The 57671-nt window shown below is 40.9% G+C and carries 43 protein-coding genes and 1 tRNA gene (2 of these 44 only partly in view); 38 read left to right on the top strand and 6 right to left on the bottom strand.

From position 1 onward, the window contains the following. From DWZ47_RS14535 to DWZ47_RS14525, 3 genes are all read left to right on the top strand, one after another. A protein-coding gene (locus tag DWZ47_RS14535) for a glycosyltransferase family 4 protein (RefSeq protein WP_117513613.1) crosses the window boundary here: on the top strand, positions 1-329 show its final stretch. It extends 757 nt beyond the left edge of the window; the window shows 329 of its 1086 coding nt (coding positions 758-1086); the start codon falls outside the window, past its left edge; the stop codon is at positions 327-329. A 765-nt stretch (positions 330-1094) separates the two neighbouring features. Beyond that, positions 1095-1541 (top strand): PepSY-like domain-containing protein, encoded by a 447-nt coding sequence (locus DWZ47_RS14530; protein ID WP_117513611.1) that lies wholly within the window; start codon positions 1095-1097, stop codon positions 1539-1541. A gap of 41 nt (positions 1542-1582) precedes the next feature. Beyond that, on the top strand, positions 1583-2083 hold the full coding sequence (locus DWZ47_RS14525) for a PepSY-like domain-containing protein (protein WP_117513609.1): 501 nt from the start codon (positions 1583-1585) through the stop codon (positions 2081-2083). Positions 2084-2148: 65 nt separating this feature from the next. Here DWZ47_RS14525 and DWZ47_RS14520 read toward each other — a convergent pair whose 3' ends face one another. The 3 genes from DWZ47_RS14520 to DWZ47_RS14510 all read right to left on the bottom strand — a co-directional run bounded on the left by DWZ47_RS14520 (position 2149) and on the right by DWZ47_RS14510 (position 7017). Next, positions 2149-3357: an L-serine ammonia-lyase gene (locus tag DWZ47_RS14520; protein ID WP_009000789.1), complete on the bottom strand. Its 1209-nt coding sequence runs from the start codon at positions 3355-3357 to the stop codon at positions 2149-2151. Positions 3358-3376: 19 nt separating this feature from the next. Beyond that, positions 3377-4429 carry a magnesium/cobalt transporter CorA gene (gene corA, locus DWZ47_RS14515; RefSeq protein ID WP_004302250.1) on the bottom strand — a complete coding sequence of 351 codons (1053 nt, stop codon included), beginning with the start codon at positions 4427-4429 and terminating at the stop codon, positions 3377-3379. Positions 4430-4515: 86 nt separating this feature from the next. Beyond that, entirely contained in the window at positions 4516-7017 is a 2502-nt protein-coding gene (locus DWZ47_RS14510) for an endonuclease MutS2 (RefSeq protein WP_117513607.1), read from the bottom strand. Positions 7018-7150: 133 nt separating this feature from the next. On the opposite strand from DWZ47_RS14510, the gene DWZ47_RS14505 reads away from it, so the two are divergent. The 15 genes from DWZ47_RS14505 to DWZ47_RS14435 all read left to right on the top strand — a co-directional run bounded on the left by DWZ47_RS14505 (position 7151) and on the right by DWZ47_RS14435 (position 25747). Further along, positions 7151-7235: transfer RNA gene (locus tag DWZ47_RS14505), tRNA-Ser, on the top strand. A 306-nt stretch (positions 7236-7541) separates the two neighbouring features. After that, positions 7542-8726 carry a PLP-dependent transferase gene (locus DWZ47_RS14500; RefSeq protein ID WP_004309996.1) on the top strand — a complete coding sequence of 395 codons (1185 nt, stop codon included), beginning with the start codon at positions 7542-7544 and terminating at the stop codon, positions 8724-8726. A gap of 134 nt (positions 8727-8860) precedes the next feature. Beyond that, positions 8861-12100, top strand: a complete 3240-nt coding sequence (locus tag DWZ47_RS14495) for a SusC/RagA family TonB-linked outer membrane protein (RefSeq protein ID WP_004309997.1) — start codon at positions 8861-8863, stop codon at positions 12098-12100. A 27-nt stretch (positions 12101-12127) separates the two neighbouring features. Beyond that, positions 12128-13576, top strand: a complete 1449-nt coding sequence (locus tag DWZ47_RS14490; protein WP_004302255.1) for a SusD/RagB family nutrient-binding outer membrane lipoprotein — start codon at positions 12128-12130, stop codon at positions 13574-13576. Positions 13577-13645: 69 nt separating this feature from the next. Further along, the gene (locus tag DWZ47_RS14485; RefSeq protein WP_117513591.1) at positions 13646-14296 is read left to right on the top strand and encodes a LuxR C-terminal-related transcriptional regulator; all 651 of its coding nucleotides are present in this window, start codon (positions 13646-13648) and stop codon (positions 14294-14296) included. A gap of 72 nt (positions 14297-14368) precedes the next feature. Continuing rightward, on the top strand, positions 14369-15298 hold the full coding sequence (gene rlmF, locus DWZ47_RS14480) for a 23S rRNA (adenine(1618)-N(6))-methyltransferase RlmF (RefSeq protein WP_117513589.1): 930 nt from the start codon (positions 14369-14371) through the stop codon (positions 15296-15298). A 55-nt stretch (positions 15299-15353) separates the two neighbouring features. Next, the gene (locus DWZ47_RS14475; protein ID WP_117513649.1) at positions 15354-16133 is read left to right on the top strand and encodes an N-acetyltransferase; all 780 of its coding nucleotides are present in this window, start codon (positions 15354-15356) and stop codon (positions 16131-16133) included. Positions 16134-16274: 141 nt separating this feature from the next. After that, the gene (locus tag DWZ47_RS14470; RefSeq protein ID WP_004305784.1) at positions 16275-18032 is read left to right on the top strand and encodes a helix-turn-helix domain-containing protein; all 1758 of its coding nucleotides are present in this window, start codon (positions 16275-16277) and stop codon (positions 18030-18032) included. Positions 18033-18096: 64 nt separating this feature from the next. Next, positions 18097-18459, top strand: a complete 363-nt coding sequence (locus DWZ47_RS14465; protein WP_004305785.1) for a DUF488 domain-containing protein — start codon at positions 18097-18099, stop codon at positions 18457-18459. A gap of 83 nt (positions 18460-18542) precedes the next feature. Continuing rightward, on the top strand, positions 18543-19775 hold the full coding sequence (locus DWZ47_RS14460) for a Cof-type HAD-IIB family hydrolase (protein WP_004315182.1): 1233 nt from the start codon (positions 18543-18545) through the stop codon (positions 19773-19775). Continuing rightward, positions 19772-20887: an isochorismate synthase gene (locus tag DWZ47_RS14455; protein WP_117513587.1), complete on the top strand. Its 1116-nt coding sequence runs from the start codon at positions 19772-19774 to the stop codon at positions 20885-20887. Before DWZ47_RS14460 ends, DWZ47_RS14455 begins: the two co-directional genes overlap by 4 nt. A 19-nt stretch (positions 20888-20906) precedes the next feature. Beyond that, complete coding sequence (gene menD / locus DWZ47_RS14450; RefSeq protein WP_117513585.1) at positions 20907-22574, top strand: 2-succinyl-5-enolpyruvyl-6-hydroxy-3-cyclohexene-1-carboxylic-acid synthase; 1668 nt, start codon at positions 20907-20909, stop codon at positions 22572-22574. 3 nt (positions 22575-22577) lie between these two features. Next, a complete protein-coding gene (menB, locus tag DWZ47_RS14445; RefSeq protein ID WP_004310001.1) occupies positions 22578-23402 on the top strand; it encodes a 1,4-dihydroxy-2-naphthoyl-CoA synthase in 825 nt (274 codons plus the stop codon). A gap of 172 nt (positions 23403-23574) precedes the next feature. Beyond that, positions 23575-24600 carry an o-succinylbenzoate synthase gene (locus DWZ47_RS14440; RefSeq protein ID WP_117513583.1) on the top strand — a complete coding sequence of 342 codons (1026 nt, stop codon included), beginning with the start codon at positions 23575-23577 and terminating at the stop codon, positions 24598-24600. A gap of 31 nt (positions 24601-24631) precedes the next feature. Continuing rightward, positions 24632-25747, top strand: coding sequence for an AMP-binding protein (locus DWZ47_RS14435; protein ID WP_115485207.1), 1116 nt, complete (start codon positions 24632-24634; stop codon positions 25745-25747). Positions 25748-26119: 372 nt separating this feature from the next. Here DWZ47_RS14435 and DWZ47_RS14430 read toward each other — a convergent pair whose 3' ends face one another. Next, on the bottom strand, positions 26120-26683 hold the full coding sequence (locus tag DWZ47_RS14430; protein ID WP_004302268.1) for an RNA polymerase sigma-70 factor: 564 nt from the start codon (positions 26681-26683) through the stop codon (positions 26120-26122). Between the two features lie 173 nt (positions 26684-26856). Between DWZ47_RS14430 and DWZ47_RS14425 the strand changes: the two genes are divergently transcribed. The 9 genes from DWZ47_RS14425 (at position 26857) to DWZ47_RS14385 (ending at position 42261) form a co-directional block, all read left to right on the top strand. Beyond that, complete coding sequence (locus DWZ47_RS14425) at positions 26857-28848, top strand: SUMF1/EgtB/PvdO family nonheme iron enzyme (RefSeq protein WP_117513581.1); 1992 nt, start codon at positions 26857-26859, stop codon at positions 28846-28848. Positions 28849-28942: 94 nt separating this feature from the next. Then, positions 28943-29863 carry a FecR family protein gene (locus DWZ47_RS14420; RefSeq protein ID WP_008648521.1) on the top strand — a complete coding sequence of 307 codons (921 nt, stop codon included), beginning with the start codon at positions 28943-28945 and terminating at the stop codon, positions 29861-29863. A 251-nt stretch (positions 29864-30114) separates the two neighbouring features. Continuing rightward, positions 30115-33408: a SusC/RagA family TonB-linked outer membrane protein gene (locus DWZ47_RS14415; protein ID WP_004319711.1), complete on the top strand. Its 3294-nt coding sequence runs from the start codon at positions 30115-30117 to the stop codon at positions 33406-33408. 23 nt (positions 33409-33431) lie between these two features. After that, entirely contained in the window at positions 33432-35045 is a 1614-nt protein-coding gene (locus DWZ47_RS14410; protein WP_022199280.1) for a SusD/RagB family nutrient-binding outer membrane lipoprotein, read from the top strand. Positions 35046-35069: 24 nt separating this feature from the next. Further along, the gene (locus DWZ47_RS14405) at positions 35070-36155 is read left to right on the top strand and encodes an endo-beta-N-acetylglucosaminidase family protein (RefSeq protein ID WP_004319710.1); all 1086 of its coding nucleotides are present in this window, start codon (positions 35070-35072) and stop codon (positions 36153-36155) included. Positions 36156-36177: 22 nt separating this feature from the next. Next, complete coding sequence (locus tag DWZ47_RS14400) at positions 36178-37392, top strand: DUF1735 and LamG domain-containing protein (RefSeq protein WP_004319707.1); 1215 nt, start codon at positions 36178-36180, stop codon at positions 37390-37392. Positions 37393-37422: 30 nt separating this feature from the next. Next, positions 37423-38697 (top strand): BT_3987 domain-containing protein, encoded by a 1275-nt coding sequence (locus tag DWZ47_RS14395; RefSeq protein ID WP_233525053.1) that lies wholly within the window; start codon positions 37423-37425, stop codon positions 38695-38697. A gap of 65 nt (positions 38698-38762) precedes the next feature. Continuing rightward, positions 38763-39839, top strand: a complete 1077-nt coding sequence (locus DWZ47_RS14390) for a DUF1573 domain-containing protein (RefSeq protein WP_004310010.1) — start codon at positions 38763-38765, stop codon at positions 39837-39839. Positions 39840-39912: 73 nt separating this feature from the next. Continuing rightward, the gene (locus tag DWZ47_RS14385) at positions 39913-42261 is read left to right on the top strand and encodes a glycoside hydrolase family 3 N-terminal domain-containing protein (protein WP_117513577.1); all 2349 of its coding nucleotides are present in this window, start codon (positions 39913-39915) and stop codon (positions 42259-42261) included. Between the two features lie 122 nt (positions 42262-42383). Here the strand turns inward: DWZ47_RS14385 and DWZ47_RS14380 are convergent, their stop codons facing one another. Further along, positions 42384-42860 carry a Dps family protein gene (locus tag DWZ47_RS14380; RefSeq protein WP_004302278.1) on the bottom strand — a complete coding sequence of 159 codons (477 nt, stop codon included), beginning with the start codon at positions 42858-42860 and terminating at the stop codon, positions 42384-42386. A 136-nt stretch (positions 42861-42996) separates the two neighbouring features. On the opposite strand from DWZ47_RS14380, the gene DWZ47_RS14375 reads away from it, so the two are divergent. Then, complete coding sequence (locus DWZ47_RS14375; RefSeq protein WP_004305816.1) at positions 42997-43923, top strand: hydrogen peroxide-inducible genes activator; 927 nt, start codon at positions 42997-42999, stop codon at positions 43921-43923. Between the two features lie 146 nt (positions 43924-44069). After that, positions 44070-44750: an MIP family channel protein gene (locus DWZ47_RS14370; RefSeq protein ID WP_004302280.1), complete on the top strand. Its 681-nt coding sequence runs from the start codon at positions 44070-44072 to the stop codon at positions 44748-44750. 131 nt (positions 44751-44881) lie between these two features. Here the strand turns inward: DWZ47_RS14370 and DWZ47_RS14365 are convergent, their stop codons facing one another. Beyond that, positions 44882-45604: a NigD-like protein gene (locus DWZ47_RS14365; RefSeq protein WP_004305817.1), complete on the bottom strand. Its 723-nt coding sequence runs from the start codon at positions 45602-45604 to the stop codon at positions 44882-44884. A 175-nt stretch (positions 45605-45779) separates the two neighbouring features. On the opposite strand from DWZ47_RS14365, the gene DWZ47_RS14360 reads away from it, so the two are divergent. The 9 genes from DWZ47_RS14360 to DWZ47_RS14320 all read left to right on the top strand — a co-directional run. Next, on the top strand, positions 45780-46328 hold the full coding sequence (locus tag DWZ47_RS14360; RefSeq protein WP_004305819.1) for an RNA polymerase sigma factor: 549 nt from the start codon (positions 45780-45782) through the stop codon (positions 46326-46328). 6 nt (positions 46329-46334) lie between these two features. Further along, the gene (locus tag DWZ47_RS14355; RefSeq protein WP_117513575.1) at positions 46335-47639 is read left to right on the top strand and encodes an outer membrane beta-barrel protein; all 1305 of its coding nucleotides are present in this window, start codon (positions 46335-46337) and stop codon (positions 47637-47639) included. A gap of 212 nt (positions 47640-47851) precedes the next feature. Then, complete coding sequence (locus DWZ47_RS14350) at positions 47852-48448, top strand: RNA polymerase sigma-70 factor (RefSeq protein ID WP_004302285.1); 597 nt, start codon at positions 47852-47854, stop codon at positions 48446-48448. 63 nt (positions 48449-48511) lie between these two features. Next, the gene (locus tag DWZ47_RS14345; protein WP_004305821.1) at positions 48512-49474 is read left to right on the top strand and encodes a FecR family protein; all 963 of its coding nucleotides are present in this window, start codon (positions 48512-48514) and stop codon (positions 49472-49474) included. A 159-nt stretch (positions 49475-49633) separates the two neighbouring features. Next, the gene (locus DWZ47_RS14340; protein ID WP_117513573.1) at positions 49634-53176 is read left to right on the top strand and encodes a TonB-dependent receptor; all 3543 of its coding nucleotides are present in this window, start codon (positions 49634-49636) and stop codon (positions 53174-53176) included. A 19-nt stretch (positions 53177-53195) separates the two neighbouring features. Beyond that, entirely contained in the window at positions 53196-54641 is a 1446-nt protein-coding gene (locus DWZ47_RS14335; protein ID WP_061448494.1) for a RagB/SusD family nutrient uptake outer membrane protein, read from the top strand. A 12-nt stretch (positions 54642-54653) separates the two neighbouring features. Further along, positions 54654-55808, top strand: a complete 1155-nt coding sequence (locus tag DWZ47_RS14330; protein ID WP_004302290.1) for a glycerophosphodiester phosphodiesterase family protein — start codon at positions 54654-54656, stop codon at positions 55806-55808. A gap of 28 nt (positions 55809-55836) precedes the next feature. Further along, positions 55837-57591 (top strand): PQQ-binding-like beta-propeller repeat protein, encoded by a 1755-nt coding sequence (locus DWZ47_RS14325; protein WP_310592526.1) that lies wholly within the window; start codon positions 55837-55839, stop codon positions 57589-57591. Positions 57592-57597: 6 nt separating this feature from the next. After that, a protein-coding gene (locus DWZ47_RS14320) for a glycerophosphodiester phosphodiesterase family protein (protein WP_004302292.1) crosses the window boundary here: on the top strand, positions 57598-57671 show its start. It continues 832 nt past the right edge of the window; 74 of the gene's 906 nt are visible here — the first part of the coding sequence; it begins with the start codon at positions 57598-57600; the stop codon falls past the right edge of the window.

Here is a 57671-nt window from a genome sequence, read left to right as displayed (position 1 = left end):
CCGGTTTCATAAAAGGACGAAAATTACATTCTTTACTTACTAATGCATGTTGTTTTGTTCTTCCGTCTTCACATGAAGGGTTGCCTATCGCATTATTGGAAGCGATGAGCTATAAATTGCCAGTTATTGTAAGCAATATTCCAGCAAATATGGAAGTAGGACTGCCTTATCCATGTTATTTCAAAATAGGGGATGTAGGGCAACTACAAAAAAAACTGGAAAAGCAGATGGGACAAGGTCTGTGTCGGATAGAGTACGATATGAGTTTATATAATTGGGATGTGATAGCAAAACAAGTAGTAGATGTATATAGATTGGCATTAAAATAATATCTTCCAATAGAATATTAGTTAGCTAGTGCTAATATAATATGTATGATAAAACGATTTGTTCAGGCTACAAGAGCTTTCTTTAATGGGTAAAATGTCTCTTTATAATTTTATCGAGGCTTGTATGATAAAATGGGTAGGAGTGATGAAATATCATACTGAAGATAGTAAGTGGATAGAATAAATAATATAATGAACAAAAATAAATTGGGTATATAATAAATGTTGAATATGTTGAGATGTAATAAACACGTGAGTGTTTTGTATGTGAGATGAAAAAAATGTAGGTCCCTAGCTTCATGTTGTAAAAAGCATGATTCTCCTACATTGTGGATTGGAAATCGTACGACGGTACATTTCTAATCTACGCCCGACATCGGAGGTTAAAGCCGATGTGAATTTCCCACTATATCAACTGTCTGTGAAGATCGTTGATATTTAAAATGAATCACAAACTATAATTATAAAAGAATATGTAGGTCCCTAGATTCATGATAAACTCATGAAATCCCTACATTTTGCAGGTTAGAAATCGTACAGCGGTATATTTCTAACTTAGCCCTCATATTGGTTTAAAAACTGATATGTATCTATATGTGAAATATACCAACTGTCTGTGAGGATCGTTGGTATATTATTTTTTTAGATGGTTAAAGAATACAAAAAAAGAGCAAACTTGCATGATTCCTAAATCTTTCCAGAATCTGTATCGTTATTTGCTGTATGAAACGAAAGTATAGTATTAACGCTAAAAGAATAACGATTATGAAGAAAATTCTATCTTTACTTGTGTTGGCTATTGTAGCCGTACAGTTTTCATTTGCAAAAGATGTGATAACCAAAGACATGAATCAGTTACCGCTTCCGGCACGTAATTTTATTAATGGTAATTTTGCAAAACCACAGATTGCTCATATCAAGATTGATAAAGATATGATGGAGTCTACCAAGTATGAAGTGGTATTGATGGATGGCACGGAAATTGATTTTGACAGTAAGGGCAACTGGGAAGAGGTAAGTGCAAAGAAAGGACAGATTGTTCCTGTTAGTATTATTCCGGGATTTGCTGTCAATTATTTGAAGTCTCATAATTTTGTGAACGAAGGAGTGATCAAAGTCGAACGTGACCGCAAAGGATATGAAATAGAATTGTCTACCGGACTTTCTTTCAAATTTGATAAGAAGGGAAAGTTTATCAAGGCTGATGATTAACTAAAGATTTGTGATAAATAGACCTAAACAAGAAGATAGCTATGTGGAGATTTAAGTTTAGCGCTTGGGCAGTGGTATTGATGATGACTGCTCTTTCGTTTGGCGCATGTGATAATGACGATGATGATACTTTTATTCCGCCCAGTAATATTACAGAAGCTTTAAAGCAGGTATATCCGGCTGCCCAGAATGTAGAATGGGAGATGAAAGGTGCCTATTATGTAGCTGACTGTTGGGTGACCGGTGATGAACTGGATGTCTGGTTTGATGCTAATGCCAACTGGGTGATGACGGAAAATGAATTGAATAGCATTGATCAGCTAGTACCGGCTGTTTATACGGCTTTTATAGATTCTAAATATAACGCGTGGGTAGTGACAGATGTATATGTATTGACATTTCCACAAAACCCGATGGAATCAGTGATTCAGGTGAAACAAGGTAGCCAACGTTACTCGCTTTATTTCACACAGGAAGGTGGATTGATACATGAGAAGGATATCAGTAATGGAGATGATACGAATTGGCCGCCAACTGAATAGCTTTTAATCATAAAAATCAAAACGGACTATTTCTATAGAAAGAATAGTCCGTTTTGATTTTATAACTACATTTGTTTGTAATCCTTGGCTAATCCTCCTTCACTTGTTTCTTTGTAAAGTGATGGAAGGTCGTGTCCGGTTTGTTTCATTACTTGTACTACTTTGTCGAAAGAGACACGGTGCATACCATCGGTGAAAGCTGAATAAAGATTAGCATCCAGCGCACGTGCAGCAGCGTATGCATTTCGTTCGATGCAGGGAATTTGTACCAATCCGCATACGGGGTCGCAAGTCATTCCCAGATGGTGTTCCAAACCCATTTCTGCTGCATACTCAATTTGTGCAGGACTGCCTCCGAACAATTGATTGGCGGCAGCCGAAGCCATTGCGCAGGCAACACCGACTTCTCCTTGGCAACCTACTTCTGCTCCGGAAATGGATGCGTTGAATTTGACTATATTACCAAACAAACCGGCAGTGGCTAGCGCACGCAAAATGCGCATATCGCTAAAGTCACGACTTTTTTGAAGATGATAAAGGACGGCAGGCATGACTCCACAGGAACCACAGGTAGGGGCAGTGACTATTTTTCCACCGGAAGCATTTTCTTCACTTACTGCCAAAGCATAAGAAAAAACAAGTCCTCTTGATTGGAGGGATTGTTTATATCCGGTAGCACGTATATAATAGGTAGAAGCTTTTCGTCTAAGGTTTAGTGGGCCGGGAAGTACTCCTTCCGCTTCCAGTCCACGGTGAATGGCATCTTTCATGGTGGCCCACACTTCAGCCAGATAATCCCATATATCTTCTTCCTCACATTCCTTCACGTATTCCCAATAACTTTTTCCGGTATCTTCACACCATTGAAGTATTTCGGTCATGTTTTCCATGTCATATACATCCGGACTTTCGATGGTCGGATTATCATTATTTTCTGCTAGTGCACCGCCGCCAATACTGTAAACAGTCCAGTTTTCCTGCACTTTATCATTACTGTCCAGAGCTGCAAATGTCATTCCGTTGGGATGGAACGGTAGGAAGACTTTGGGCTGCCATACAATTTCTACCGGAGCGATGGGTTGTAAAGTGTCTATAATAGCTACATCCGTCATGTGTCCTTTGCCTGTAGCTGCTAAACTGCCGTAAAGGGTTACTTTAAAAGATGCGGCATCCGGATGACGTTCCAGAAACATTTCGGCAGCTTTGCGTGGTCCCATTGTGTGGCTACTGGAAGGTCCTGTACCTATTCTGTATAGCTCTTTAATTGATTTCATGACTAATGATGTGTTTTTGTTAATACCATTTCTTTTTTCTGAAGTACAAATATACAATAATACCGATAATTGCCATTATAATCCAGGCAAATAAATACCCGTACTGCCATTCCAGTTCCGGCATCCATTTGTAATTCATTCCCCATACTCCGACCAGAAATGTCAAAGGGATGAAAATAGTGGATACGATGGTCAGCCTCTTCATGATATCGTTCATTCGTAAGTCATTGTTGGAGATGTATAGATCGACTAATGAAGAAAGGGTTTCCCGGCAGATTTCGATAGTTTGTAATACAAATTGCAAGTGGTCGTTTACATCATTAAAAAAGGCGCGGTTCACTTTATGGATGAGCAGGTTTTCTGCTCGCAATAGCTTTATATATTGTTCTTTTAAGGGGAGGATTGCTTTTTTCATTAGCATATATTGGCGTCGTAATGCCTGAATCTGGATACCGATGTCGTCTCCGCTGGTGATGGTTAGCAATTCTTCTTCCAAATCTTCGAGTGCGTCATCGATGGAAGAGATGGTTGAAATGTAGTTTCCCATCACGCTGTTGAGCAGTACGCTAAGTAGATAATCTGTTTGACGGCTGCGTATCTTCAGAACATCATTACGCAAGGCAGAACTGACATCATCAAAGAAATCAGTTTCTTTTTCGAGGAAAGTCAGTACATAATTATTTCCTATGATAAGGCAGACTTGCTGTTGGAGCAGTTCGTCCAGTTCATTTTCTTCTTTATGTTCGTTCGGATAGAATATCTTTAAGATCAGGACAATGTATTTATCATGTTCTTCTATCTTAGTCGGATGATCCGCATTTAATATATCTTGCAAGACAAGGAAGTCTATTTCGAAATGACTGCAAATTTCCCGGATAGTTTCTGTGTTTTTCATTCCGTGTATCTGTAGCCAGTTGATTTGATCGTTGTTTAGCGTACCTTTGATGGCTTGAAAAGTATCACTAGAACTTTCCTGCATCTCGGTAGCATTGTAAGTACAAAGATGTAAATGGGTAGGAGTAAGACTTTCTCCTGTATAAATAAGCTTTTCGCTTAACAGATTATTCTTCATGCTTTATTCTCGTTTTAGAAAACCACTGTAACAAAGGTAGTGGTTTTCTAAATGAGAACAAGTTCTTTGAACGTTTTGTTTACGTGTCAGTCAAAATCGACTACTGTGATTCCGGCACCGCCAAACTGTACATGTTCGTCGGCATAGTGGCTGACTCCCGGTACGGTGGCCAGATATTGGCGGATAAGTGTACGAAGTATTCCCGTTCCTGTGCCGTGAAGGATACGTACACGATCCATGCCGACTAATATGGCGTCATCAATAAAATAGGTGACTGCCTGTAAGGCTTCATCCCCACGCATTCCGCGTACATCAATGTCCTGTTTGAAGCTAAGCTTCTTTTCATACATCTGATCGTGTGTCTGGCTGCTGACAAAAGTGCTTTTTGCAATCCCTTCCGTCTTGGGCGTATGATTGGCACGTTCCAGACGGTCTATTTTTACGGTCGTTTTTATGCTTCCAAAAGCAACAGTCGCATTTTTACCACTGATTTCCATCACTTGGCCGACGCTTGTCTGTCCTTTGATTTTTACATTTTCTCCTACTGCAATTGGCACTATTTTAGGGGCACTTGAGGGAGAAGAGACTGCAGCTTTCGGTTCGCTCTTCTTGTTTTTTTTTCGTTCTTGCTTCTCCTTTAGTTTCTCCATTTTTTGTGCAATCTTTTCTTCATGCTCTTTAGATGCCAGTGCATCCAGAGAAGTGCGGAAATCTGTCAGTTCCTGACGTGCCTGGCGTGTCTTTTCCTTTTCGGCTTGCGCTTCCTTTATTGTACGAATCGTATTTTCAATGCGGGCATTGGATTCCTGAAGCATGCGTTCCGCTTCTTCTTTTGCTTGCCGGATAATCTCTTTCCGGGATTTTTGCAATTCTTCCATTTCTGTCTGGTAACGGGCAATGGTTTCTTCCATGTGCTTTTCCCGTTGACGGATGGTTTGACGTTTTCCTTCCCAGTAACGCTTGTCACGCACAATGTCCTGAAGGTATTTGTCTGCATTGATATATTCGCTTCCTACGATTTCCGAAGCATCTGCGATGACATCTTCCGGTAGTCCGATTTTTCGTGCAATTTCTACGGCGAACGAACTTCCCGGATTACCGATTTGTAATTGGAAAAGTGCTTGCATGAGATGACGGTCGTAAAGCATGGCTCCGTTCACTACTCCTTCATGATCTTCGGCAAAATGTTTCAGATTCTGGTAGTGGGTAGTGATGACTCCGAATGTTCCTTTCTGGTTGAAACGTTTCAGTACAGCTTCGGCAATAGCACCTCCGATTTGCGGCTCCGTACCTCCACCGAACTCGTCAATCAGGATGAGGCTCCGTTCGTTACAGCTCTTCATCATGATTTTCATATTGGTCAAGTGAGAAGAGTAGGTACTCAAATCATCTTCAATAGATTGCTCATCACCAATATCGATAAAGATGCTACTGAATATACCGGCATGACTACGTTCGTGCAAGGGAATCAGCATGCCGCATTGCAGCATATATTGTAGCAAACCGACTGTTTTCAAACAGACGGACTTACCTCCGGCATTCGGCCCGGATATAATAAGGATACGTTGTTTTTGATCGAGCTCTATATCCAGTGGTACGACTTTCTTTCCATGTTTGGCTAATGAAAGTTGTAATAAAGGATGCACTGCCATTGTCCAATCCAGTAGTTGCTCATTCTCTACGGCGGGTTTCAGACTATTGGTCTGTATGGCGAAGTAACTTTTCGCACGGATAAAATCTATTTCTGCCAGAAATTCGTATGATTGAAGAATTTCCGGAATAGATGGACGAAGGATATTCGAGAACTCGGTAAGGATACGAATGATCTCACGTCGTTCATCACCTTCGAGTTCACGGATGCGGTTGTTGGCTTCTACCACTTCCGCCGGTTCTATAAACACAGTTTTTCCGCTGGCAGATTCATCGTGTACGATACCTTTGATTTTTCGCTTGAGTCCAGGGGCAACTGGAATCACCAGACGTCCGTCACGCATGGTGGGAGCTACATCTTTGTCCACGTATCCTTCGGACTGCGCACTACGCAGGATGCTGTTTAATGAACGGGAAATATTTCCCATCGTACTGGCAAGTTCGCGACGTATGCGGGCTAATTCGGTAGAGGCATTATCCTTGATTTTTCCATATTTGTTAAGGATGCCATCTATTTTCCCTATCAGTTGCGGGAACACGGCAATATCTCCTGCCAGTCGTTTCAGGCTAGGGTAGGGGGTATTGTTTTCTTCTTCATCTTCATTCCGATGTAGAAAGCGTACAATGTCACGGATGGTTTCTAATGAACGGCGTAGGTCAAATAATTCTTGTTCGTCCAAATACATTCCTTCTATCCGCACACGTTTTAGCGAAGGACGGACATCAAAGAAAAATTGATCGGGAAATCCGTCCTCTTCCTGGATGATGCGGACAAACTCTGTTACTTGGTTTAATTTCTCCTCAACCTCTTCATGTTGCTCGGAAAAGTTCATGTCTGTAACTCTTTCTTCACCTAAAGTACTGAGGCACTTATCTTTTAGTAACTGTCTTATCTGGTCGAATCCTATCTTTTGCTCAAAGTTTTGAGGGTATATCATATTTCTGTTCTTACTAATGAACTGCAAAAATACGATTAATTCGCGAAAAAAATATCAGAATGTTTGCAGATTAAAAAATGATTCGTACCTTTGCACCGCTTTCAACGGAAAGCACTTCTGATAAAGGAGTTTTGGAGAGGTGGCAGAGTGGTCGATTGCGGCGGTCTTGAAAACCGTTGTACTGCGAGGTACCCGGGGTTCGAATCCCTGTCTCTCCGCTTCAATTAATAGATAAATCCCTGTAAAGTAGTACTTTACGGGGATTTTTTATTTTGTGTATGTGAATAAGATAAGCATAAAAAGGGGCGGTTTCTGTTGAAATAGAAAATAACACTATTTGAACTGTTTATTTTAGAATAAACACTCTTTTTTCAGATTGAATTTATCGGTTTAAAGAATATTATTCCAAAATGCTTATTATCAGTTAAATATCTGTTTTGATCTACTGTCGGATTTCAGTTTTTATATCTACCTTTGTTCTGATTGTACGAGATTTGATAGTTATAATATTAATGAATAGAATGATGAAAAAACAGACCCAAGCGATTCATACGCAGTTCCAAAGAAGAGATGCTTACAATTCTCTCAGTATGCCGGTTTACCATACAGCGGCTTATGAATTTGACAATGCTGATGACATGGCTGATGCTTTTTGCGGGCGGACAGATGCTCCGGATTACTCCAGAGTGATGAATCCCACAGTGACTTTTTTTGAGAATAAGGTGAAGGAACTTACGGGGGCAGCAGAAGTCATAGCCCTCAATTCCGGTATGGCGGCTATTAGTAATACATTATTTTCAATTGCAGCTGCAGGAAAGAATATAATTACATCGCGTCATTTGTTTGGTAATACTTATTCGTTTATTGCTGGTACATTGTCCCGCTTCGGGGTGGAACCTAGATTGTGTGATTTGACAGACATTGGAGCAGTAGAGAAAGTAGTAGACAGTAATACCTGCTGCATTTATGTGGAGATTATCACCAATCCGCAGATGGAAGTGGCGGATTTACAGGCGCTCTCACGGATAGTTCATGAAAGGGGAATTCCTCTCATCGTTGATACTACGCTTATTCCTTTCACAGAATTCGATTCACATAGCTTAGGCGTAGATATTGAAGTGGTTTCCAGTACCAAATATTTATCAGGGGGAGCCACTTCCATTGGTGGTTTAGTAATTGATTATGGTACATGTCCGGGATTCGGTAAACGTATGCGTACAGAGATGTTACTCAATCTGGGAGCTTATATGACTCCTCATGTGGCCTATATGCATACTATCGGATTGGAAACATTGGACGCGCGATATCGGATACAGTCTGCCAATGCCGCTATGTTGGCTGGTAAGCTTCGCATATTATCTGCTGTCAAACGTGTGAATTATGTGGGGCTGAAGGATAATTCATACTACGCTTTGGCACAAAGACAGTTTGGTCCGACTGCCGGTGCTATGATTACGATAGACCTGGAAAGTAAAGAGGCATGCTTTGCTTTCATCAACCGACTGAAATTGATACGTCGCGCTACTAACTTGTTTGACAATAAGACGCTTGCTATTCATCCTGCAAGTACTATTTTTGGACCGTTTACTGATAAACAGCGACAGGACATGGATGTGTTGGATACGACTATCCGTTTCTCAATTGGTTTGGAGGATGTGGATGATCTGTTTGACGATGTCAGACAGGCTTTGAATAATAAAAAGGATTAGAAGCAAAAATCTGAAAGTCATACACGCAACTGTAAATATACCGCAAATATGGTATATAAAATGCCATTCATACGGGATTTATCAGCTTGTATATATCTAATACCTTTGCCCCATCATTTTAACAGTAAACAATAATGGGTAAAAGGATTCATTTATTTTTGCTTGCTCTTGCAATAGGAGTGATACAAGGGGCAGCACAGGTGACAACAGTGCGGGGCATCGTCACCACAGAAGAAGATGGGGAGCCGGTTATCGGTGCCTCAGTTATAGTGAAAGGAACTTCATTGGGTACCGTAACTGATGTCAACGGGAGATTTGAACTGAGTGGACTCCCGCCATCAGCCACCCGGCTGCTAATCTCTTACATTAGTCTGATGGCAAAAGAGGTGGCTATTGCACCACAGGTATCGGTAACACTGAAGAGTGATACGCATCTGCTGGATGAGGTAGTAGTAACGGCTTTGGGTATTTCACGCGAGAAAAAGGCATTGGGCTATACGGCACAGGAAGTAAAACAGAATGCTTTGGTGCAAGGGAAAGATAATAATCTGTTAAATTCGTTGAGTGGTAAGATAGCTGGTGTGCGTATTACCAATACACAAGGAGATGTTGGTTCCAGTCGCATCGTTATTCGTGGTGAAACTTCTATTGCAGGTGAGAATCAACCGCTTTTTATTGTGGATGGAATCCCAGTGGATAATTCGCAGCTTAATGCACGTTCCAGCGGACGCGATTTTAAAAATGCAATAGCAGACCTGAATCCGGAAGACATAAAAACACTTACTGTATTGAAAGGTCCGAATGCCGCTGCCCTTTATGGTGCGCGTGCTGCTCACGGTGCTATTGTCATCACTACTAAGGGAGGAGACAAAAGGCAGAAAGGGATAGGGATTACATTACATTCTTCCACGCAAGTCTCTTTTGTTGCTACCTTGCCGGAGTTTCAAAATCTTTTTGGACAAGGGGCAGGGGGACGGTTCAGTTATGTAGATGGCAAGGGTGCAGGTGTGAATGACGGGGTAGACGAAAGCTGGGGGCCACGTCTTGATATTGGTTTGTTGATTCCTCAGTTCGATAGCCCATTGGACGCTGACGGTAATCGTGTGGCTACTCCCTGGGTATCCCATCCCAACAATGTACGCGATTATTTTCGCATGGGTATTTCTACAAACAGCGGTATTTCTGTTGCCCGTGGAGACGACAAATACCAGTTCCGTGTAGGATATAACTACGAAAAACAAGTCAGTATCGTTCCTGATGCTGGAACTAATAAGACGAATATCAGCCTAAATACGGATTACCATCTGGCAAAATGGATTGTGGTGGGAGCTACGGCCAATTACATCGTTTATACAGCTCCCAGTTTACCGGGGTCAGCTACCCCCTCGGGCAGTAACGTACGTTCTAACAGTCCTATGCTTCAGTTCTTGTGGTTCGGACGTCAAGTGGATACGAACTCATTGAAGGCGGACTATACTCGCAACTGGAATTCAAGCTATTACGACAATCCTTTTTGGAGTGCTTCTTATAATACACAGAGTCAGGAACGTCATCGTCTGATAGGTGATCTGCATGCCGAATTCCGTCTGACAGATGGGTTGAATGTGCGTTTCCGTACTAGTACCGACTGGTATAATGACCGGAGGAAATCCAAAGTAAAATGGGGGAGTGCAGGTGCCGGTTCGCCTTACGGCAGTTATGCTGAAGATGCCTATACGGTGAAAGAGAATAACACAGAAGTATTGGCGACTTATATCAAACAGTTGAATAAAAATTGGGGAATTGACGCTCTTCTGGGTTTTAATGTACGTAACAAACAATATGAGAATAATTATCAGGCTGCTCCCCGTTTGGCGGTTGCTGATCTTTATACATTGACTAACTCGCGTGATCCGCTCATTTCGTCCAATGATTTCTACCGTTTACGGCAATATGGCCTTTACGGTTCCATACAACTGGATTACCGTCGTTGGGCTTTCTTGAATATAACAGGACGGAACGATTGGTCGTCTACACTACCTGTGGACAACAATTCTTATTTCTATCCTTCGGTGACGGCTAGTGTGTTGCTTTCTGAAGCTTTCGGATGGAGAAGTAAAGCTGTTAACTACCTAAAAATACGTGGAGGATGGTCTCAAGTGGGAGCAGATGCCAATCCTTATCAATTGGCAACGGTCTTTACTTCAGAAACAGCTTTCAATGGGAATCCACTTCAAAGTTCTTCTACCATTGGTATGAATCCGAATCTAAAACCGGAGAAGACGTCATCTATAGAAGCTGGTTTCGAGGCGGCTTTTTGGGACAATCGCCTATACTTGGATTTCACTTACTATAAGACCGATAGTCGTAATCAAATATTGAAACTAGCTACTACTGCTGCCAGTGGGTACACGTCGCAGGTGCGTAATGCCGGACATATCCGTAATCGTGGCTATGAAATACAATTGGGCGCTGTTCCTATACAAACATCGAAAGGGTTTCGTTGGAATCTGGATTTGAATTATGGTGCCAACAGCAGCAAGGTTGTCAAATTGGATGATGAAGGTTTGATTACGAGTTACCAGCTCTACTCGTCTGGTATTCAGATACTGGCTTCAGTGGGCGAAGCTTATGGAACCCTGTTCGGCACTTCATACGTGCGTGATGCTAATGGAAACGTTGTGGTGGATGCTAACGGTCTGCCTAAGATTTCGACCACTAATAAAACGTTGGGGAAGTTTACGCCCGACTGGACAGGCGGTATCAGTAACACTTTCAGTTATCGTTCGTTAAGTCTTTCTTTTCTGATAGATGCAAGTGTAGGTGGTTCTATTTTTTCCAACACTAATAAAACTGGAAAATATACCGGTGTATTAGCTAACACATTATCGGGCCGGGATGCCGAGCACGGTGGCTTGTGGTATTATACTGACGCCATGGGTAACAATGTACGATTATCAGAATCTCCTTCTTATTCCGTATCCTCTGATGGACTTTACTATGCCCAGGTCAATGGGCAATCCACCCGTGTGTATCAGGATGGCATTATGGTAGAAGGAGTGACGGAAAGTGGTTCTAAGAACGAAGAGGTTGTATCTGCCGAGAAATACTACCATCGTATTTACAGTATTGCTGAAGCTAATGTATATGATGCTTCTTACGTGAAACTGCGAGAAGTCGCTTTGAGTTACCGTCTACCTCGCTTGTGGACGCAGAAACTGCATTTGCAAGAAGCTTCCGTTACACTGACGGGACGTAACTTGTGGACTATTTATAAGAGCGTCCCTAATATAGATCCGGAATCGGCTTTGACTACTGGAAACGCACAAGGAGTAGAAGCCTATTCATTGCCTACAACACGTTCCTTTGGTGTGAACCTTTCCGTGAAATTCTAAATGTGAACTTTTAAATAATAGGATAAGATGAAAAGAAGAATATATTTTTTATATATAATATGGGTACAAGTGGTTGCCATTTCTCTATCATCGTGTGATGATGAATTGACTGATATCAACCGCAACCCCAATGCCACTGAAAATCCACAGCCGGCTTATTTACTTGCCGCTGCACAGTATCATGCCGCCAATCTTTATTGGGGAAGTAGTACGAACTATAATTCTACTCTGTTGTGGGTGCAACATTGGGCTAAAATACAATATACAGAGCCAGATTGCTATAATGTGGATAATGGCAGCTTTACCACTACGTGGGACACCGGCTATGCAACGCTAATAACTGACTTGAATGCTATTATCAGTTCGGAACTCGGAAATGATAATTATCGAGGGATAGCTACAGTGTGGCGTTCGTGGGTTTACCTGTTGCTGACCAATCTGTATGGAAATATACCATACAGTGAATATGCACAAAGTGTAACACCCGCTTATGATTCACAAGAGACTGTTTTGCGCGGGCTTTTGGAGGAGTTGATCGCTGCTGACCAGTTGCTTTCTACCACAGGAGGAACGGTAGAAGGGGATTTGATTTACGGAAATGATATTACCCGCTGGAAACAATTGGCCCACTCCCTACGGCTACGTATCGCCCTTGAATTAGCTGACCGGGATGAGGATACAGCGCGTCGGGTTATTGCTTCCCTTTGGGATAATCGTAACAGTGTAATAGATAGCAATGATGCTATAGCCCGTTTTGTTTTTACTTCTTCACCACAATGGAATCCATGGGCATCTGCTTTCAATTCACGTGATGATCAGCGGGTATCAAAAACGTTGATTGATAAACTGAATGAATGGAATGATCCGAGAATTGGAATTTTAGCCCAGCTACCTCAAGACGAAGGTGTGAAAAACTATGTAGGAGCTGCCAATTCCTTATCTGCTGATGCCGCTAATAATCAGGGATTTAATAAAGTTTCCCGTCCCGGTACTTATTTTTTGAAAGATAGCTCTCCGGCTGTATTTTATACGTATGCCGAGGTCTTGTTTATCTTTGCAGAATCCGCTGCACGCGGCTGGATAACGGCTGATGCGGAAACGCTCTACCGCGAAGCTATTACTGCTTCATTGAATCAGTTTGGCATTATAGACAATCGTATAATCGATTCTTATTTACAACAGGAGGCGATTCGGTTCGACGCCGCACATTGGTATGAATCTATCGGCTGGCAGAAGTGGATCGCTTATTATGGACAGGGACCCGATGCTTTCACTGACTGGCGCAGGCTCGGTTATCCCCAGCTTATCCCTGGTCCCGATTCCGTTTTGGGTTCCGGAGAGTTACCTCGTCGCTTTTTTTATCCCGTAACGGAACAATCACTGAATGGTAAGCAGTATCAGATTGCCATATCCCATCAGGGAGCAGATGAGATTACTACCCGTTTGTGGTTTGATGTAGCTAATAAAGAACGATGATACCTCCGTGTCTCCGGGCTGCAATATGCGTTTGAAAAATATCCGTTGAATTTAAAAAACAGAATAACAATGAACACTGACATTACATTTATCATAGCAGATAATCAGGATATAACCAGAATGGGAATGCATGGATATATTTCCGCTATATTCAGTGGATGTCGCATGATAGATGTGACAGACAAGAAAGAGCTCATGCTTGCATTGGTAGAATGTAATGACAGTGTTGTTATACTTGACTATACACTGTTTGACATCAATGGTATAGAGGAGTTTCTTATTATAGAAAAACGTTTTCCGAGAGTTCGTTGGATATTGTTTTCCAATGAATTGAGCGAAGACTTTATTCGTAGGATGAGTATAGCAAGGAATATTGGTATGATTTTGAAAGAGAACTCCGGTGAGGAAATTCATTCTGCATTGATGTGTACAGCACACGGGGAGCGATTTCTTTGTCATCAGATAACCAATTTATTGATAATCGGTTCCGACAAACCGGAAATTCATTCTGTTTTGACTGTTACGGAGATTGACATTCTTAAATTAATAGCACATGGGAAATCTGTGAAAGAAATAGCATTGGAAAGAACCTCAAGCATTCATACTATTATCACCCATAAAAAGAATATTTTCCGGAAGTTGGGTGTGAATAATGTATATGAAGCAACTAAGTATACTTTACGCGCCGGGCTGATTGAAATGGTAGAATATTATATATGATATTCAGAAGAGTGTTAGGATAAGAGTTAAGAAGAATTTGTAGGCAGGAAAATTCTCTGTATCTTTGCCCGCATGGCAAAAAAAGGTGAGTTACATATAAGAAATAAGCACAATGGTCAGTATGATTTTCCATTGTTGATGGAAAATTATCCTCCATTAAAGAGATTCGTATCGCTCAATCCCCTCGGAATACAAACTATAAATTTTTTTAATCCGCAAGCGGTGAAGGCTTTGAACAAAGCATTATTGGTAACTTATTATGGCATCCACTATTGGGACATACCGAAGCAATATTTGTGTCCGCCTATTCCCGGAAGGGCGGATTACATTCATTATATTGCCGATCTTATCCAGCCGAACGGAACAACACCGGATTTACCGGCAGGAGATGCTAATGGACAGAAGTCTAAATGTAGATGTCTGGATATTGGGGTAGGTGCAAATTGCATTTATCCGATCATAGGACACACTGAATATGGATGGACCTTCGTTGGTACTGATGTTGATCCGGTTTCGATAGAAAATGCACGAAAGATAGTGACTTGCAACCCTGTGTTGGCTCATAAGATTGACTTGCGACTTCAGAAAGATAGTAAGAAGATTTTCGATGGAATTATTATGCCTGATGAGTATTTTGATGTGACAATATGCAATCCTCCGTTTCATAGTTCGCGTGAAGAGGCGGAAGACGGAACGTTACGCAAATTAAGCAGTCTGAAAGGTACGAAGATAAATAAAGTGCAGCTAAATTTCGGCGGGAGTGCGAATGAACTTTGGTGCGAGGGCGGAGAAGTTCGTTTCTTATTGAATATGATTTCCGAGAGCCAAAAATACCAGAAGAACTGCGGATGGTTTACGAGTTTGGTTTCTAAAGAAAAAAATCTGGAAAAGTTATATACCAAATTAAAATCGGTGAATGTGTCCGAATATAAAGTTATTCGAATGCAGCAGGGAACTAAAAGTAGCAGGATATTAGCTTGGCGATTTGCTACCAACTCATAACAATGAGTGAATATCGAACTGTTATTTGTTTAACCTATTAATTAAATAGAATATGATGGAAACCAATTACATCACTTTGACAAAGGAGAATATTGCAAACGAACATATATGCTGTGCTTTTTCAGATAAGAAATGCAAGGATAGTTATGAACTCAAAAAAGAATGGCTGAAGAAAGAGTTCGATAACGGCTATGTGTTCAGACGTATTGATGAACGGGCAAAAGTGTTTATCGAATACGGTCCTGCTGAAAAAGCATGGGTTCCGGTGAATGCTTCCAATTATCTGATGATAAACTGTTTCTGGGTGTCAGGTAAATATAAAGGTTGCGGACATGGTAAGGCATTATTGCAGTCTGCCATTGATGATGCAAAATTGCAGGGGAAAGATGGGCTTGTCACAGTGGTGGGCACTTCTAAATTTCATTTTATGAGTGACACGAAATGGCTGTTGCGACAAGGTTTCCAAACAATAGAAAAACTCCCTTACGGATTCAGCCTTTTAAGTTTGAAACTAAACCCGGCTGCTCCTGATCCTTCTTTTAATGATTGCGTGTTGAGCGGTGAGTGTCCGGATAAGGATGGAATAGTCGTTTATTATACCCATCGCTGCCCGTTTACGGAGTTTCACGTTCGCGGTTCTTTGGTCAGTGCTGCTAAGAGCAAAGACATTCCATTGAGAATAATTGAATTGGAAAGTATGGAACAGGCGCAAAATGCACCTACTCCGGCTACCATATTTACTCTTTTTTATAATGGCAAGTTTGTAACGACTGACTTAAGTGTATGCCTTGAAGGGCGATTGAGCAAAGCATTGGACTGTGATTCAGGAGAATAGCTGACTTGGAACCATGTTACGTCTCTGATATGTTTAGCTAATGTTTCTTATTTTTATTTTGCAAATTTAAATTGTGTCTGCACATTTTTTGGAAAATACATACCTTTGGATAATTAATGATTAAACACGATTAAGAGTTTTATGCGTTTTTGGGTATGTATTTTTGTGCTTCTATTTGTACACAATCAATTTTCAAGGGCTGATAAAATTATAAATAATGACTCTTTGTATACAGAAAAATATATCAGAGATATTTATATTTCCAACCCCAAACGTGCTTTACAGTTGTTGGATGAGGCCGAAACCAGAAAAGCCTTCCCTCTGCGTCTGATTAATGAATTGCGCAGTTTGTCATATCGTAATATGTATATGAATAAACTAGCTTTTATGTATGCAAGGAAGTCGTACTTGCTTGATTCCATCTCTCAAAGAGAACCTAAGCACATGTTGAAGATGACGGTTTATTTAGCTGAACTTTCATCCATAATGAGTAAATATAATGAGAGCATGCATTATGCTCTTAGTGGAATTATGCAGGCTCAAAAACTGAAGGACAGAGAGGCGGAAGCTAGATTGCTTTTTTGCATAGGAGAGAATAATTGGAGGCTGTCATTGAAAGATGAGGCGTATAATTATTTTGGTCGTACGATTGAATTACTGCGTGGGTCAAAGGATATGAGAGAAATGATGCTGCTTTCCTATTATTATGGAGCAGAGATGGGATTTTTAATGACAGATTCCCGTATTGATGAAGCTTTGGCTCTTGCTTATGAACGTGAAAAACTTCTTAAAAAATTAGAGAAAGTACCGGAGGTTCCCGAAGGCTACATTGATGGTCAATATAGCTATTTATATGCAAAATTGGCCTATATTTCTTATTTAGAAAAGAAATATGCGCAAGCAGAAGGATATTATCAAAAATATCTGGCAATAAAAGAATCTCATACTCCGGATGGCAAGATGTATTCGATTCCTTATTTGATTCTTTCCAAACAATATGAGACAGTAATAGACAACTGTAAGGACTTTAAAGAATTGTTGAGAACACAGCGGGATACCTTGAACGCTCAATATTTAACTATACTTAATAAGGAAGTCCAGGCATATCTGGGGCTGAATCGTTATAAAGAAGCCGCAGAAATACGTGAAACCATCATTGCAATAACGGATAGCATTAACAGTACCGACAGGAAAAATGCTGCATTAGAATTGAACGCGATGTACGGTGCTTCCGAAAAAGAAGAATACATCGCCGAGCAAGCCTCACAGCTAAAAATAAGGAATGTTTCACTCTGCTTTTTGGCGTGTATTGTAGTGCTGACCCTGTTTATACTTTGGCGTTTGTGGCGTTTCAACCATATAATCGAGTATAAAAACAGGATGCTTGCCAAACTGATAAACGAGAAATTTGCCAATAAAAAAGATGGTAATCAGTTATTGGAAGTGTACGAGGAACAGGAGGTTTCATCAGAATTGGAACCGGAATTGATTTCTCCTGAAGAACAGGATGAACTTTTGGACGAAACAGACAAAGAAAGTGGGGAAGAAGAAGAGAACAAGAAAATATTCCAGGAATTAAATCATACAGTCGTTCAAAAACAGCTATATCTTTCTCCAGAGCTCTCAAGAGAAGATTTGGCGCAGATTGTACATCTGAATAATGCACGCTTTGCCCGGATGATAAGAGAATGCACCGGAACTAATTTCAATGGGTACATCAACGGACTGCGCATTAATTATGCGATCAAGCTAATGAAAAAATATCCTAACTATACCATACGTGCCATCGCTGATGAATCCGGATTTAATAGTGCCCCGATATTATATAACCTTTTTAAGAAAAAGACGGGAATGACTCCTTATGAATTTAAAAAAGCGCAGGACACATTGAGGAATTAAATAGTTCTACTAAACAATTTTCGTTTTTCCCGGTTTATCTATTGATAACTAAATATTAATGGAAATGATACAGGTAAGGATAAAGAGGGTTTACGAAGATTTTTCAGAAACAGATGGATACCGGGTGTTGGTAGATAAATTATGGCCACGCGGAATGAAGAAAGAATGGTTGAAATACGATTATTGGGCAAAAGACATAACACCATCCCCTACATTACGTAAATGGTTTCATGAAGATATTCCCGGACATTGGGGAGATTTTGTCACGCAGTATCAAAAAGAGCTGGATGCTTCTCCATCAATGGCTGATTTTCTGACTCTTATTAAACCACATCCGGTGATAACACTACTTTATGCTTCAAAAGAACCGGTGTATAATCACGCCCGAATTCTTCGCGATTATCTGGAAATGCGTTTGAGAGAGTGAAATTAAAGTAATTTTATCTGTTTACGCTTTCTGTCGTTCACTCAATTTCCTACCTTTGTAATCTAAATCAAAATCGTGTAATCATGAAGTATAAATTATTGGTTCTTGATGTAGACGGAACACTCCTCAATGATGCGAAAGAAATTAGTAAGCGTACATTGGCTGCCCTGTTGAAGGTTCAGCAAATGGGAGTGCGTATTGTGCTGGCATCCGGCAGACCGACTTATGGCCTGATGCCGCTGGCCAAGATGCTCGAACTTGGAAACTATGGAGGTTTTATCCTTTCCTATAATGGCTGTCAGATTATCAACGCACAAAACGGGGAAATTCTGTTTGAACGTCGGATTAATCCCGAAATGTTGCCGTATCTGGAAAAGAAAGCCCGTAAAAACGGTTTTGCCTTATTCACTTATCATGATGATACGATCATAACGGATTCTCCTGAAAATGAACATATCCAAAATGAAGCCCGGTTGAATAACCTGCAAATAATTAAAGAAGAAGAATTTTCTGCTGCCGTTGATTTTGCTCCTTGTAAGTGTATGCTGGTGAGCGATGACGAAGAAGCACTGGTTGGTTTGGAAGATCACTGGAAGAGACGACTGAACGGAGCGTTGGACGTATTCCGTTCGGAGCCATATTTTCTGGAAGTAGTTCCCTGCGCCATCGACAAAGCCAACTCTTTGGGTGCTTTGCTGGAGGTACTGGATGTGAAGCGTGAGGAAGTGATTGCTGTGGGCGACGGTGTGTGTGACGTAACAATGATTCAATTGGCCGGGCTGGGCGTAGCTATGGGACATTCACAAGACTCGGTGAAAGCCTGTGCCGACTATGTGACTGCTTCGAATGAGGAAGACGGAGTGGCCGTTGCAGTGGAGAAGGCTATTATAGCTGAAGTGCGTGCAGCCGAAATTCCCCTTGACCAACTGAATGCGCAGGCACGCCACGCATTAATGGGAAACTTGGGAATTCAATATACATACGCCGACGAAGACCGTGTGGAAGCAACGATGCCGGTAGACCATCGTACCCGTCAGCCTTTCGGCATTTTGCATGGGGGAGCTACTCTTGCACTGGCAGAAACAGTTGCCGGACTCGGTTCGATGATTCTTTGCCAGCCGGACGAGATTGTAGTAGGAATGCAGGTCAGCGGAAACCATATATCTTCTGCACATGAAGGAGATACAGTGCGTGCGGTAGGAACAGTTGTACATAAGGGACGTTCCTCCCACGTATGGAATGTAGACGTGTTTACTTCAACAAACAAACTGGTGTCTTCCATACGGGTAGTCAACAGTGTGATGAAAAAGAGATGACCGACGAAGAAATAAGTAACTTGACAACTATTGATGCATTTATTCAGCGGAAGCAGCCGTTTGCTGTTTACCGTATTCCCGGAGAGAAGGTTCCCCGTCTGTTGACGCAGGCGGAAGGAGCGGTCCGTTTGATATACGATTTGAAAGAACTGAATGGACAGAGAGGATTTGTAATTGCTCCGTTTCAGGTGAGTGAGTCATGTCCGGTTGTGTTGATTCAACCCGATCAGTGGGGGCAGCCTTTACCGGTGGATGATGATACGGAAGAAGACCGGGAGATAGCCTTGCGCCTGCAAGGGCAAGAATCATTTCTGACTTCTTCTACAGAAGAATATGCGGCATGCTTTCATACCTTTATAAATGCATTGCGTGAGAGGACGTTTGATAAACTAGTGCTTTCCCGTCATCTTACAGTTGATAAAGTAGCGGATTTTTCTCCTTTGTCCATCTTTCGGGCGGCTTGTAAACGTTATATTCATTCGTATATATATTTATGTTATACTCCGCAGACAGGCATCTGGCTGGGAAGTACTCCCGAAATTATTTTATCAGGTGAGAAAGACGAATGGCATACGGTTGCGCTGGCCGGAACACAGCCTTTGCAAGATGGCAGACTGCCGCAAGTATGGGATGAAAAGAACCGGAAAGAACAAGATTATGTTACTTCTTATATCCGTCGGCAGCTTCTTTCACTGGATATTCATTCTACGGAAAACGGGCCATATCCTGCTTATGCCGGTGCTTTGTCACATTTAAAAACTGATTTCCGTTTTTCTTTGAAAGATAATAAAGGTTTGGGAGACCTTCTGAAAGTTTTGCATCCGACACCTGCCGTATGCGGCTTGCCGAAAGAAGAAGCCTATCAGTTTATTTTGCAGAATGAAGGTTACGACCGCCGCTATTACTCCGGCTTTATCGGATGGCTCGATCCGGAAGGGCGAACAGACATCTATGTAAACTTACGCTGTATGCATATCGAAGATAAACAACTTACTCTTTATGCTGGCGGTGGATTATTGGCCTCTTCGGAACTGAATGACGAATGGCTGGAAACGGAGAAGAAGTTGCAAACCATCAAACGGCTGATTGCAGTGCCTCCTTTAAAATCATAAACTACTAATAATTATCATCATGTATACAGACAAGAAGAACATACTCCAGTTGGTTGCGTTGCTCGAGGCGCATGGAATTACTAAGGTTGTGTTGTGTCCGGGTAGTCGGAATACGCCCATAGTACATACTTTGTCTAACCATCCGAATTTTACCTGCTATCCGGTGACGGATGAACGGAGTGCCGGCTATTTTGCTATCGGTCTTGCGTTGAATGGTGGTAAGCCTGCTGCTGTCTGTTGCACTTCCGGTACTGCATTATTAAACCTTCATCCGGCTGTGGCAGAAGCATTTTATCAAAATGTTCCTCTGGTCATTATTTCTGCGGATCGTCCCGCTGCCTGGATCGGGCAGATGGATGGACAGACAGTACCACAACCAGGCGTATTTCAGACATTGGTTAAGAAGTCGGTAAACCTTCCGGAGATTCATACGGAAGAAGATGAATGGTATTGCAATCGTCTGGTGAATGAAGCTTTGCTGGAGACGAACCATCATGGAAAAGGACCGGTACATATCAATATCCCTATTTCTGAACCATTGTTCCAGTTTACGGTCGATTCGCTTCCAGAAGTGCGCGTCATAACCCGTTATCAGGGGTTGAACGTCTACGATCGTGATTATAACGATTTGGTCGATCGGATGAATAAATACCAGAAGCGAATGATTATCATCGGTCAGATGAATCTTATCTACCTGTTTGAAAAAAGATATATCAAGTTATTATATAAACATTTTGCCTGGTTGACTGAACATATCGGCAACCAGACAGTTCCCGGTATTCCGGTAAAGAATTTCGATGCAGCACTTTATGCCATGCCCGAAGAGAAGGTCGGTCAGATGGTTCCCGAATTGCTGATTACTTATGGAGGACATGTCGTTTCCAAACGATTGAAGAAGTTTCTTCGTCAGCATCCGCCTAAAGAACATTGGCACGTATCGCCGGACGGTGAGGTGATCGATTTGTACGGCTCATTAACTACGGTGATCGAAATGGACCCGTTCGAGTTTTTGGAGAAGATAGCCAGTTTGCTGGACAATCGGACTCCTGAATATCCCCGTGTGTGGGAAAACTATTGTAAGATCATCCCCGAACCGGAGTTTGCTTATTCGGAAATGTCTGCCGTCGGTACGTTATTGAAAGCCTTGCCGGAGTCATGTGCGTTGCATCTGGCAAACAGTTCGGTGGTGCGTTATGCGCAGTTATACTCCATTCCTTCTACGATTGAAGTTTGTTGCAACCGGGGAACAAACGGCATTGAAGGCTCGCTGTCTACGGCTGTCGGTTATGCGGCAGCTTCCGATAAACTGAACTTTATAGCTATCGGAGATTTGAGCTTTTTCTATGATATGAATGCATTGTGGAATGTCAATGTTCGCTCCAATCTGCGTATCCTTCTACTAAATAATGGAGGAGGAGAGATTTTCCATACCTTGCCGGGATTGGATATGTCGGGTACCTCACATAAATTTATTGCGGCAGTCCATAAAACATCGGCCAAAGGTTGGGCAGAGGAACGTGGATTTCTCTATCTGCAAGCGCAAAATGACGAAGAACTGGCTGAAGCGATGAAAACTTTCACTCAACCGGAAGCTATGGAACAGCCTGTGCTCTTGGAGGTGTTTACCAACAAAAACAAGGACGCGCGTATGTTGAAGAATTATTATCATCAATTAAAACAAAAATAGATTATGTCAACACAAAGAGAGTGGACAACCATCAGAGAATACGACGATATTCTTTTTGATTATTATAATGGAATTGCCCGTATCACGATCAACCGTGAGCGTTATCGGAATGCGTTTACTCCGACAACTACTGCTGAAATGAGTGACGCATTGCGCATCTGCCGTGAAGAAGCGGATATTGATGTGATTGTGATTACCGGAGCCGGTGATAAGGCGTTCTGTTCGGGAGGCGACCAGAACGTGAAAGGACGTGGCGGATATATTGGGAAAGACGGTGTGCCTCGTTTGAGCGTATTGGATGTACAAAAGCAAATCCGTAGTATTCCGAAACCTGTGATTGCTGCCGTGAACGGCTTTGCCATTGGTGGCGGACACGTGCTCCATGTAGTATGTGATTTATCCATTGCTTCGGAAAATGCCATTTTCGGTCAGACAGGTCCTCGCGTGGGTAGTTTTGATGCCGGATTCGGTGCATCTTATCTGGCGCGTGTGGTAGGACAGAAGAAAGCACGTGAAATTTGGTTCCTTTGCCGCAAGTATAATGCACAAGAAGCATTGGATATGGGATTAGTGAATAAAGTAGTTCCCTTGGAACAGTTGGAGGACGAATATGTGCAGTGGGCGGAAGAAATGATGTTGCTTAGTCCGTTGGCTTTGCGCATGATTAAAGCAGGATTGAATGCCGAACTGGATGGTCAGGCAGGTATTCAGGAATTGGCAGGTGACGCAACGTTACTCTATTACCTGACTGATGAAGCACAGGAAGGCAAGAATGCGTTTCTGGAGAAACGTAAACCGAACTTCAAACAATATCCGAAATTCCCTTAAAATCGGCTTTGCCACAGAGTACCACAGAGTTTGCTTTTCCTGCGTTTAAGCCCGATTTTCTGCAAAGCAAGACTGTGGAGGAGAGAATGGTAGGAGAACTGCAAGAGATATAACTTATTAAAACTTCGTGAGGCTCTGTGTTATTCTGTGGTGAATTGAAAAATTATTCACGATGAATTGTAAAATAGAAATTATTCCCCGATTGCTCCATTTCAAGCAACCTGCCGGGACTTCCAGAGGAACATATACTACGCGTAAAGTTTGGTATCTTCATTTTACCTCGCCTGACTTCCCTGGCAGAGTAGGAATAGGGGAGTGTGCACCTTTGCCCGCTTTAAGTTGTGACGATCTTCCTGATTATGAAGATATATTAAAAAGATTTTGTCGGCAAGTAGAGAAAGAACAAGGAATGTGGGATAAGGATGTTTTATGCCAGTACCCTTCCATCTTATTTGGCTTGGAAACGGCTATCTGGCATTTCTTTGCAGGGAGTTGGGCTTTGTCCGATACGGCTTTTTCTCGTGGAGAGGTAGGGATTCAAATTAATGGTTTGATTTGGATGGGAGATTTTGATCACATGTTATCCCAAATCGAGAAAAAGATGGAAGCCGGATTCCGTTGTGTCAAACTAAAGATTGGTGCTATCGATTTTGAAAAAGAATTGGCGTTGTTACGTCATATTCGTACCCATTTCTCTTCTAAAGAAATAGAGTTGCGTGTAGATGCAAACGGTGCTTTCTCTCCGGGTGATGCAATGGAAAAACTGAAACGTCTGTCAGAATTTGATTTACATTCTATCGAACAGCCGATCCGTGCCGGACAATGGGAGGCAATGGCCCGGCTCACTTCTGAATCTCCGTTGCCGATAGCATTGGATGAAGAGCTGATAGGATGCAACATGCTGGAAGAAAAAAAGAAACTGCTGGCAACCATCCGTCCGCAATATATCATCATTAAACCATCTCTCCACGGAGGAATATGCGGAGGGGATGAATGGATTATGGAAGCGGAAAAGCAACATATCGGCTGGTGGATCACTTCCGCTTTGGAGTCCAACATTGGTTTGAACGCTATCGCCCATTGGTGTGCAACATTCAATAATCCGTTGCCACAAGGATTGGGAACGGGTATGCTCTTTACTGACAATATAGAAGTGCCTCTTGAAATCAGAAAAGATTGCCTGTGGTTTTGTAAATGATAGTATTTAGTGGTATTTAAAGGATATTCTGATGATATTTGATCGACAACAACAGCGCTTGCTACTGGAAGGAAAAGAATACACTTTTGAAGATATAAGCCAACTGATAGCAGGAGGAGCAGAAGCTCATTCTTCTGCTTATTGGGATTTATATCTTTTCCTGAACGAATGGTTTAATGATTCTCCTGTTATTACAGTTCATACATCGGGCTCCACGGGTATACCTAAAGAACTGATGGTACGCAAGGATCAAATGATGCAAAGTGCGCGTCTGACTTGTGAATTTCTGAATTTGAAGAAAGGTGAGTCGGCATTATTATGCATGAATCTTCGTTATATTGGTGCGATGATGGTGGTCGTACGTTCATTGGTTGCAGGTTTGAACCTGATTGTTCGTCCTGCTTCCGGTCATCCGTTGGCGGATATGAAAGAACCTTTGAGATTTGCAGCAATGGTCCCATTGCAAGTTTATAACACGTTGCAGGTTCCCGAAGAAAAAGAGCGATTAAAACAAACGGATATTCTGATTATAGGAGGCGGAGCCGTTGATGAGGCTCTGGAAACGGAGATAAACCATCTTCCGACTGCCGTTTACTCCACTTATGGCATGACTGAAACTTTGTCGCATATTGCCCTTCGTCGTCTGAACGGAGCATCGGCTTCAGAACATTATTATCCATTTCCTTCAGTAAAATTGTCTTTATCCGCAGAGAATACATTAATCATTGATGCCCCTTTGGTATGTGACGAAACATTGCAGACCAATGACATTGCACGTATCTATCCCGATGGAAGTTTTATGATTCTAGGCCGGAAAGACAATGTGATTAACAGTGGAGGAATTAAGATTCAAGCAGAGGAGATGGAGAAGTTGCTCCGCCCGTTTATTCCTGTGTCCTTTGTCATTACTTCAGTTCCGGATCAGCGCTTAGGGCAGGCTGTCACTTTATTATTGGCAGATCAGCCCGACACAGAAGAAATCGGAAATAAACTACATGAAATACTGGAACCTTATTATCGTCCCAAGCATATATTGACAATAGAATCCATTCCGCAAACAGAGAACGGAAAAATAAACCGGGCAGAGTGTCGCATCTTAGCCAAACAAATGTTGATGACGTTTTACCCTCACACCCTCACACCTTGATTCAATCCCTTTATTCATCGGTGTTTCAAGTGTGAGGGTAGAGGTGAGGCCAGGGTGAGGGTAACTTTTTACCCTCACCCTGGCTCGTCTTGCTCCCAGCTAATTTATACTATATTTCCCTATATATCATACATTGATACTTAGGTATTCTTTTGTTAAGCTCTAATGTTTTACAAGGGCTCACCCATGTGAACAAATCTGTTTACAACCGTAAACGGATTTGTTCACAACTGATAGCTTATCTGTCCACACAAGTAAGCCCCTGCTAACTATTAAGCAGAGTGATATAAACAACAGGACTAATACATATATAGAGTACGACTGTTTTTCAAAAGAAAGGCATATACCAGGAAGAGAACATGAGGATGTAGATTATGCACGAAGAAATAACAAGAGTAATAGTGGCATATACTCCTTTAATTCATTACGTAAAAGTTCCATCGTTTTTTGTTTATATCGATTGATAGACTTCACGCTAAGATTCATCTCTTCTGCAATCTCTGTATGAGTTTTGCCTTCAAAGAAACTTTTAATAAAGACCGTTCGATAGTTTTCGGGAAGTTTGTTTAATGTCTCATACAACATTCTGTATAGCTCATCAAGAGTATATATACTATCCGGTTCTGTTTCATAGACAGGAGCTTTCTTCTGTATATTTTCCGCATAGCTCCATTCATATTCCTGATGTTTCAGGAAATTCAGGCAGCTATTTTTTACGCACATTTTGATGTAAGCTAATGCGGTGTTCGATTGAAGATCAAAAGAATCAGTATCCAGTTTATCCCATAATGAGGTGAATACATCCGAAACGATGTCTTCACGTGTTTCTTTATCATCAACAAACCTTTTTGCATACAAACAAAATGGGGCATAATACTCCTCATAAAGTTGTTTGAAAGCCCGTTCTTTAGTCTGTTTAGAAAAAGATATTTTCATTATTTTGAGGTTCTGTAGTTTTTCATTTCGTTGCAAATATATAATAAGATAATTATCAGAGCCTAATTTTCGATTCTTTTTTTTGCTTTCACCCCTAATGAATGGAAAATAATCAGATAAGACTGTCCTTTTGTATATAGGTTGATTGTATAATATATAAACAGGATTAAAATATGAAAAACAAGTTTTTTTTATTGGCTATAACCTTTTGTTTGCCAATACATCCTCAAGAAGTTTCCAAGTCTTTTATTCCGATGGTTGAAATACCTGCCGGAAGTTTTTATATGGGAAGTGACGGATTAGGCGAAGATTTTGATGAGGCTCCTATCCATCAGGTAGTAATCTCTCGCCCGTTTCGTATGGGAATCACTGAAATAACGAATGCGCAATATGAGTCATTCCGTCCGGAACATCGGGCATTACGAGGAAAAAACGGTGTTTCGCTGGAAGATGATGAAGCAGTCGTCAATGTGAGTTATTCCGATGCTGTTGCCTTTTGTGAATGGCTTAGCCGGAAAGAAGGCAAAAACTATCGTTTGCCAACAGAAGCGGAATGGGAATATGCTTGTCGGGCAGGCACATACACACTATTTTCTACAGGAGACGGGTTACCTGCAGTTTATCATCGGAATCAAAAAGTGGTTCGTGACTTTGATCCGGTATCTTTAAAAGTAGCTCAGACTCCTCCTAATACATTCGGGCTTTATGATGTGCATGGAAATGTGGAAGAATGGTGCTTGGATTGGTATGCTTCTTATTCCGCAGAAAAGCAGAAAGACCCGGCAGGACCATTGGCAGGAGAGTTTCGGGTCACTAGAGGAGGGAGTCATCACACCCCGGAGAAATACTTGCGAAGTGCCAATCGACTGGCTATGCTCCCGGAAGATAAACATTCCCAAACCGGATTTAGAATTGTGGAAGCAGATACTCGTTTGAATGTATCGGGAACATCTGCCCCTGTCCCGTTCAATCAGAAATCTGTAGAAAATACATCTATAAAATGGAAAAAAGTATCTGCTATCACACCGATGTTTTTGCCTCCGATACCATTTGTGGTACGTCCGGTATGTGATTCGAATACCCCATTTTATCTGCATAATCATCAGCCTGCAGTTACGTGGTGTGATAATGGAGATTTGCTGGCAATATGGTTTTCTGCAAATGAAGAGAATGGGAGAGGGATGGTAGTACTCGGTTCCCGCTTGCGTGCCGGGCACACTGATTGGGATGTGGCTTCTTTATTCTTTAAAGTTCCGGATCGGAATATGACAGGAAGCGCTTTGCTCAATGACGGGAAAGGAAAATTGTATCATATCAATGGAGTGGAAGCATCGGGAGACTGGCAGAATCTCGCAATGGTACTACGTACCAGCACAGATAACGGTGCTTCATGGAGCACTCCTAAACTGATAGCTCCCGAACATACCAAACGTCATCAGGTAATAGCTGGTACGATTCGCACACGTGAGGGATGGCTGGTTCAAGCCTGTGATGCGGGTCCCGGCAGTCATGACGGGGCAGCTGTTCAAATCAGTAAAGATGGAGGAAAAACATGGTGCGATCCTTGGGATGGCGCTCCTTTGCCGGATTTCAAAGAAGGAGGAACGGGAAGTACAATCGCAGGTATCCATGCGGGAATTGTACAATTAGGGAACGGAAGTTTGATGGCTATGGGGCGTGGTAATAGCATACGGAATAAAGAAGGAAAGCTCCGAATGCCAATGAGCATATCAGATGATATGGGAAAGACCTGGAAATATGTAGCAAGCGAACTCCCTCCTATTGACGGAGGTCAGCGTCTTGTTTTAATGAGACTGAATGAAGGACCTTTGCTATTGGTTTCTTTCACAGACCATCCGCAACGTACGCCTTTGGAAGAACGTGGTCTGGAATTTAAGGATAAAAATGGAAATGTGAAGAAAGGATATGGCATGTATGCGGCTCTTTCCTACGATGAGGGAAAAACATGGCCGGTAAGAAAACTACTGACGGACGGTGAATATCGTTTTTTAAACGGTGGAGCATGGACGGGATATTTCGAAATGGATGAAAATCATGCTGAACCACGTGGCTATCTTGCAGGAACACAAACTCCTGATAATGTGGTTCATATCCTTAGTAGCCGATTGCATTACCGCTTCAATTTGGCATGGCTCGAAAAATAAAATAAAAAAAGTTTGTTTTTGCTGTCCTTTTCCAATTACTTCAGTTGTATTATAAGTGTAATTACAATTAAAAGATAAGATTTTGAAAGAAAATATGGAAAATATGAGTCCGGAATCATTGCTCCGTAAAGCACAAGCATTGGGAGATGATATTAAAGAAATGGAATCCATTGATGTATTGGGTGCCTATTATCAAGCACAAACCAAAATAAAAACTAATAGAAGAAAGAACATGTATAATCAACTGATGCGTTATGCAGCATTTCTGACTATACCTTTATTTCTCTCTTCTCTGGTTTTGGGATATTTATATTTTAGTGGAACAGAAACCGACGAGAAATATGCAGAGGTGGTAACCGCTACCGGTTCTGTCATACGTTATGAACTTCCGGATCATTCTGTAGTATGGTTGAATGCAGGTAGTACATTGCGTTATCCTACCACTTTCAAGAAAGACAACCGGTTGGTAGAACTGAAGGGTGAGGCATATTTCGAAGTGCAGGCAGACAAAGATCGTCCTTTCTATGTAAATACTCCGAATGGCTTGAGCGTATATGTTTATGGTACCAAATTTAATGTAGCTGCTTATGAGGATGATAATTATATAGAAACAGTATTGGAAAAGGGTAAGGTAAATGTGATAACCCCCGATCAGGAAACAATCGTATTGGCTCCTGGAGAACAGTTGCTTTACGACAAACAGAGTCAAAAGTCGAAAAAAAATAAAGTGGATGTCTATGGAAAGATAGCTTGGAAAGATGGAAAACTAATTTTCAGAAATGCTTCATTAGAAGAAATCCTGAAGCGTCTGGAACGACATTTCAATGTAGAAATTCAGTTTAACAATAGGTCTGGAAAAGAATATAAGTACCGGGCTACTTTCCGGACTGAAACTCTGTCGCAGATATTGGATTATCTGGCCAGGTCTGCCGATTTAAAATGGAAAATTGAAGAACCGCAACAACAGGCAGATGATACATTATCAAAGACTAAAATTAGAGTAGATTTATATTAGAGTAGTAACCCTTAAAATAAAAGCCCATGGAATAACACAAGAGAATAAAAGAAAGGAAGAAAGCTGCTACCAACAGCTGTCTTCCTCCGAATTTTCCAGATTCACGGTACAAGGTCTCGCAAACACTAGCCGGAATCAAACCATAGTTCATTTAGTAATAAACTTTAGTTAGCCACAAATGTATGAAAAAAAATCATTCATTTACAGCATTATGTCCTAAATATGCTTTAAATCTAAAACTTCCTTTAGTTATGAGGATTAGTCTAGCACTACTTTTCGCAGTAGTATTACAACTTTCTGCCGAAGATGGCTATGCCCAGCGAACGCGGGTTGCCATTTCAATGAACAATGTATCTGTAGAACAGGTACTGAATAAAATAGAGGAGACGTCCGACTATGTTTTCCTTTATAATGATAAAACAATTCAGAAGAATCGTATTGTTTCTGTGAGAAACAATTCAGGTAAGATCCTGGATATTCTTGATGAGGTATTTAAAGGAACCAACATTACTTATACAGTGGTTGATAAGCAGATTATCTTGTCTACCAATAAATTGAATGTAACAGAGCAAGATCCGACTATTCAGGTAAAAGGTACAGTGAAAGATACAAAAGGAGAACCTTTGATCGGAGTGAATGTGAAAGTAAAAGGGACAACTACCGGTGCTATTACAGATTTCGACGGAAACTTTCAGATTCAAGCTAAAAAGGGAGCGGTATTGGAGATCTCTTATATTGGATATGCTTCTCAAGAGGTGAAGGTTACAGATAATAAATCGCTTTCCATTGTGATGACGGAAGATGCAAAAGTCTTGAATGAGGTTGTTGTAACGGCTTTGGGCATTAAACGCGAAACCAAGTCTTTGACATACAATGTGCAGCAGATTGGCGGCGACGAAGTGGCAAAGGCGAAAGATATGAATGTGATGAGCAGTCTTGCCGGTAAGGTGGCGGGTGTGAATATCAATGCAAGTTCATCCGGTATTGGAGGCGGTGCCCGTGTGGTAATGCGTGGTACGAAGTCTATATCAGGTAATAACAACGCTCTATATGTAGTAGATGGAGTTCCTTTGGCTAATATATCAGGTGAACAACCCGACGATCAGTATACGGGTGCCGGACAATCCGGTGACGGATTGGCTAACTTCAACGCTGATGATATAGAATCAATTTCAGTACTTAGCGGATCGGCCGCCGCTGCACTATACGGTTCGGCTGCTGCCAATGGTGTGGTACTTATCACAACGAAGAAAGGAGCTGTAGATAAAACCAGATTGACTTACAGTAATAATTCAACTTTCTATTCACCATTCCGATTGCCGGAATTCCAGAATACGTATGGTTCGGAAACTGGAGAGTGGTATAGTTGGGCATCTAAATTGTCATCTCCTACCGATTATGAAGTTAAAGATTTTTTTCAGACAGGTTACAATGTAGCAAACACTGTAAGTCTGACTACAGGGACACAAAAAAATCAAACCTATGTATCCGTAGGTGCTGTGAATGCCCGGGGTATCATTCAGAATAATGACTTGGACAGATATAATTTCTCTGTTCGTAACACGACCTCTATGCTGAATGATAAACTGACGATGGATTTAAGTTTTATGTATTCTAATGTAAAGGAACAGAATATGTTGTCGCAAGGAGAGTATGCCAATCCATTGGTTCCCGTTTATTTATTTCCGCGCGGTGATGATTTCTCGAAATATCAGTATTATGAACGATATGATGTAGACCGTAACATAAAAACACAGTTCTGGCCATTGAAAGAAAATGGATTATCCATGCAGAATCCTTACTGGATTACGAACCGGAATATGTATACCAACAAGAAAGACCGTTTTCTGGCAAGCGGTTCACTAAAATATACGATAACAGATTGGTTGAATGTTTCCGGACGCGTGAAACTGGATAAGGAAACTATCAACTCGGAAAAGAAAATGTATGCTTCCACTTTGAATGTGATTGCTGAAAACTCGGATAAAGGAGCATACGTGCAATCGAACAAGAATACCAGTCAGATATATGCGGATGCCATGTTGAATATCAATAAATATTTCTATCACGACACATGGAATCTGACAGCATCTTTAGGTGCCAGTTTATTGGATTTGGATTATAAGGAACTTAATTTTGGCGGCGGATTGCTGACCATTCCTAATCTGTTTACTTCTAACAATGCGAACGTTTCCGGTAAATTAACCTATAAAAATACGAACTATCACGACCGTACCAATTCTTTATTCGGAACATTCTCATTAGGATATAAGGGCATGGTTTATGTAGATGGTTCGTTACGTAATGACTGGATATCTGCTTTGGCAGGAACAAACCATTCTTCCATATTATATCCTTCTATCGGTGCTTCAGCGATTCTGACTAATATGTTTACAATGAAATCTAACATTCTTTCTTATGCAAAGGTCCGCCTTTCATATAGTGAGGTGGGTAATGCACCGGAAAGATTCAGGGCTATCACTACTTACGCAGTGTTGGGAGGGTTGAATACCACTTCTTATTTCCCGATAAAAGACCTTAAACCGGAGAGAACTCATTCATGGGAAGGAGGATTTAATTTAGGTCTGTTTGATAATAAACTGACACTGGACGTGACAGCTTATAAGACATATACGGAGAATCAGCTCTTCAGTCCGGAAATTTCTACAACAACCGGATATTCTAAATTATATGTAAATGCAGGTAAAGTAACGAATAAAGGTATTGAGTTAGCTCTTGGCTTTAAACAGAATATAGGGCCTGTAGATTGGAAAACAACTTTACTATGGTCGCTCAACAGAAACCGCATTGACCAATTACTCCCTGAATATACAAATGAAGAGTTGGGAGTGACAGTACATCTGGACGAAATGGATGTCTATTCGTTAGGCGGTGCCAAACAGCGGCTAACAGTAGGGGGCTCTATGGGAGATGTATATGTGAATACAATGAGAACTGATGAGCATGGACATATCTGGATGAATTCAATGACGGGTACATTGGAAACAGATAAGAATAATTATGTCTATGCTGGTAATACCAATCCGAAATATACTCTTAGCTGGAGAAATGAATTTAATTGGAAAGGAATCAGTCTCGGATTTATGTTGAATGCCCGTGTAGGTGGTATCGGAGTTTCTGCCACTCAAGCTGTAATGGACTATTATGGAGTGTCTAAGACATCGGCAGAAGCGCGGGATAATGGTGGCGTGAAAGTAAACGGCCAGATGATTGATGCCCAGACATGGTATCAGACTATCGGAGCTAATGGTACAGGTTATGTAGGTTCTATGTATGTATATAGTATGACGAATGTTCGTTTGGGAGAATTGACATTGGGATATGATATTCCGATCAATAAATGGTGTAAATGGATTTCTGGATTGAATGTGTCCTTTGTAGGACGTAATTTATGGATGCTATATTGTAAGGCTCCATTTGACCCGGAATCTACTGCAAGTACAGGTACTTATAACCAGGGTATGGACTATTTCATGCAACCGAGTTTGAGATCGATGGGATTTTCTGCAAAGATTTCTTTCTAATTGGATAACCTTTAAAAAAAATAATGATGAACATACGTAAGTTTTTTAAAGTAAGGAACTACTACTTACTCCTTGGAGTAATCATGATAAATGTAGGTTGTACAAAGAATTTTTTGGAGTACAATACCAATCCTAATGAAGCAACCGATGAGATGACGGATTGGGATAATGTGAGAACTGGTTCTCTTCTTTTACAGATGGAGCAGAACGTACTGGTGGTAGCACAACCGGGACTTAATATCGGTTCGGACAGATATCAGACTGTGGAAGTGATGGGTGGAGATGGTTATGTCGGCTATTTTGGTTTTCCTGCTCCCAGTATCAATTCTGCCGGTCGTTACAATTGGGATAAAAGAAGTTGGTATGGTGATATGTTCACTACCAATTACCTGACGACTATGAATGCCTGGCGTGAAATAAGAAAAGCGATTAACAATGACGAAGATCCCCGGTTTTCTATGGCACAAATTCTGAAAGTAGCGGCAATGCATCGTGTGACAGATACCTATGGCCCTATTCCTTATTTGAATTTTGGAGTTTCAAAAGAAGTGCCTTATGATTCGCAAAAGGATGTTTATTACAGATTCTTTGAAGAATTGGATGGAGCTATCAATAACTTGGATAGTTATGCTGCATCCGGAAGTAAAGTTTTGTCATCATGGGATTGTGTGTTCAACGGTGATGTTACATCTTGGATAAAGTTTGCCAATTCACTTCGTTTGCGTCTTGCATTGCATCTTGCCTATGTGGATGAAACAAAGGCAAAAAGTGAAGCCCAACTGGCTATTGGCAATAGTTATGGATTGATGAATGTGAAGTCTGATTTAGCAGAACTTCAGCATATTACTCCGATAGCGACTTATGAAAGTCCTCTGTATATTCTGAAAGGATGGGATGATATTTGTATGGGAGCGACGCTGGATTCATACATGAATGGTTATCAGGATCCACGACTTTCTGCTTACTTCGAGGCAGGTACGGGTGGAAAATATCGGGGTATAAGAGCCGGAATGTCAAAGGACGTAAGTAAGGATAAATATATAACAGGAATCTTTGCCGAACCACAGGCAACCGCTACTTCCAATGTAGTGTGGATGCGTTCATCTGAATCATATTTCTTGTTGGCGGAATATGCTTTGCGTTGGGGAACGAATGCCGATGCTAAAAAGTATTATGAAGATGGAATAAGAATGTCATTTGATGAACATGGTGTATCAGGAGCTGACGCGTATCTGACAAGAACTGCGGCGGGTGGATATGTGCCTGCCAATTATGAGGATCCGGTGACATCATCTCATTCCATGGATGCTTTGGGGACTGTTTCTATCGCTTGGGATGAATCGGGAGATTTTAAAACAAATCTGGAACAAATCATTACTCAAAAGTACATTGCTCTTTATCCGGTGGGACAAGAGGCATGGACAGAGTTCCGCCGTACCGGTTATCCGAAAGTATTTCCGGTTGTTGTGAACGAAAGTTCCGGAGGTTCTGTAGACACAAATATACAAATCCGCAGATTACCTTATCCGGAATCGGAATATAATACGAATAGAACAGAGTTGGATAAAGGCATCACACTTTTAGGTGGCGTAGATAACCCGGGTGTCAGATTGTGGTGGGATGTGCCTAATAAATAATTGGTTACTTAAATAATGCAGAATATGAAAAGAAATTATGTATATTTTTTGTTCACCTATCTCTTGACATTTGTTGTGAGTGGTTGTGATACGGATATTGAACCGGAAGTTATACAGGCAGCTAATACTTATAATGAAGAATATTATCAGAACCTGCGTGAATATAAGAAAACAGATCATGCTATTTGTTTCGGCTGGTATGCCGGTTATACTTCAGAAGCATCTCCTTCGCAGGGGCTTCATTTCACTGGTCTGCCGGATAGTCTGGACATTGTCAGTCTGTGGTCAGGTATTCCTTCCAACAATCCGGCTTATGTAGAAACGAGTTATTATAACGAGCGTTATTTGCCGACTGCTTATGAGGAAATGAATTATATCCGTACAGTAAAGGGGACTCGCGTTGTGATGTGTACGATTTGCCGTATTGGAAGTACGGAGTTTCCTAAAACCGACGCAGGTATCGAGGCTTATGCTTTGCATCTTGCGAGATGTGTGTTGCGTAATGATCTGGATGGTTTGGACTTGGACTACGAACCGGAAGGCGACTGGTTGCAAAATGATAACTTTACAAAGTTTATAAAGGTATTGGGAAATTATTTCGGTCCTCAATCGGGTACAGGCAAATTATTAATTGTTGACTTCTATAATCAGCTGCCTCCTAAGGAAACAGAACCTTATGTCGATTATTTTGTACGACAATGTTACACCACCGGTAGTGCTCAAAGTTTGCAATCTAAATTTGACCAGCTTAGCAGCTGGTGTCCTCCTGAAAAATTCGTTGCTACGGAACAAATGGGATGGTACTGGCAGAATGGTGGAGTCGAATTTACGGAAGCCGATGGAAATAAAGTAGATTCATGGGGCAATCCAATCTATTCTGTAATAGGTATGGCACGCTGGAATCCTACACAAGGACGAAAAGGCGGATTCGGTGGATATTATTTTGAATATGAATACAATACCACTCGTCCTGCTAATCAGGCTATAGGTGATAAAGAGAAAGCCGCTATTCCTTATTATAGCCTTCGGCGTGGTATTCAGGAACAAAATCCTGCCGGAAAGCCTGTACAACAGTCTACTAAACAAGAAACGGAAGAAGAAAATGGATGAATTTTAAATTTGTATGCAAGGTATGAAAACATTGAATAATATAAAAAAGATATGGGGAGCTGCTTTGATAGGAATAGCTTCTTTTATGCTGCTGGGATGCCAGGAAGCCGCTCAAAAAGGTGACGGGTTGTTAATGACCGGAACATCTTCGGATAGATTGGTAAAGTTCGCCATTGATGGATTTCCATCTGCGTATGCTGTTTCTGTGACTTCAACTTCTCGCGTTGAATCGGATATTCAGGTGAATCTGGCTGTTGATGCAAGTCTGGTTGATACTTATAATGAGGAAATGGGAACCAATTATTATCCCATTCCGGATAAATCATATACATTTGAAAATCCGGAGGTTACTATTTCAGCAGGACAGGCAATTTCTTCTGCTGCCTCTCTTTCAATTGCCGATGATTCGGAATTTGTTCCGGGACGTGTTTATTTGATACCGGTTACCATAAAAAGTGCGACGGGAGATTTGGATATTATAGAAGCAGGGCGTACTATTTTCCTGAAAGTATCTCGAACATTGCGTTTCCATGCTCCGTATGTAGGACAGGCTTCTATGGCTTATCAATTTTTGCTTCCGGATCCTATTCCTTCTTTGCCTACTTATACATGGGAAGTGAAGATTTACGCCACTAAATTCCGTTCTTCCGGAGCTTCCGGTACTACCCGTGTTTGCTCATTTGGAGGTAGTGAAGCATCTGTAGAAGGGGGAGCGATTGATGATGGAGGCTTTAAATGTGACCAGAACCTGCTTCGTTTTGGTGAAGGAACGGATGAACCGAACCAGTTGCATGTAACAACTAAACAGGGTAAAATGTCATCGAATACTCGCTTTGCTTTAAATACCTGGTATGCTGTTGCCTTGGTAAATGACGGCAGTACGTTGACATTGTATATCAATGGAGAGAAAGATAACTCAATGACAGTTGCTCCGTATGAATATGCGCTTTATGGAGTACAGATCGGTATGCCTTCAAAAGGTTATCAATCTTCACAATTGTTTTATGGTCGTTTGAGTGAGATGCGTCTTTGGACTCGTCCTTTGTCTGCTCGTGAAATTAAAGCAAATGTATGTGGGGTAGACCCTTCTACCAATGGGCTTGTGTCTTATTGGAGAATGAATGAAGGAGAAGGAACTACTTTCTATGATTTATCTCCGTCAAAGCGTGATATTAGTTATAAGAATGGAATCACGATTGACTGGACTTATGATGATACGAATAAATGTCTTGAATAAGGTAATAATAAATGAATAGACTGTATGATAATGAAAAACAATATAAATAGATTAACTCTCCTTTTGCTTGTTTTATTGGGAGGAGTAGGATTCACATCTTGTTCGGATGATGACAATGATTTTATTGAATTGCCGACAATAGAGATGCCACAGTCGGAGGCAGGACCTGTTTCTATTGATTATAGGGAGATACTGGATGCAGGAAGCTATGTCTATGATTATACTATCAAACTGGATAAACCTGCTGCTACTACTTTATTGTGTGACATTGCCGTGGACGAAAGTATGGTAGAGGCTTATAACGCTGCAAATAACACGTCTTATAAGATGATGCCCGCTTTTGTCTATGAGTTGCAAGCTAAAAATGCGATAGTGAAGGCAGGACAGCAAGAATCCAATTCCTTATCAGTTAAGTTTTCATCATTGTTCGGTTTGGTGGAAGGTGAAGAATATTTGCTTCCTATTGTTGCAACAATAGATGAAACGTGTGTAGGACAATTTGTAACGGACACTCGTTCTGTTTCTTATTTTACGATTAGCATTAATGGGGAATTGGATTATATACCGGGATTGAATATGAGTTCTTATTCAACGGATATGTATCGTACGTTAAGTTTCGCAAATGATGAAGTAGTTACGATTGAAGATAATACACATACGTTTGAAATGCTTGTATATCCATATAATTGGCACAGTGGAACTAATTATATAGGTACATGGCGTGGTAAGGATACCAACAATAATAATGAGGTTTTTAGTGGTTGTGAACTACGTGTAACTGGTGCAACGGGAGCGTCTAATATTGGTAATCGTCAATGTGACTTGACATTGGCTAATCAAAATATAACGTTGCCGGCTAATCAATGGGTTAGGTTGACTATTACTTGTGACGGAACGAAAACGGGCCAGAATACTGAGGTTGCTTATCGTTTATATATTAACGGTGAGGAAGTTGCTTCTGCAAAACCTACTAAACGTTGGGGACCATCCTCTTCTCAAAGATTCAAGGTGGGATATACGTTGACTGGTATTCAGTTTGGTAATACAAGTTCAAGTATGTATTTTGATGGTCTGATTTCTGATATTCGTATGTGGAAGAAGTGTCTGACAGCGGAAGAAGTAAAAGCTAACTTGCGTACAATAGCTTCTCCATCTTCTTCGGACTTATATGGCTATTGGAAATTGGATGAAGGAGAAGGAAATACATTGAAGGACAGTTCGGGCAATGGGCGTGATTTAACTTTCCCGGCTTCGGCAAATATCATTTGGAATGCAGAATTCAATGATTTGCCTCAAGATAATTAAAATGTGATTTTATATTGGGAGTTATTGTGTTTTTACGTAGCTCCCAATATTAACTTAAAGAAATGATGATGAAACGTTTTATGTCAGCTTTGATCGTTTTACTGTGCTCTATTGTTGGCGTATGTGCGCAACAACAGGGAAGAGCTGTATTGCGTTTTGATACTACTACTTGGAATTTTGGTAATATTCAGGAAGTAGGAGGCAAAGTGAGTCATACTTTTCATTTTACTAATATGCATACTTCTCCGGTTGTGATTGAAGAAGTGATTTCAACTTGTGGGTGTGCCATTTCTGTTTATAGTAAACAACCTGTAAAACCAGGGCATACAGGCACTATTACCGTAACTTTCGATCCTAAAGGGCGAACAAACTTTTTCTCTAAGAGTATAAGGGTTGTTTCTAATTCAGGGCAAAGTGTCAATACTCTTTGGGTAAAAGGCACGATAAATACAATGAATCGTATAGAGGATGAATATCCTTATTCTTTATCATCAGATATTCTGGCAGACCGAATGACTCTATCTTATGATCTGTTACAACATAATGGGAGGCCAAAACAATTGGAAATTAGAATCTATAACCGATCGGATAAAATGGTCAGGTTGTCATACTCGCTGTTGGATAAGAGCGGATGTTTGTCGATTTCTATGCCATCATCTCTTCAAGGTCGATCTTATGCGACTATAAAAATAACAGCTTCTCCTTTAAAAGGCTTTTACGGTACATTTAAAGATAAGATTATTATTAGTGCCAATTCCGTACACAGTTCTCCTATACAAATCTTTGGTACAGTGATTGATGATATGAGAAAAGTAAGCACGGCAACTGCTCCCCGGATGAAATGTTCACAATCTTATTTTAATTTGGGGAATATCTCATTAAAAAAGCATATTCAGCGAAAAGTAAAAGTTACTAATGAAGGGGCGAATCCTCTTATTATCCGCAAGATAGAATGTCCGGAATTTGTTTCTACTAATATCCGGGGTGAAAAGGTTTTGAAGCAAAATGAGTGTCTGGAGGTTCTGTTTGAATTAAATGTATCATCTTCAAACCATCTATTGGATGCAAAGGTCAAGTTGATAACAAATGATGCTCATCAACCTGTACATACAGTTATATTTGAAGGAGAAATAGGTAAGTAGGATTGAATATCTCTATTTGAAAGATTAGAAATACACTATAAATTAATTGAGTCATTTTACTGCATATAACATTATGATAAAACGATTGTATATCTTGGTGATAGTACAGATGGTATGTACTTTGGGGTTTACTCAATCCTCTCCCTCGTTACCTGCTTACAAAGATCGCTGTTTGTCGATAGATATAAGACTTTCAGATTTACTTTCCCGCATGACTTTAGAAGAAAAGGTCGGTCAGTTACTTTGTCCTTTAGGTTGGGAAATGTATGAAATCCATGGTAGTGAAGTTCATCCTTCCGAAAAGTTCAAGCAATTAATCAAAGAAAGGAATGTAGGAATGCTTTGGGCAACTTATCGTGCCGATCCTTGGACAAAGAAAACTATAGCAAATGGACTTAATCCGGAACTGGCTGCAAAGGCAGGAAATGCATTACAAAAGTATGTGATGGAGAATACCCGTCTGGGAATTCCGATGTTTTTAGCAGAAGAAGCCCCTCATGGGCACATGGCAATTGGTGCTACTGTTTTTCCTACGGGTATCGGAATGGCAGCTACCTGGTCACCGGAGTTAGTAAAAGAAGTTGGTCAAGTTATCGCTAAAGAAATTCGTTCCCAAGGTGGGCATATTAGTTACGGTCCCGTACTTGATCTGACCCGTGATCCCCGTTGGTCCCGCGTGGAAGAAACATTTGGGGAAGATCCGGTATTAAGCGGTATTTTAGGGGCGTCTATGGTTGACGGTTTAGGTGGAGGTAATCTATCACAAAAATACGCTACCATAGCTACCTTGAAACATTTTCTGGCATACGCTGTGCCGGAGGGTGGACAGAATGGTAATTATGCTTCAGTGGGTATTCGTGATTTGCATCAGAATTTTCTTCCTCCTTTTCGTAAGGCAATAGATGCAGGGGCATTGTCTGTAATGACTTCATACAATTCGATAGATGGGATACCTTGTACGTCGAACCATTATTTGCTGACTAAACTCTTGCGTAATGAATGGAAGTTTCGCGGCTTTGTAGTTTCCGATTTATATAGTATTGAAGGGATTCACGAAAGCCACTTTGTTGCTCCAACCAAAGAGAATGCAGCCATACAATCTGTAATGGCTGGCGTTGATGTTGACTTGGGTGGGGATGCTTATACCAACCTTTGTCATGCAGTTCAATCCGGACAAATGGATAAGGCTGTGATTGATACGGCTGTCTGCCGGGTGTTACGGATGAAGTTTGAGATGGGCTTGTTTGAGCATCCTTATATGGATCCGAAAATTGCTGCTAAAACAGTACGCCGTAAAGAACATATCGAACTGGCACGTAAAATTGCACAGTCTTCCATAACACTTCTCAAAAATGAGAATTCAATTCTTCCTTTAAGCAAGACGATAAATAAGGTGGCGGTAATTGGCCCTAATGCTGACAATCGATATAATATGTTAGGGGACTATACAGCTCCGCAGGAAGATAGTAATGTGAAAACTGTTCTTGATGGAATTATAACAAAATTATCTCCTTCTCGTGTGGAATATGTACGAGGCTGTGCTATTCGTGATACTACAGTGAATGAGATAGAACAAGCAATTGAAGCTGCCCGTCGCTCCGAAGTTGTAATTGTGGTTGTGGGTGGTTCCAGTGCCCGTGATTTTAAAACGAGCTATAAAGAAACAGGTGCGGCTGTAGCTGAAGAGGGTAGTGTAAGTGATATGGAGTGTGGAGAAGGATTTGACCGTGCCAGTTTATCCTTACTTGGTAGACAACAAGAACTATTGGAATCTTTGCAAAAGACAGGTAAGCCTTTGATTGTCGTTTATATTGAAGGTCGTCCTTTAGAAAAGAATTGGGCTTCGGAATATGCTGATGCACTACTGACTGCTTACTATCCGGGGCAGGAGGGTGGAAATGCCATAGCGGATGTTCTCTTTGGAGATTATAATCCTTCTGGACGTTTGCCAATCTCCGTTCCGCGTTCTGTAGGTCAGATTCCGGTTTATTATAATCAGAAAGCTCCTCGGAATCATGATTATGTGGAAGTGTCATCTTCTCCGTTATATAGCTTTGGTTATGGGATGAGTTATACCACTTTTGAATATTCTGATTTGCAGGTAGTGCAGAAATCTGCTCGTTGTTTTGAAGTCTCATTTAAAGTAAAGAATACAGGGAAGTATGATGGCGAAGAAGTATCACAACTTTATATGAGAGATGAATATGCATCAGTTGTTCAGCCGATGAAACAGTTGAAACATTTTGAACGTTTCCATTTGAAAAAAAGAGAAGAGAAAAAAGTTACTTTTGTTTTGACAGAGGAGGACTTTTTCTTGGTTAACTATACTTTGAAGAAAGTAGTAGAGTCTGGAAATTTCCATCTTATGATTGGTGCCGCTTCTAATGATATTAGGTTGCAGAATGTTATTTTAGTGGAGTAATTTTTATTAATATCTATATTAAGAGATTTCCTGTTTCGTTTTCTCTTAATAAAAAAGAGAGAATATTCCTTTTGCGGAAATATCCTCTCTTTCTCACCTAAAACCTAAACCTTTTATTTCAATTACTTGCTACTATAAGCAACCAACATCCAAACCAATTTTTCCTGTTCTTTCAGATAATCGCTCATCATCGAAACGGTTACTTCGTCTCCGGCTTGAGAAGCGATAGATAAGATCTTACGTTCTTCACCAATCAGATAGCTGATAGACTGAAGGATATTATTCAATGCTTCGTCTCCGTTGCTTACCTTATCCACTTCATTCACATTTGCTACTTTTAGATAATCGCTGAATTTATTGGCAGGAGTACCACCCAGCATCAAGATACGTTCTGCGATTTCATCCACCTTTTCAGCCGTGTCATCATACATCTTTTCGAATTGACTGTGGAGTACAAAGAAATTATGTCCCTTGATATTCCAGTGGAAACCGCGAAGATTGGTGTAATACACTTGGAAGTCTGCTAATAGTTGTTGCAAAGATGCTACTACGTTGTTTGCTCCCGATTCGTTCAATTTGATAAATTCTAAAGTTTTCATATTCTTCTATTTTTAATGATTTATACTTGTTCTCTTTTTTTCTGTACTGCAAAGATAAGGCGTAAAATGCTTGCTGTCAAACTGAAAATTTCTATCTTTGCATAGATGAAATCTATAACTTAATAAGATTTGATAGATGACGATACAACAATTAGAGTATATACTGGCTGTAGACCAGTTCAGGCATTTCGCACGGGCAGCTGAATATTGTCGTGTGACGCAACCCACTTTGAGTGCCATGATTCAGAAGCTGGAAGATGAATTGGGAGTAAAGTTGTTCGATAGGACAGTGCAACCCGTTTGTCCGACACCCATCGGGCAGAAAGTGATAGACCAGGCTCGCGTGATTCTGGCGCAGGCAGCTCAAGTGAAAGAAATAATCAGTGAAGATAAACAGTCATTGTCAGGCGTATTCCGCTTGGGGGTATTACCTACTATCGCTCCCTATCTGCTTCCTCGCTTTTTTCCTCAACTAATGGAAAAATATCCCGAACTGGATATTCGTGTCACGGAAATGAAGACACAGGATATTCAGCAGGCTTTGCATGCCGGAGATTTGGATGCGGGAATTATTGCCAGCAAACTGGAAGATACGTTCTTGACAGAAGAAACTCTTTTCTATGAGCAATTTTACGCTTATGTGTCACGAAAAGAATCCTCTTTCAAGCATGATATGATCCGTACTTCTGATATAACAGGCGAACATCTTTGGCTTTTGGACGAAGGACACTGTTTTCGCGATCAACTCGTCCGTTTCTGTCAGATGGAGGCCGTGAAGGTTAATCAGATGGCCTATCGTTTGGGAAGTATGGAAACCTTTATGCGAATGGTAGAAAGTGGAAAAGGAATCACTTTTATTCCCGAATTGGCAGTGATGCAATTGACGGAAGAACAGCGGCAGTTGGTACGTCCGTTTGCCATTCCCCGACCTACACGGCAAGTGGTACTGGTAACAAATAAAGATTTTATTCGCCACAGTCTCTTATGCGTCCTGAAAGAGGAAATAAAGGCGGCGGTTCCCAAGGAAATGCTTTCTTTACAGTCCATACAATGTTTGTTATAGCACATTAGGGAATCCCTTTTTCCATCGAGAACAATCTCTTTCTGTAAAAAATGTAGCAAAGTTGCGTTATAATAATACGGATATGTTTTGATTTCTAGTCTGAATTGCTTATTTTTGGAAAGTAAACAAAAACAATATTAATTACTATGAAAAAGTACATTGCAGAAATGATTGGAACGATGGTGCTCGTTCTTATGGGATGTGGTAGCGCCGTCTTTGCTGGTGGTTTGGCTGATACAGTAGGTGCTGGTGTGGGAACAATCGGCGTAGCTTTAGCCTTTGGTTTATCCGTAGTAGCGATGGCGTATGCTATCGGAGGTATTTCGGGATGTCACATTAATCCTGCTATTACATTAGGAGTGTTTTTGACTGGTCGTATGAATGGAAAAGATGCAGGTATGTATATGATTTTCCAGGTAATCGGAGCTATTATCGGTTCGGCTATTCTTTTTGCTTTAGTTTCTACCGGTGCTCATGACGGGCCTACAGCGACAGGTTCGAATGGTTTTGGTGATGGAGAAATGTTGCAGGCATTTATTGCGGAAGCAGTATTTACTTTCATATTTGTATTGGTAGTGCTCGGCTCTACCGATCCGAAGAAGGGAGCAGGCAATCTGGCAGGACTTGCCATCGGTTTGACTCTTGTATTGGTACATATTGTATGTATTCCTATCACAGGGACTTCTGTAAACCCGGCACGTAGTATTGCTCCGGCATTATTCCAAGGAGGAGAAGCATTGTCGCAGTTGTGGCTGTTCATCATTGCTCCATTTGTAGGAGCTGCATTGAGTGCAGTTGTTTGGAATTATCTGGGAGATAAGAAATAACTCTTTTAGAAGAAAGAATATAAAGAAGAAAGTAAAAGGGCGGCAGTTTCACAACTACCGCCCTCTTTTGCGTAATTAATATATTATATTAAAAAAGAGTGTGTTTCGCATGTTCACATTAGATTAGTCGTCTAAGGAAATTTCACTTCATAAGTTTTCGGCCCGCCATAAATGGTGTTGACACGAATTCTTAGTCCCTTTTTCCCCTCCATCCGGTTTTTAATCTTATCCAGTTTGAAAGACACATATCCTTCACCCAAACGTTGAGGATCATCTCCTTCACTGTTATGACGGAATTCCAGATTGATATATTCGTCCTCCGCATTGCCTTCGTCAGCAGTGGGAGCAGTCTCTTCTTTGTCATTAATCACCAGATTCAGGAAATGTTTTTTATCTTCACTATGTGTTCCGTAATATTGGAATTCAATCGTCAGATATTTATTATCCTTATTGATCCACATATAAGTCGTGTTGATCTTATCATCTCCGATTTTCTCTTCGTCGTTGTCATCTTCACCCATTGTGACGATGTCTTTGGTTAAGATTGGATTGATACCTTTCACCTGAATATTAAGGTCGTATCCATTCACAGGCTCTTCCAACTCGTTGAATATCACAAAAGCTCTTTGTCCCTCCACCCAATCTTCATTGTTCCATCCTTGTGAGTTGCTGGGATACATCTTTTTCCCGTCATCCAAAGTGAAATAAAATTCCTTGCTATCCTGGCTAATCATATTGATGGTGCTGATAGCCAGAAGATCGGACGAATTATCATCGTCGTCCAAGCATGACTGGAGAATCGGCATGGTAGTCATAATAGCAAAGATAAAGGCAATGAATTTAAATTTCTTCATATACTTACTAGGTTTTAGATTTTATAATATTTATGTTTTCTGTAGTGAAAATGCAAGAGGATAGAAAATATTGCATTCGGATCTGTTAAAGAAACAAAAGTGATAAAAGAGTTGTTCTCTCTATGCAGTATTTCTATCTTTGCTGCATTTATAAGGTAAACACGTGTATAAGAGAATGGAAGAAATAGAGTTGTCGGAACAATGTAGGCTGGGTAATAACCGGGCCCGCAAGGAACTGTATGAACAGTATGCGGGGCGTATGCTTGGCATCTGTCTACGCTATACCGGCGACCGGGATACAGCCCAGGATCTGCTTCACGACGGTTTTTTAAAGATATTCGATTCGTTCGATAAGTTCACCTGGAGGGGTGAAGGCTCTTTGCGAGCCTGGATGGAACGGGTGATGGTCAACACAGCTTTACAGTATCTTCGGAAAAATGATGTGATTAATCAGTCGACACCTTTGGAAGAGTTGCCCGAAGAATATGAAGAGCCGGATGCTTCCGATGTAGAAGCGATACCACAAAATGTGTTGATGCAGTTTATTGAAGAATTACCCGCCGGCTATCGTACTGTGTTCAATCTTTATACATTTGAAGACAAATCGCATAAAGAAATCGCACAGGTATTAGGTATCAATGAAAAATCTTCAGCTTCGCAACTGTTTCGTGCGAAGAGTGTATTAGCAAAAAGAGTAAAAGAATGGATAATGCATAATGGATAGATAGAGATGGAAGAGAAAGAATTGTGGATGAATAAGTTGAAGGAGAAGCTTGCGGATTATTCCGAACCGGCGCCTGCTTCCGGTTGGGAACAACTGGAGAAAGAACTTATGCCTCCTGTGGAGAAGAAAATATATCCTTATCGAAAATGGATGATGGCTGCTGCAGCTATTATAATATTAGCTGTCGTTTCGTCAGTAAGTCTGTATTTTCTAGGGACACCCGCTGCGGATGAAATACGTCATATACAAACTCCGGCATTGGCTTCCACGCCCGATGCATTGCCGGGTGTGCAACAACCGGATATGCAGGGAACTGCTGTGGAACCTGTCTTACGGCCGGTAACTCGCAAAGATCGTTTGGCGAAAGTCGACAGGAATCATACGGAGCAGAAAACAGGTGTAGATCCATTAGGGATCGGTAATGAAAATAAACTTTCAACAGGAAATGGAGAAGACTCTTTGAGTGAGGAAGATAAGAATGTAAAAGGAAATGGAGAAACTGAAAATGTAAAAGATGAACCGAAGCAGGCAGAAAATACAGATGTCAGTCAGGGACAGTCACAGGATACAGAGCGATCGAATAACAGACCGCGTCGTCCTTCCGGTAAAGACAAACTTCATATTCCGACAGAAAAAAGATCTTCTCAAAAGGGAACATGGTCAATGGGACTTTCGGTAGGAAATTCAGGAGGTGCTTCAACAGAAGTAGGTGCCGGATCTCATGCTTATATGTCACGTGTGAGTATGCTTTCAGTTTCCAACGGTCTGATGGAGACGATTCCTAATGACCAAACATTGGTTTTCGAAGATGGAGTACCTTACCTGCGTCAGGCAAAACAGGTGGTTGACATTAAACATCATCAGCCTATTTCTTTCGGATTGTCCGTTCGTAAAGGTTTAGCTAAAGGATTCTCTCTTGAGACAGGACTGACTTATACGCTGCTTTCTTCGGATGCAAAACTGGCAGGTGAAGAACAACAGATAGAGCAGAAACTGCATTATATCGGTATTCCGTTGCGTGCCAACTGGAACTTCCTGGATAAGAAACTCGTCACTCTTTATGTTTCCGGTGGAGGTATGGTTGAGAAATGTGTTTATGGAAAGCTAGGATCTGAAAAAGAAACAGTGAAGCCTTTGCAGTTCTCGGTATCCGGTGGTGTAGGTGCGCAGATCAATGCAACGAAACGTTTGGGTATTTACGTGGAACCGGGTGTTGCTTATTATTTCAATGATGGCTCCGATATACAGACTATACGTAAAGAGAATCCGTTTAACTTCAACATACAAGCAGGTGTTCGTCTGACTTATTAGTACGAACTACCTCACTAAATATAGTAACGCCATCCGGTTCGGATACCGTCACTATCCTGATTGGATAGCGTCATTATCCTGACCGGATGGCGTTACTATTTGCTATTTACTATCTTTTTCTTCAGAAAAGTCGGATAATTGAGAAAATATTAATAATATTGTCACCTGTTTATGACCTATGGCTGCATACCTTTGTTGCAAAATTCTAAGATATGGTAGATTCTACAGATGAAAAACATTTATTAATCGACTTAAAAGGCGGTTCCTTTCAGGCATTCGAAAGATTGTATAATATGTATAGTGGCAAACTGTACAATTTCATTATGCGACTCTCTTCCGGCAATCAATATATGGCCGAAGAAGTGGTGCAAGCCACTTTTATTCGTATATGGGAAGTGCATGAAAAAGTAGACCCGGCTTCCTCGTTTATCTCTTTTCTCTGTACGATTGCCAAAAACTTATTGATGAATATGTATCAGCGTCAGACCGTAGAGTATGTTTACAATGAATATCTCATGAAAAGTAGCGTAGACCGTGATTCACAGACAGAAGAGAATATTGATCTGCGCTTTTTGAATGAGTATATCGATTCTCTTGCCGAAGAACTGCCTGCGCAACGGAAGAAAATATTCATTTTGAGCAAAAGGCAGAATTACACAAATAAAGAAATAGCCGAAATCATGGGAATTTCCGAAAGTACGGTTGCTACCCAATTATCTTTGGCTGTGAAATTTATGCGTGAACAGTTGATGAAGCATTATGATAAGGTAATTACCCTTTTGTTGGCCTTTTTTGTTAATGAAATGTAATAGTAATACTTGTTTTTGGATGGGAAGTAGGATGAAAATGTATACTTGTAAATAAGTGGAAAGATGGATAAGACACATTATAAAGAGCTAATTGAAAAATATTTCGAAGAAACGATCACGGATGTCGAGATAAAAGAACTGTCAGACTGGATAAAGAATGACCGTCAGTTGCATGACTGGTGGGAACAAGAGTTTGAGAGATCGGATTCCTCCATGAACCCAGTGTTGCGTGATAAACTTTTTGCCCGGATCAAAGAAGAGACTTTGGGCAAGGAAGTGCGCCCCCTCCGTATCATCCCTTGGAAATGGGTTGCTGCCATTTTATTACCTGTCTGTGTCGCTTTCTTCACTTACTATCTTTTAGATTCTTCTCCAACGGCAGAAACACCCTTTATTGTGAAAGCGGGCAAAGGAGATAAAGCAACCATTGAATTGCCGGACGGAACAAATGTTGTTCTCAATTCAGCTTCCCAATTAAGTTACCTGAATAACTTCGGAGAAAAAGTTCGTCGCGTGCAACTGAATGGTGAAGCCTATTTTAAAGTAGCCCATGATGAGAAACACGCCTTTATTGTGCAAATCGGTGATTTGGAAGTGAAAGTACTCGGTACTTCTTTTAATGTATCTGCCTATGAAGATGCCAAAGACGTGACAGTCGTTCTTTTGGAAGGAAAAGTAGGGGTCTATGCGCAGAAAATATCGCATATCATGAAGCCCGGCGACAAAATAGAATATAATAAAGCCACTCATAAGATAACAGCCACTCAAGTGCATCCGACTGACTATATTGAGTGGACGAAAGGAAATATGTACTTTGAGAAAGAATCTTTGGAAAATATCATGAAAACTCTTTCACGTATTTATGACGTAGAGATTCGTTTCGACTCCAATAAACTACCTAATGAATATTTCACCGGAACCATTCCGGGAGGCGGCATACAGAATGCGCTGAATATTCTGATGCTAACTTCACCTTTCTATTATGAAATGGACGGTTCGGTGATAGTTTTGAAAGAGAAATTGTAGAAAAAATAATGAATAGAGCCATTCCGAAGCCCACTACTTAGGAATGGCTTTTTTGTTCTCTGAATTGAATAAGTTAACGAGAGTTAAAGTCTGATAGGCGATTGGACGAGTGAGTATAGTAGTCTGTATACCTATCAAACAACTTAAAAGTTTTGATATATGAAGCACAAAACAACCTTTGAAAAACTCCCTCAAACAAACGTGGGGAGAAGTAAGAACTGGAAAACACTGCGGGCTATTTGTCTGCTTTTGTTTTTAAGCGTCTCTTTTACCGCTTATTCTCAAATAACGGTGAATGTGAAAGACATCTCTTTGAGAGCCTCTTTAAAGAAAATCGAGCAAGTAAGCAATTACAAATTCTTCTACAATGAGAGCCTTCCGGAGTTAAACCAAAAAGTTTCGTTAAATGTGAAAGATGCAACGATTGAACAAACCATGCAACAACTTTTGGGTAAAATGGAGTTAACCTACAAGAAAGAGCAAGAGAATGTCATTGTATTGATTCGTAAACCACAAGAAAAGCAGCGTAATATAAAGGTTTCGGGAACCGTAGTTGATTCGCATGGAGAGCCTATTATCGGTGCTAGTGTTGTGGTCAAGGGTACATCTAATGGAACAATAACCGATTTAGATGGTAATTTTTCCATCAATGATGTCTCTGAAACATCTCAACTAACAGTTTCCTACATCGGATATAAACCCGTTCAACTTCGTGCTACCGATAAAAATATGGCGAAAGTTGTTCTGCAGGAAGATAGTAAGATGATTGAAGAAGTCGTAGTCGTTGGCTATACTCCTATGCGTAAGAGTGATTTTACAGGTTCTTTGGCAAGTGTTAAGGCTAGTGAATTATCTCTTTCAGCAGCAACTGCCGGACAAGCTTTAGTAGGTAAAGTCGCTGGTGTACAGGTGATGCAGACAAGTGGTGCGCCGGGAGAAGGAGTGAAGATTAAAGTTCGTGGAACGAACTCTCTTTCAGCTAGTACAACACCTCTCTATGTGATTGATGGATATCCGGCTTCAGAAGATGTATATATCAATCCCGAGGATATCGAAACTATTGACGTATTGAAAGACGCAGCTTCGGCAGCCATTTATGGTTCTCGCGGTGCCAGTGGCGTGGTACTTATCACCACAAAGAGGGGGAATTCAGGAAAAGCCCGTATTGATTATGACTATCAGTTTAGTATGCAACAAGTAGAGCGTAAGATTAAGTTGCTGGATGCCTATCAATACAGGGATTTGGTGATTGAAGCCCGTAATAATTCTTATCGTGATAAAGCAGAAGCTGCTGGAAAATCATGGAACCCATTGGATGATAATGCAATAAGAGCTTCAAAAGGTTTTAACTTGAATGAAGTGGGCATTTCTGATTTGTTTTTTGATTTCACAACCGGAAAACCGGTCGATCCTACTTACAATACAGATTGGCAGGACGCCATCTATGGGAATGCTCCGATGCATCGTCATAATCTATCTGTTACAGGAGGACAGGATTTCTTGAAATATCGTTTTAGTTTGGGTTATCTGGATCAGGATGGAATTATAGCTCCTTCCGGACATAAGCGTTTGAATGTTCGTGCCAATGTAGATGCAGAAGTCACGAAACGCTTGAAAGTTGGAGTAAACTTTTCTTTTGTTGATGTTTCGGAACGACAGGTTCAAGCAGACGGTCGTTATATAAATGATGGTGTCGTACAAAGTGCTCTATTAATGTTTCCTCAATTCCCTGTATATAATTCGGATGGAACTTATGCAGTCGGAAATCAGATTGCGATGAAAGCTGATGGCTATCAGATGGTCGAGAATCCCGTGGCACTTGCTCATGAAATTGATATCCGCAACAAGTCAAGCCGAATGAATTTCAATGCTAATATCACTTATGATATATTGAAACAGCTTCAGTTTAAAGCCAATTTGGGAACTCAATATTATACTTCCCGTTATAATTACTATCGTCCGCGTACTGTAGGACAAGATGGTGATATGCCCAATTCGGATGCTGTTCAGGCACGTGTGAAAGCTCGTGACATAACAAATCGTGATATTGACCGTTTGGGAGAGTTTACGTTAAATTATAATGGTGAATTCGGGAAACATCGCCTGAATGCTTTAGTGGGCTACACCTTACAGAAAAAAACTTATGACCGCGTAGCCGTTGAAGCAACAGGTTTTCCCGACGACCGTATTCATGAAGTGACAGCGCATGGTCCGAATGCTTCCGATATAGGCTTGTATAGCAGCGATACCCGAAAGGCTGCATGGACAATGATGTCTTATCTGGCACGTGTAAACTATTCATTCGATAATCGCTATGTAGTGACGGGTACAGTAAGAACTGACGGATCTTCACGTTTTGGAAAAGAAAACCGTTGGGGTTGGTTTCCTTCTATTTCTTTAGGTTGGACTATATCGAATGAAAAGTTTTATCAGGATTTGTTAGGTAATAATTCATCCTTAAAACTTCGTGCCAGTTGGGGATTGAGTGGAAACAACAATATTGGTAACTACGAGCATACAGCTACTATGTCTCAAGGTGGTTACGTATATGGTAATACTGTCGAAACAGCCTATTGGCAAGGAACTTTCAAAGATGCGGCTATCGGATGGGAAAAAACATCCCAATACAATGTAGGGTTTGATTTGGGATTATTCAATGGTCGTGTCAACTTGATAGGTAACTATTATAATAGTCTTTCGTATGATTTGTTGTACGACCAGCCTATATCATCCATATCGGGCTCTTCCAGTGTAAAAACAAACTTGAAAAATGCAAAAGTACGTAATAGCGGAGTTGATTTCCAAATAGACGGGCGTATTTTGACAGGAGATTTTAAATGGAATGTAAGTGCTAATATATCAGTAAATCGAAATAAAGTTGTCGATTTGGGTGGTATTAATGATTTGTATTTAGTTAGTGAGCGCAATGTGGTAAGCCATGTGACCCGTTCCGGGCTTCCTATCGGCTCTTTCTATGGCTACATTGCTGATGGTATTATTTCCGAGAAGGATTACACCAATATAATGATTGATAAAAGCAATCTGGTTAATGGCAAATTTCCTGACGGATATCAGTTGATAGGACCGGCAGTTCCTAATTATAATAACATACATCCGGGAGATGTGAAATGGCGGGATGTTGATAAGAATGGTTTGATTACAGAAAACGACCGTGAAATTCTAGGCAATGCTTACCCGGATTTTACATACGGTATCAGTACCGATTTCTCTTATAAGAACTTTGATTTGAGAGCGACATTTACCGGTTCTCAAGGAGCTGAAGTAATAAACTTCCAGAAATATTATCTGTATAATATGGAAGGTTCCGGCAATCAGTTAGCATCTGTCTTGAACCGTTGGCATTCTGACGAAAATCCGGGTTCCGGCGGAGTGTTTCGTGCAGCGCGTAGTTCCACTCCTAATACCAGTCAGCGGCTTAGTTCTTATATGGTGGATGATGCTTCCTATTTCCGTTGTGCAAATATCACATTGGGGTATAATTTTCCGGTGAAGTGGATGCAGAAAGTGAGCGTTCAGGCGTTGAGGCTATATGTCAGTGTAGACAATCTATTTACTTTGACTGATTATGAAGGATATAATCCTGAAGTGGATTATAAAGGAGACAACCTGTTACCCGGCTTCGATTGGGGAGTTTATCCTTTGGCGCGTACATATAGTATAGGAGCAAAAATAACTTTTTAAATAAATAAAGAATCAGATTATGAAAAAATACATAACATTTGTCGCAGTAAGTTCACTATTGTTTTGCAGTAGTTGTACGAGTTTTCTGGAAGAAACCAATCCTAATAAGATTCCAGCCAGTAACTTCTATCAGACCGAAGATGACATTGCAATGGCTGCGAATGGTGCGTATGCAGCTTTGAGAGGAAACGGGTATTATAAGAATATGTATTTATACACAGATGTTCGTTCGGAAAACACCACGTTGCAGGACCCGGGAGCAGGAAATGGGGTTAATTATCAATTTTATAACTATACATTGACAACAGATAATGCACAAGTGAAAACTCATTGGGCAGATTTGTATAAATGCGTGACAAGAGCTAATATTATATTAGATCAGATAGATGATATTCCTTTTAAGGATGAAGTTGTGAAAAACAAGAAAAAGGCAGAGATGTATTTTTTGCGTGGATTGACTTATTTTCATCTTGTAATGCAGTTTGGAGATGTCCCTATTGTAACCAAAGAGCTAAAGACAAAAGATGAAATTCAGAAATATACAGCCCGCCAGCCAAAGAGCGAAGTCTATAATTTGATTATTTCCGATTTGACACAGGTTATTAATAGTGAATTGCCGGATATTCAAACGGGTAATGGAGTAGGCCGTGCTTCAAAAGCTGCTGCGTATGCTTTATTAGGCAAAGTTTACTTGACAATGGCTGCTGATTCTGATTTTCAGTCGGAAAGAACTTCAAATTTGCAATCTGCGAAAACAAATTTAGTTGCAGCATGGAATATGAAACCTTTTACAAGTCTGAAAGATATCCCTTATGCTGATGTTTTTGATAAGGAAGCTCAAACATTCTGTCAAGAGAATATTTTTCAGGTGATGTATAAAGGAGGCAACTCCAGTTTAGCCTCAAATTACGCCTATATATTTCAACCCACTTCCCAGACGGGGCTTACTTCGCAGAAAACTGGAACTGGAAATAATATACCGACTGTTGATATGATGAATGCCTATGAATCGGGAGATACGCGTAAGGCTATCTCGTGTGGTACGTCACAGAACGTTAATTATGTGAAGAAGTACACAGATCTTGATGACATAAATGGCTATGGGGCGAATAACTGGATTGTGCTTCGTTATGCCGATGTCGCATTAATGCTGGCAGAAGTGAAAATGCATTTGAGCGAGAATGATGCGGTAAGCTATTTGAACATGGTACGCGAACGTGCTGGTCTGGATGATTATTCCGGCAGTAGTTTGCGCGATGCGATCCTTCGTGAGAGAAGAGTCGAGTTTGCTTTTGAAGGACAATATTGGTATGATTTGTTACGTCTTTATTCTCGTCAGGAACTGTTGGAGCACATGAAAGCGAAGAATCCAAATTTCTCTGCGAAAGATTTTTTGTTGCCTATCCCGTATGATGAACATAAACTGGATCCGACAAGAATGTATCAAAATGAAGGATATAACTAAAAATAAAATAGTATGATAAGAAAAATCTCAAATATCATTTATATATCAGTATTAGCAGTCGTTTTATTTGCTTGTGGGGATGATAGTACGATTGAAGAACAGGGGAGTGGAACGATTACTGCTAGAGTTATGGCAAGTAATGCCTATCCGGCATTAGAAGAGAAAGTTGTTCTGAAGGTAGCTCTTAATGATGGGCAAGACATCCAATCTGTGGTTTGGACGATGGAAGGGCAGACATTGGGTGAAGAACCTGAATTGGAATATACGTTTACGAAAGAAGGAAGTTATAATATTTCGGTTAGGGTGACAGATAAGACTGGCAATGTAGCGGCGGCTCTGCAGAAATTACAAGTATCCGGCAAGAGTTTACGTTATGCTTTGCAACACTTTGACCCTGCAAAAGTTTGGATAATGGGGCATCGTGGCAATTCTTCCAACCCGAATATTCCCGAAAATTCGATAGCTGGAATTGAAAGTTGTATAGAATTAGGGGGAGCTGTAGATATTGTAGAAGTAGATCCTCGCATGACAAAGGATGGAGTAATTGTGTTGATGCATGATGAAACCATAGACAGGACAACTACAGGGAAGGGGAAAGTGAAAGATTTGACTTATGAGCAGCTCCAGTCTTATCGTCTGAAGCTGGCAGACGGCACAGTAACCAATCACACGGTCCCCTCTTTGTATGACGCATTGGTTGCAGGGCGGGGAAAGATCTTTTTTGATTTGGACTTCTTGAATAAAGTGTCTCCTAAAGAACTGTATGATGTTGTGAAAAGCTGTGGGATGTTAGACCGTGTGTTCTTTTATACATCTAATAATCGGGATGTCTTGCAGAATATTTTGGATTATTCGCCGGCTCCTATACCTTATCCGCAGTGTGAAAACGAGGAGCATGCAGATTTCCTTTCACAGCAACCAGGAGTGATGTTTGCCCAGATATCTTTGTCGAAAACATTAAATGGCGGGCTCTCGACAGCCATATCTTCAAAAGGGCTGTTTGTCTCGACTAATATGTTAGATATGAATGGTTATACCTATGATACACAGATGACACAAGGAAACTATACAGGAGTGGACTTGATTTTGTCGAAGGGGATTAATCTGATACAGACAGACCATCCCCAGTTGCTGGATACCTATCTGAAACAGAGAGGTAAAAGATAATTGGTTTTAATCTTAAATAATGAATAGAATGATTATGAAGAAATATATATTCCTGATAGTGACAGTCGTTTGTCTATTTGCATGTAAGGACGGCGATGAAGTGCGGCAGACAACCTCCCCGGAGGCTTCTTTTTCTATAGATAAAGAAGAATATACGGTCGGTGATATCGTTTATCTGACTGATGAATCAGTAAAGACGGAAGGAGAGATAGTAGAGTACTTCTGGCATTTTGGATTTGAGGGGGAAGGGAATAGGGCTACTACTAAAGATGCGTCCGTTTTGTATAAGAAAGCTGGGACCTATGTTATTAAATTAACCGTGACAGATGAATTCGGAGGATATGCAACTGCATCCCATACTGTTGTGATTCGTCCGACGAATATGCCTCCGGTTACAGACTTCAGCTATAGCCCTGCCATTTGTAAAGTGAATGAGAAAGTTCAATTTACCGATAAGTCTGTGGATGAGGATGGAGAAGTAGTTGCTTACGAGTGGGACTTTGGCAATGGACAGACCTCTCAAGAAAAAGACCCGGAAATAACTTTCACGACAACTGGATTTGTAACAGTAAAGCTGACAACTACTGATGATCGTGGAGCTACTAATACAAAACAAGCTACTCTGTACGTTCGTGACACCTCCATATCCGGAGTGACGATTCTTTGGGACAAGACGTTTGAGACATCTTCTTCTTTACGATCCATATCCCCTGCTGTAGGTGACAACGGGGATGTATATGTGTCATCCAATGCACTCCACCTTTTTGCTTATTCGCCGTCTGGAGAGCAAAAATGGATGTTTGATTTAAGTAAGGACGGAGGAGCTGGAGATCAAGGTTCGTCTCCTATGGTAGGTGCGGACGGAACTATTTATATGGGTGCGAGTACAACAGACAAAAACATAAGCAGCAGTCTGTATGCTATTCATCCGGATGGGACACAGAAGTGGAGATACGAACTAGGTATTGGTACTAATATTCCCTATATTTCTCCTGCTTTGTCTCGTGATGGTAATATCTTGATTGGAAATAGAGGGACGGATGGTTCTGTACATATGGTTGACCGTAGTTCCGGCAGACAACTTTGGAGACGCAAATCTCCCAATGGTGGTGCTAATGGTGGTATATCGGTTGGACAGAATGGAGTTATCCATTCAGCCTTGTCGGGAGCGAACGGATTTGCCCGTACTACGCAAGATGGTGTGAACTTGTCTCCTAATCTAGGGAAAGGAAATACGGCTGCTGCTGTATATCCCGCTATTGATGCGCAAGGAAATGTATATGTGGCATTTTCAGAGGGAGTGGTTGCTGCTTATGATAACCAGGGTAATGAGCTATGGAGATATCCGGCGAGTGGTACTATGGGCAAGATTGACCAGGGAGGACCGGCTATCGGTGCTGACGGAACCATCTATGTGGGTACAAAGAATCCGAATGCCCAAGTTATTGCCCTGACTAAAGGAGGAGCAAAAAAATGGAGTTATTCCTCTGTCGCTGAAATAGGAACAACACCGGCTATAGACAGTGACGGAAATATTCACATCTGTGATGATGGCGGTAACTATATAATATTGAATGCTGATGGTACGGAGAAATATAAGAGACAATTAGGTTCTAAAATTTGGTCGTCACCAGTCATTGCTGACTATGGTATTGTGTATGTCACGTATGAGGATAATGGTGCCTGCAAATTGATAGCTATTGATTGTGGTATTGAAGGGCCTGCAAATTCACCATGGGCACAGCGCGGACAGAATGCAAAAAGAAATGCTTTACAAAAATAAAAAGATATGCTTAGAAAGATAAATATATTAATAGCTTTAACCCTTCTGATAATAGGAGGGTTAGAGGCACAGAATCATTC

Source organism: Bacteroides sp. AF32-8BH (genome assembly GCF_003435205.1).
GTDB classification, from domain to species: Bacteria; Bacteroidota; Bacteroidia; order Bacteroidales; family Bacteroidaceae; genus Bacteroides; species Bacteroides ovatus.
Note: the sequence above shows the minus strand (reverse complement) of the source record. Positions and strands in the feature narration are given on the sequence as shown.

Bases quoted from the DNA above. Each gene is read 5' to 3' on its own strand.
- DWZ47_RS14530 (WP_117513611.1), top strand. From the start codon at position 1,095: ATGAAGAAAATTCTATCTTTACTTGTGTTGGCTATTGTAGCCGTACAG.
- DWZ47_RS14525 (WP_117513609.1), top strand. From the start codon at position 1,583: ATGTGGAGATTTAAGTTTAGCGCTTGGGCAGTGGTATTGATGATGACT.
- DWZ47_RS14520 (WP_009000789.1), bottom strand. From the start codon at position 3,357: ATGAAATCAATTAAAGAGCTATACAGAATAGGTACAGGACCTTCCAGT.
- corA (WP_004302250.1), bottom strand. From the start codon at position 4,429: ATGAAGAATAATCTGTTAAGCGAAAAGCTTATTTATACAGGAGAAAGT.
- DWZ47_RS14510 (WP_117513607.1), bottom strand. From the start codon at position 7,017: ATGATATACCCTCAAAACTTTGAGCAAAAGATAGGATTCGACCAGATA.
- DWZ47_RS14500 (WP_004309996.1), top strand. From the start codon at position 7,542: ATGAAAAAACAGACCCAAGCGATTCATACGCAGTTCCAAAGAAGAGAT.
- DWZ47_RS14495 (WP_004309997.1), top strand. From the start codon at position 8,861: ATGGGTAAAAGGATTCATTTATTTTTGCTTGCTCTTGCAATAGGAGTG.
- DWZ47_RS14490 (WP_004302255.1), top strand. From the start codon at position 12,128: ATGAAAAGAAGAATATATTTTTTATATATAATATGGGTACAAGTGGTT.
- DWZ47_RS14485 (WP_117513591.1), top strand. From the start codon at position 13,646: ATGAACACTGACATTACATTTATCATAGCAGATAATCAGGATATAACC.
- rlmF (WP_117513589.1), top strand. From the start codon at position 14,369: ATGGCAAAAAAAGGTGAGTTACATATAAGAAATAAGCACAATGGTCAG.
- DWZ47_RS14475 (WP_117513649.1), top strand. From the start codon at position 15,354: ATGGAAACCAATTACATCACTTTGACAAAGGAGAATATTGCAAACGAA.
- DWZ47_RS14470 (WP_004305784.1), top strand. From the start codon at position 16,275: ATGCGTTTTTGGGTATGTATTTTTGTGCTTCTATTTGTACACAATCAA.
- DWZ47_RS14465 (WP_004305785.1), top strand. From the start codon at position 18,097: ATGATACAGGTAAGGATAAAGAGGGTTTACGAAGATTTTTCAGAAACA.
- DWZ47_RS14460 (WP_004315182.1), top strand. From the start codon at position 18,543: ATGAAGTATAAATTATTGGTTCTTGATGTAGACGGAACACTCCTCAAT.
- DWZ47_RS14455 (WP_117513587.1), top strand. From the start codon at position 19,772: ATGACCGACGAAGAAATAAGTAACTTGACAACTATTGATGCATTTATT.
- menD (WP_117513585.1), top strand. From the start codon at position 20,907: ATGTATACAGACAAGAAGAACATACTCCAGTTGGTTGCGTTGCTCGAG.
- menB (WP_004310001.1), top strand. From the start codon at position 22,578: ATGTCAACACAAAGAGAGTGGACAACCATCAGAGAATACGACGATATT.
- DWZ47_RS14440 (WP_117513583.1), top strand. From the start codon at position 23,575: ATGAATTGTAAAATAGAAATTATTCCCCGATTGCTCCATTTCAAGCAA.
- DWZ47_RS14435 (WP_115485207.1), top strand. From the start codon at position 24,632: ATGATATTTGATCGACAACAACAGCGCTTGCTACTGGAAGGAAAAGAA.
- DWZ47_RS14430 (WP_004302268.1), bottom strand. From the start codon at position 26,683: ATGAAAATATCTTTTTCTAAACAGACTAAAGAACGGGCTTTCAAACAA.
- DWZ47_RS14425 (WP_117513581.1), top strand. From the start codon at position 26,857: ATGAAAAACAAGTTTTTTTTATTGGCTATAACCTTTTGTTTGCCAATA.
- DWZ47_RS14420 (WP_008648521.1), top strand. From the start codon at position 28,943: ATGGAAAATATGAGTCCGGAATCATTGCTCCGTAAAGCACAAGCATTG.
- DWZ47_RS14415 (WP_004319711.1), top strand. From the start codon at position 30,115: ATGAGGATTAGTCTAGCACTACTTTTCGCAGTAGTATTACAACTTTCT.
- DWZ47_RS14410 (WP_022199280.1), top strand. From the start codon at position 33,432: ATGATGAACATACGTAAGTTTTTTAAAGTAAGGAACTACTACTTACTC.
- DWZ47_RS14405 (WP_004319710.1), top strand. From the start codon at position 35,070: ATGAAAAGAAATTATGTATATTTTTTGTTCACCTATCTCTTGACATTT.
- DWZ47_RS14400 (WP_004319707.1), top strand. From the start codon at position 36,178: ATGAAAACATTGAATAATATAAAAAAGATATGGGGAGCTGCTTTGATA.
- DWZ47_RS14395 (WP_233525053.1), top strand. From the start codon at position 37,423: ATGAAAAACAATATAAATAGATTAACTCTCCTTTTGCTTGTTTTATTG.
- DWZ47_RS14390 (WP_004310010.1), top strand. From the start codon at position 38,763: ATGATGAAACGTTTTATGTCAGCTTTGATCGTTTTACTGTGCTCTATT.
- DWZ47_RS14385 (WP_117513577.1), top strand. From the start codon at position 39,913: ATGATAAAACGATTGTATATCTTGGTGATAGTACAGATGGTATGTACT.
- DWZ47_RS14380 (WP_004302278.1), bottom strand. From the start codon at position 42,860: ATGAAAACTTTAGAATTTATCAAATTGAACGAATCGGGAGCAAACAAC.
- DWZ47_RS14375 (WP_004305816.1), top strand. From the start codon at position 42,997: ATGACGATACAACAATTAGAGTATATACTGGCTGTAGACCAGTTCAGG.
- DWZ47_RS14370 (WP_004302280.1), top strand. From the start codon at position 44,070: ATGAAAAAGTACATTGCAGAAATGATTGGAACGATGGTGCTCGTTCTT.
- DWZ47_RS14365 (WP_004305817.1), bottom strand. From the start codon at position 45,604: ATGAAGAAATTTAAATTCATTGCCTTTATCTTTGCTATTATGACTACC.
- DWZ47_RS14360 (WP_004305819.1), top strand. From the start codon at position 45,780: ATGGAAGAAATAGAGTTGTCGGAACAATGTAGGCTGGGTAATAACCGG.
- DWZ47_RS14355 (WP_117513575.1), top strand. From the start codon at position 46,335: ATGGAAGAGAAAGAATTGTGGATGAATAAGTTGAAGGAGAAGCTTGCG.
- DWZ47_RS14350 (WP_004302285.1), top strand. From the start codon at position 47,852: ATGGTAGATTCTACAGATGAAAAACATTTATTAATCGACTTAAAAGGC.
- DWZ47_RS14345 (WP_004305821.1), top strand. From the start codon at position 48,512: ATGGATAAGACACATTATAAAGAGCTAATTGAAAAATATTTCGAAGAA.
- DWZ47_RS14340 (WP_117513573.1), top strand. From the start codon at position 49,634: ATGAAGCACAAAACAACCTTTGAAAAACTCCCTCAAACAAACGTGGGG.
- DWZ47_RS14335 (WP_061448494.1), top strand. From the start codon at position 53,196: ATGAAAAAATACATAACATTTGTCGCAGTAAGTTCACTATTGTTTTGC.
- DWZ47_RS14330 (WP_004302290.1), top strand. From the start codon at position 54,654: ATGATAAGAAAAATCTCAAATATCATTTATATATCAGTATTAGCAGTC.
- DWZ47_RS14325 (WP_310592526.1), top strand. From the start codon at position 55,837: ATGATTATGAAGAAATATATATTCCTGATAGTGACAGTCGTTTGTCTA.